Annotated in this window: 39 protein-coding genes; 18 read left to right on the top strand and 21 right to left on the bottom strand. The window is 65.6% G+C overall.

Going from position 1 to position 42,998, the window contains the following annotated elements; translation table 11 throughout:
- Positions 1–394: 394 nt before the first annotated feature.
- Entirely contained in the window at positions 395–829 is a 435-nt protein-coding gene (locus FJ386_07215; protein ID MBM3876492.1) for a hypothetical protein, read from the bottom strand.
- Positions 830–1,003: 174 nt separating this feature from the next.
- Here FJ386_07215 and FJ386_07220 point away from each other — a divergent pair, with 174 nt between their 5' ends.
- Entirely contained in the window at positions 1,004–1,618 is a 615-nt protein-coding gene (locus FJ386_07220) for a DUF3293 domain-containing protein (protein ID MBM3876493.1), read from the top strand.
- A 327-nt stretch (positions 1,619–1,945) separates the two neighbouring features.
- On the opposite strand, the gene FJ386_07225 is transcribed toward FJ386_07220, so the two are convergent.
- From FJ386_07225 to FJ386_07240, 4 genes are all read right to left on the bottom strand, one after another.
- The gene (locus FJ386_07225) at positions 1,946–3,016 is read right to left on the bottom strand and encodes a DUF1738 domain-containing protein (GenBank protein ID MBM3876494.1); all 1,071 of its coding nucleotides are present in this window, start codon (positions 3,014–3,016) and stop codon (positions 1,946–1,948) included.
- Positions 3,013–4,353, bottom strand: a complete 1,341-nt coding sequence (locus FJ386_07230; protein MBM3876495.1) for a VWA domain-containing protein — start codon at positions 4,351–4,353, stop codon at positions 3,013–3,015. The genes FJ386_07225 and FJ386_07230 overlap by 4 nt, the downstream gene beginning before the upstream one ends.
- 377 nt (positions 4,354–4,730) lie before the next feature.
- Positions 4,731–5,726, bottom strand: coding sequence for a cysteine synthase A (cysK, locus tag FJ386_07235; protein MBM3876496.1), 996 nt, complete (start codon positions 5,724–5,726; stop codon positions 4,731–4,733).
- 234 nt (positions 5,727–5,960) lie between these two features.
- On the bottom strand, positions 5,961–6,689 hold the full coding sequence (locus tag FJ386_07240; protein MBM3876497.1) for a hypothetical protein: 729 nt from the start codon (positions 6,687–6,689) through the stop codon (positions 5,961–5,963).
- Positions 6,690–6,809: 120 nt separating this feature from the next.
- Here FJ386_07240 and FJ386_07245 point away from each other — a divergent pair, with 120 nt between their 5' ends.
- The 3 genes from FJ386_07245 to FJ386_07255 all read left to right on the top strand — a co-directional run bounded on the left by FJ386_07245 (position 6,810) and on the right by FJ386_07255 (position 9,316).
- A complete protein-coding gene (locus FJ386_07245; GenBank protein MBM3876498.1) occupies positions 6,810–8,282 on the top strand; it encodes a PDZ domain-containing protein in 1,473 nt (490 codons plus the stop codon).
- A 52-nt stretch (positions 8,283–8,334) separates the two neighbouring features.
- Positions 8,335–8,712: a hypothetical protein gene (locus tag FJ386_07250; GenBank protein MBM3876499.1), complete on the top strand. Its 378-nt coding sequence runs from the start codon at positions 8,335–8,337 to the stop codon at positions 8,710–8,712.
- Positions 8,713–8,800: 88 nt separating this feature from the next.
- Positions 8,801–9,316, top strand: coding sequence for an FHA domain-containing protein (locus tag FJ386_07255; GenBank protein MBM3876500.1), 516 nt, complete (start codon positions 8,801–8,803; stop codon positions 9,314–9,316).
- Positions 9,317–9,424: 108 nt separating this feature from the next.
- On the opposite strand, the gene hemB is transcribed toward FJ386_07255, so the two are convergent.
- The gene (gene hemB, locus FJ386_07260; GenBank protein ID MBM3876501.1) at positions 9,425–10,435 is read right to left on the bottom strand and encodes a porphobilinogen synthase; all 1,011 of its coding nucleotides are present in this window, start codon (positions 10,433–10,435) and stop codon (positions 9,425–9,427) included.
- A 257-nt stretch (positions 10,436–10,692) separates the two neighbouring features.
- Between hemB and deoC the strand changes: the two genes are divergently transcribed.
- The gene (deoC, locus tag FJ386_07265) at positions 10,693–11,550 is read left to right on the top strand and encodes a deoxyribose-phosphate aldolase (GenBank protein ID MBM3876502.1); all 858 of its coding nucleotides are present in this window, start codon (positions 10,693–10,695) and stop codon (positions 11,548–11,550) included.
- On the opposite strand, the gene FJ386_07270 is transcribed toward deoC, so the two are convergent.
- Together FJ386_07270 and FJ386_07275 are read right to left on the bottom strand one after the other, a co-directional pair.
- The gene (locus tag FJ386_07270) at positions 11,498–11,944 is read right to left on the bottom strand and encodes a hypothetical protein (protein MBM3876503.1); all 447 of its coding nucleotides are present in this window, start codon (positions 11,942–11,944) and stop codon (positions 11,498–11,500) included. The genes deoC and FJ386_07270 overlap by 53 nt on opposite strands.
- Positions 11,941–12,570, bottom strand: coding sequence for an FAD-binding protein (locus FJ386_07275; GenBank protein ID MBM3876504.1), 630 nt, complete (start codon positions 12,568–12,570; stop codon positions 11,941–11,943). Before FJ386_07275 ends, FJ386_07270 begins: the two co-directional genes overlap by 4 nt.
- A gap of 322 nt (positions 12,571–12,892) precedes the next feature.
- Here FJ386_07275 and FJ386_07280 point away from each other — a divergent pair, with 322 nt between their 5' ends.
- The gene (locus FJ386_07280; GenBank protein ID MBM3876505.1) at positions 12,893–14,365 is read left to right on the top strand and encodes an aldehyde dehydrogenase family protein; all 1,473 of its coding nucleotides are present in this window, start codon (positions 12,893–12,895) and stop codon (positions 14,363–14,365) included.
- A gap of 64 nt (positions 14,366–14,429) precedes the next feature.
- Here FJ386_07280 and FJ386_07285 read toward each other — a convergent pair whose 3' ends face one another.
- A complete protein-coding gene (locus FJ386_07285) occupies positions 14,430–16,175 on the bottom strand; it encodes an amidohydrolase (protein ID MBM3876506.1) in 1,746 nt (581 codons plus the stop codon).
- Between the two features lie 60 nt (positions 16,176–16,235).
- On the opposite strand from FJ386_07285, the gene FJ386_07290 reads away from it, so the two are divergent.
- Genes FJ386_07290 through FJ386_07300 form a run of 3 tightly spaced genes read left to right on the top strand, consistent with a single transcriptional unit; the run spans position 16,236 to position 18,377 of the window.
- Positions 16,236–16,925, top strand: coding sequence for a ribonuclease HII (locus tag FJ386_07290; protein ID MBM3876507.1), 690 nt, complete (start codon positions 16,236–16,238; stop codon positions 16,923–16,925).
- 11 nt (positions 16,926–16,936) lie between these two features.
- On the top strand, positions 16,937–17,362 hold the full coding sequence (locus FJ386_07295) for a YraN family protein (GenBank protein MBM3876508.1): 426 nt from the start codon (positions 16,937–16,939) through the stop codon (positions 17,360–17,362).
- Positions 17,363–17,417: 55 nt separating this feature from the next.
- Positions 17,418–18,377, top strand: coding sequence for a fumarylacetoacetate hydrolase family protein (locus FJ386_07300; GenBank protein MBM3876509.1), 960 nt, complete (start codon positions 17,418–17,420; stop codon positions 18,375–18,377).
- Between the two features lie 85 nt (positions 18,378–18,462).
- Here the strand turns inward: FJ386_07300 and FJ386_07305 are convergent, their stop codons facing one another.
- On the bottom strand, positions 18,463–19,104 hold the full coding sequence (locus FJ386_07305; GenBank protein ID MBM3876510.1) for a hypothetical protein: 642 nt from the start codon (positions 19,102–19,104) through the stop codon (positions 18,463–18,465).
- A 152-nt stretch (positions 19,105–19,256) separates the two neighbouring features.
- Here FJ386_07305 and FJ386_07310 point away from each other — a divergent pair, with 152 nt between their 5' ends.
- Complete coding sequence (locus FJ386_07310; GenBank protein ID MBM3876511.1) at positions 19,257–20,555, top strand: Gfo/Idh/MocA family oxidoreductase; 1,299 nt, start codon at positions 19,257–19,259, stop codon at positions 20,553–20,555.
- A gap of 108 nt (positions 20,556–20,663) precedes the next feature.
- Here the strand turns inward: FJ386_07310 and FJ386_07315 are convergent, their stop codons facing one another.
- A complete protein-coding gene (locus tag FJ386_07315; GenBank protein MBM3876512.1) occupies positions 20,664–21,158 on the bottom strand; it encodes a hypothetical protein in 495 nt (164 codons plus the stop codon).
- A 193-nt stretch (positions 21,159–21,351) separates the two neighbouring features.
- Between FJ386_07315 and rpiB the strand changes: the two genes are divergently transcribed.
- Complete coding sequence (gene rpiB, locus FJ386_07320; protein MBM3876513.1) at positions 21,352–23,526, top strand: ribose 5-phosphate isomerase B; 2,175 nt, start codon at positions 21,352–21,354, stop codon at positions 23,524–23,526.
- A gap of 194 nt (positions 23,527–23,720) precedes the next feature.
- Here rpiB and FJ386_07325 read toward each other — a convergent pair whose 3' ends face one another.
- On the bottom strand, positions 23,721–25,607 hold the full coding sequence (locus FJ386_07325; protein MBM3876514.1) for a hypothetical protein: 1,887 nt from the start codon (positions 25,605–25,607) through the stop codon (positions 23,721–23,723).
- Positions 25,608–25,979: 372 nt separating this feature from the next.
- The gene (locus FJ386_07330; GenBank protein ID MBM3876515.1) at positions 25,980–28,766 is read right to left on the bottom strand and encodes a leucine--tRNA ligase; all 2,787 of its coding nucleotides are present in this window, start codon (positions 28,764–28,766) and stop codon (positions 25,980–25,982) included.
- A 104-nt stretch (positions 28,767–28,870) separates the two neighbouring features.
- On the opposite strand from FJ386_07330, the gene FJ386_07335 reads away from it, so the two are divergent.
- Entirely contained in the window at positions 28,871–29,230 is a 360-nt protein-coding gene (locus FJ386_07335) for an Hpt domain-containing protein (protein ID MBM3876516.1), read from the top strand.
- 8 nt (positions 29,231–29,238) lie between these two features.
- On the opposite strand, the gene FJ386_07340 is transcribed toward FJ386_07335, so the two are convergent.
- Entirely contained in the window at positions 29,239–30,255 is a 1,017-nt protein-coding gene (locus FJ386_07340; GenBank protein MBM3876517.1) for a diacylglycerol kinase family lipid kinase, read from the bottom strand.
- 41 nt (positions 30,256–30,296) lie between these two features.
- Here FJ386_07340 and FJ386_07345 point away from each other — a divergent pair, with 41 nt between their 5' ends.
- From FJ386_07345 to FJ386_07355, 3 genes are all read left to right on the top strand, one after another.
- Positions 30,297–31,403, top strand: coding sequence for a histidinol-phosphate transaminase (locus tag FJ386_07345; GenBank protein MBM3876518.1), 1,107 nt, complete (start codon positions 30,297–30,299; stop codon positions 31,401–31,403).
- Positions 31,404–31,572: 169 nt separating this feature from the next.
- On the top strand, positions 31,573–32,340 hold the full coding sequence (locus FJ386_07350; protein ID MBM3876519.1) for a translation initiation factor IF-3: 768 nt from the start codon (positions 31,573–31,575) through the stop codon (positions 32,338–32,340).
- A gap of 55 nt (positions 32,341–32,395) precedes the next feature.
- The gene (locus tag FJ386_07355) at positions 32,396–33,550 is read left to right on the top strand and encodes a hypothetical protein (protein MBM3876520.1); all 1,155 of its coding nucleotides are present in this window, start codon (positions 32,396–32,398) and stop codon (positions 33,548–33,550) included.
- 18 nt (positions 33,551–33,568) lie between these two features.
- On the opposite strand, the gene dprA is transcribed toward FJ386_07355, so the two are convergent.
- Genes dprA through FJ386_07370 form a run of 3 tightly spaced genes read right to left on the bottom strand, consistent with a single transcriptional unit; the run spans position 33,569 to position 36,881 of the window.
- Positions 33,569–34,675, bottom strand: coding sequence for a DNA-protecting protein DprA (gene dprA, locus FJ386_07360; GenBank protein ID MBM3876521.1), 1,107 nt, complete (start codon positions 34,673–34,675; stop codon positions 33,569–33,571).
- Positions 34,676–34,723: 48 nt separating this feature from the next.
- Positions 34,724–35,935, bottom strand: coding sequence for a hypothetical protein (locus tag FJ386_07365; protein ID MBM3876522.1), 1,212 nt, complete (start codon positions 35,933–35,935; stop codon positions 34,724–34,726).
- Positions 35,936–35,975: 40 nt separating this feature from the next.
- Entirely contained in the window at positions 35,976–36,881 is a 906-nt protein-coding gene (locus FJ386_07370; protein MBM3876523.1) for a twin-arginine translocation signal domain-containing protein, read from the bottom strand.
- A gap of 140 nt (positions 36,882–37,021) precedes the next feature.
- Between FJ386_07370 and FJ386_07375 the strand changes: the two genes are divergently transcribed.
- On the top strand, positions 37,022–37,321 hold the full coding sequence (locus FJ386_07375) for a Dabb family protein (GenBank protein MBM3876524.1): 300 nt from the start codon (positions 37,022–37,024) through the stop codon (positions 37,319–37,321).
- A gap of 157 nt (positions 37,322–37,478) precedes the next feature.
- Here FJ386_07375 and FJ386_07380 read toward each other — a convergent pair whose 3' ends face one another.
- From FJ386_07380 to FJ386_07395, 4 genes are all read right to left on the bottom strand, one after another.
- Positions 37,479–38,855 carry an aspartate aminotransferase family protein gene (locus FJ386_07380; protein ID MBM3876525.1) on the bottom strand — a complete coding sequence of 459 codons (1,377 nt, stop codon included), beginning with the start codon at positions 38,853–38,855 and terminating at the stop codon, positions 37,479–37,481.
- Positions 38,856–38,867: 12 nt separating this feature from the next.
- Complete coding sequence (locus tag FJ386_07385; protein MBM3876526.1) at positions 38,868–40,052, bottom strand: ABC transporter substrate-binding protein; 1,185 nt, start codon at positions 40,050–40,052, stop codon at positions 38,868–38,870.
- A gap of 401 nt (positions 40,053–40,453) precedes the next feature.
- Positions 40,454–41,110, bottom strand: coding sequence for a response regulator transcription factor (locus FJ386_07390; protein ID MBM3876527.1), 657 nt, complete (start codon positions 41,108–41,110; stop codon positions 40,454–40,456).
- Positions 41,107–42,222, bottom strand: coding sequence for a sensor histidine kinase (locus FJ386_07395; GenBank protein ID MBM3876528.1), 1,116 nt, complete (start codon positions 42,220–42,222; stop codon positions 41,107–41,109). Before FJ386_07395 ends, FJ386_07390 begins: the two co-directional genes overlap by 4 nt.
- Positions 42,223–42,436: 214 nt before the next feature.
- Here FJ386_07395 and FJ386_07400 point away from each other — a divergent pair, with 214 nt between their 5' ends.
- Both FJ386_07400 and FJ386_07405 read left to right on the top strand, forming a co-directional pair.
- Entirely contained in the window at positions 42,437–42,814 is a 378-nt protein-coding gene (locus FJ386_07400; protein MBM3876529.1) for a nuclease, read from the top strand.
- Between the two features lie 6 nt (positions 42,815–42,820).
- Positions 42,821–42,998: arylsulfatase (locus FJ386_07405; protein ID MBM3876530.1), on the top strand; the 178-nt coding region annotated here is incomplete at its 3' end.

The following is a 42,998-nucleotide window of genomic DNA, read 5'->3' on the forward strand; positions in this document are numbered from 1 at the left end:
CGGCGCGGGGGAGCAGCGTGCCGAGTTTGATCAACTGCTGCTCGATGGCATCCGGTGAAGGCAGGTTTGGAGTTCGGTCCTTGTTCATGTCATCCTCATTGGTTTTGGGGTTTCTCGGTTGCAAACTCTGCAATTCTTCTTTTGCACGCGCGTGATGCAAGGAGTGCCCAACTCGATCGTCTCGTGATGCGCACGGATCACGGCGGCGCAGGCGAGTCCGCGCCCGAATCGCTGAGAGAATCGCATGCCAGTGATCAGGTTCGTTGTCGCTCTGGAGGAGGTTGTCCTTTGCTACAGGCCGCCGGAGGGCGAGTCAAGCCGCGGTGAAAAAACCTCCACGGCGGCGCGGAAGGTGTCCAAGTGCAGCGGCAGCAGCTTCTTTCGTAGCGGTTCCTCATATCCGCCGACGGACGACCTTGGCGGGCTTCGAATCAGGGACCAGCTTGAGTTCCTGAGGATAGATGCCGCTGCCCCATCCGACGGCATGGACGCCGGCTGCGATGATGGTTCCATCTTCGTCCCGCTCCAACCCGACGATCGCTTCGGCCCCTTTCAGATAGCACTCGTAGAGGAGAGCTGCTCCGCCGCGCCAGACGACCTTCTCCATCTTCACGGCGTGCCCGATCTTTCGGCCCTTGCAGGTGACCTTGAGCCTGCCGCCTTCGGTGGTGTCCCGAACCCCGTCGGTTGAACTTGCAGTAGGCACGGAACGAGTTCCGTCATCCGAGAGCTTGAAGGTCGCCGGGCCGCGCAGGATGACGCGCCACCGCCGCCACGGGTTCGGCTTCCGGGGTTTCTGTGGCGATGCGTATGCTGGGGAAGTGTTCATGTGCGTTCAGGAGAAAGAATCAGTTCAGTTCTGCGGAGTGGTGCTGTCCGGTGCCGCGCCCGGTTTCGACGGGGCTTCACGCTGCGCGCATCGCAACGAGCGCTGCAGGCTGAAGCGGCGTGCTTGCGATGCGGGCTGGTTCCAATGAACACGCGCCACCGGCGATGGTGAAACATGCGGACCGGGATTCTGAACCCGGCGATTCCATTCGAGCCGTCATTCGAGTCGTGCATACAGACGCATCCTAAGCGAACCCCTCCGACAACCACAGTCCATGGCGCGGGAATTCGCCCGCGGGCGATCGATCCACCCGGCGCGTCATCCCGCTACCACCACGTGGCCAACGCGCGGCTTGATGCCTGGAAGGCCCGTGCGCACTCTGCCGCGGTGAAGGACGCCTACCACCAAACCGTGTTCCTTGTGCTGGACGATGGGAAGTCGTGGCCGCGCGAGTTTGCCGTCCTCACGGCGTGCAACCCGGACGGCACGCTCATCGGGGACGACGAAAACGCGCGACGGACGGAAGCGCTACGACGCCAACTCGAAGCGCGCGGCTTGGTGCTCGGCCGCGTGGACGGTTGTTCGCCCGACCTCGTGCATCGCGAACCTGGGTTCGCGGCCCGGCTCACCGTCGAGGACGCGGTCGTGCTTGGACGGTGGTTCCAGCAGGAAGCGGTTTTCTTTGTGCGCGGCGACGAGGTATTGCTGGTGCCGTGCGATGGTGCCGTGCCCGTTTCGCTCGGATCTTGGCAGAAACGCGCCATCACGACCCGGGGCATTGCGCGCTGACGTGGACAAGCCGGTCGGGGGGCTCGAAGCGGCGCATTGGCGGTCGTGGGTTTCCGGCGATGCGCCTGCATTGGCTGACTTGCGTTCGCCGCGCACCCAGTCCGCGGCCTTCTGCGCCTTGGACGCGGCCGCGAGGAGGAAGCGCCTGTCCGACTTCAGCGCCTTGAGCCAATGCTGCAGGTAGGCTGCCGAGTTCTTCGCGGTCTTGGACACCATCCCCGTTTCCGCGCACAGGAACGTCGCGCCGAGTTCCGCCACCAGTTCTTCCCGCGCAGACGAGGCGGCAGAGCGCGTCGGCGGCATCGAGACTCGGATGCTCAGAACGCGTTATTCGAAATCGCCCCATCCGGGATCCAGGACCATGCTGTCGACTTCTGTCGCCCCGGTCCCATCGCCGGTTGGCCGCTTCCCCAAAATCCAATCGCTGGCCTTCTGCGCGTTGCCGGCGGCCCAGAAGAGGAACCGCTTGTCGTGACGCAGCGCCTTGAGCCAGCTCTGCACGTAGGCGGCGGAGTTCTTGGCCGTGCGCGACTGGAAGCCCGCCTTCGCGCACAGGAACGACGCGCCCAGTTCCGCGACGAGTTCCTCCCGCGCATAGGCCTCGACACAGTCCCGCCGCCACTTGCCTTTGAGCAGCCGTTGGGTCCGCTTCTCGTGTCCTGTCGAGTGCACGAGTTCATGGAACAGCGTCGCATAAAACTCCTCCACTGAAATGAAATCATGCCGGCTCGGCATCCCGACAATGTCCGCGTGCGGCCGGTAGTAAGCGCGGGTGTCGTTCTCGCGCATGACGGGCGGGTCGATGTAACCCCGGACAATCTGCTCCGCCTCCTCGATGGGATGAAAGTCAACGCTCGGCCCAGGTGGCCTGTGTTTTTCGAGTCCCTCGGTCTGGTCGAAGTTGAACACGTCGTGGATACGCACCATGAGATGCGGGACATGGATGTGGCGTCCCGAACCGTCCCGGGTGAGATAGGTGCACCGCCGGACGCAGAAGACAAAGCTGGACTTGTCGAGTTGGTCGGCGCGGATTGCCCCGCCGAGCTTGGCCGCCTGCTTGGCCGTGATCCACCAGCTTGTCTTGTAGCCGCAGCACTTACGTTGAGACTCAAGCACGAAGGAGTTGAGGCATTGATACTCCCGCTTGGAATACAGGTTGGCTGGCAACTGGCAGAACCACGGCCTCTGCCACGGCATCTCGCCTTGTTCCATCGCGGCGATCAGTTCCGCGACCAGCTTGTCGTAGAGGGCGTCGGCCTTGGACTTTGGCTTCGGCTCGGCGGCGACATTCTCGCGAAGGGCGGTTTCATGCGCAGACTCCTCGGCTGCGCCAGGGTGCGCGACCTCTTCCACCCAACTTCCCGGCTCGGCCATCAGATAGGTCGCTGGGTCGCTCATGACTTCCTCGCGCGCTTGGGGTTCGCCGGTTTTTTGTAGCTGGGCACAGATGCCTGCTCGGCGCACCACATTTCCCCGGAGCTCATCTTCCGATGGCTCGCGCTCAGGTAACAAGCGAGCTTGCGGGAACGGCCGTCCCAGCCGTCCTCGGCGATGCGCCGCTCGACGTCGTCCAACGAGCGGAGGGCGTCCTGCACCGCGGGCGTCGGCGCGTAGCGTCGAAACTCCGCGCCGGCCTCGCGCAGGAGCGAGTGCGCGCCGCGTTCATCCCCGGCGTCCATCCGGCGCGTGACTTCCTGCAACACCTTGCCCGCCTGCTGCACGGCCACCCAGCCGATCACTTCGCCGTTCTGCTTCACCTGTCCCGGATCCTGCGTGGCCTGGATGCGCACGGTTTGCGTATAGGTGCGCGACACGAGGCTGTCCGCGCCGACCTCGTCATACACCACCTCCACGCCGAGCAGTTGCTCGCCTTCCAGGCTCACGACGGGCCGGTTGTTCACCACGGGCAGCGGCAGCACCTTCACCGCGAAGCACACGACCCGCTCCTCTTCGCTCACGAAATCGCCAAGCGCAAACTCCCAGCGGCCATCGGGCAGCCGCGTCGCCGGATACTCGCCGAGCGGCAGGAAGTCCTCGCAAAAGTCGAGCTTCTGAAGCCGCAGCCGCGCGTTGTGCGCGGACAGCCGCTGAAGCCCGTCGAGCTCGGCTGTGAAGATGGCCGGGAGCTTCTCCGGCGACGCCGCGTCGTAGAATGCGCCGTTCGTGGAGCGCGCCATCCCGGCCAGGAGGTCCTCGTTGTAGCCGTCGCCGAGGCCGAGGCAGGCGGTGCGGATGCGGTCCTGCTCGAGTCCCGCCGCGGTGAGGCGCTGGACGGCGCCGGGTTCGACGATGCCGCAGTTGAGGTGGCCGTCGCTCAGGAGCAGCAGCCGGCGCGAGGCGGCCGGCGGCGCCTTGCGGAGTTCATCGCGGCCGAGGAGCCAGCCGCCCGAGAGGTTGGTGCTGCCGGCGTCGCGGATCCCCGAGATGGCGTGCTGCACGGCGGATTTGTCCTTCACCGCTTCCAAGGGCACGACGACCTGCGCCTCGGTGTCGAATACCACGAGGCCGAACTGGTCCCCGGCGCGGAGGTGTTTCACGGCGAGCGCGGCGGCCTGTCGGGCGTGGTCGAGCGGCGCGCCCGCCATGGACCCGCTGCGGTCGAGCACGACGCAGAAGGCGGCGGGCGCGGGCCGCGGCTGTGCAAGGGACTCCGCGGTGAACTTGAGCGCGAAGAACACTGGCGTGGGTTGGTTGGCGAGGATGGTCTGGTGGTCGAGATGGGATTCGATTTTCATAAACGGACTCTACCATGCCCCCTCGGACAAATGCGGTCCGAGCTGCGAGAAATCTCTCGAGCCGTCATGGGGCGGGATTTCACCGGGTTGGCCGAGGCCGGGAGTGCTCACGAATTCTGCTCCCGGCTCGCCGCATGGCGCCGCTGCAGGTCGTGAGGTAGATGTCGGGCATGTTGCTGGAGAACGTCCAGCGGATTCGTTGTGCCAGCGAAGGAAAGCCGTTCGTCGTGCAGGGTCGGGTGACGGATTCCGGATCAACGGGGGAGAAACACGAGGTCCGCCTGTCGCTGAATCGCCTGTCCGAGGTCGGCAGGAAGCAGGCGGGTGGATGCCTGAACCGCCGATTGCACGCCAGCCGGGAGCCCGGACACTCCAGTTCATCCGCCCACTTCAGCGCGCGCCTCGGCTGCGAGCGCGGTGCTGAGGTAGCGTTCGCCGGTCGAGGGGAGAATGGTGACGACCATCTTGCCCTTGTTCTCCGGGCGCCGGGCCACTTCGATGGCGGCCCAAACGTTCGCGCCGGAGGAAATACCGACGAGCAGGCCCTCCTCCTTGGAGAGCCGGCGCGCCATTGCGAATGCGTCGTCGTTGCTCACCTGCACGCATTCCGTGATCTGTGCGTTGCCCTGTGCGTCCTTGAGATGGAGGTTGTTGGGGACGAATCCCGCGCCGGTGCCTTGAATCTTGTGCGGTCCGGGCTTCACGGGCTGGCCGGAGAGCGTCTGCGAAATGACGGGCGAGTCCTTCGGCTCCACTGCGACGGCCGTGAAACTCGATTTGCGCGCGTGCAGGACTTCGTAGCAGCCGGAGATCGTGCCGCCGGTGCCGACCGCGGCGACAAGGATGTCCACCTTGCCGCCGGTGTCCTCCCAGATTTCGAGCGCGGTGGTCTTGCGGTGGACCTCGGGATTGGATGGGTTGTTGAACTGCTGCGGAATCCACGAGTTGGGGGTTTCCTTGGCGAGTTGCTCGGCGCGGGTGATCGCGCCTCTCATGCCCTCGGCGCCGGGGGTGAGCACAAGCTTGGCGCCGAGCATGGCGAGCAACACGCGGCGCTCGACGGACATGGTCTCGGGCATGGTGAGGATGAGCTTGTAGCCCTTGGCGGCCGCGACGAAGGCGAGTGCAATGCCTGTGTTGCCGGAGGTGGGCTCGATGATCACGGTGTCCTTCGTGAGCACGCCGCGGCGCTCGGCATCCTCGATCATGCTCATGCCGATGCGGTCCTTGACGGAGCCGAGGGGGTTGAAGAACTCGCACTTGACGAGCACGGCGGTGGACGAATCCACGCCGAGGCTCTGAGGGATGCGGTTGAGGCGCACGAGCGGTGTGCGGCCGATGGTTTCGACGATGTTGTTATAGATGCGGCCCATGGCGGTGAGCGTGGAGGTTCAGTGTCGCGTCAAGCGCCGCGGATTCTGGCCGAACGGGTGGACGCGGCAAGCGAGATTTTTGGTTTCGTCCTGGTTGCTGATGGCGGGAATGAAAACACGAGCATCGGCGAGACACGCGCGAAGCCTCGATAGCGCATCCACCCGCACGTTTTCACGCTTTTCCCCTGTGCGCGGGCCGTTCTCCGGGGAAGAAGACGATTGTGCTGACCCGGCTTACTCCGCGGCGGCCAGTTCCATGTCGCGCGTGTAGTAGAGAATGCGGCCGCAGTGGGGGCAGGTGTTGAGCTCGTCGGCGGTCCGGCACGCGATGAGCACTTGCGCGGGAAGTTTCATGTGGCAGCCGCCGCAAACCGCGTGGTCGATGCCGACGAGGACGTTGCCTCCGCGTTGCTTGAAGATCCGTTCGTATCGGTGCAGGACGGCTTCGTCCACCGCGGCCGCGAGGTCTCCGCGGCGGGCCTGCACTTCGGCGAGTTGCTGCTGCAAGTTGGTTTCCATCGAGGCCAGCGCGGACACGGCGACGTCGGCTTCCTTCCTGATCTCCCCGGCGGCCCGGTTGGCGGCGGCGATTTCGCGGGCGAGCGCGTCGGCCTGCTCCATGAGCTCGAGTTGGGCGTCCTCCAGCTTGGCGATCACTTCCTTGCAACCGTCGATTTCATGGGAGAGGGCGCGGTATTCCTCGTTCTTGCGGGTCTGGAGTTGTTGGGCGCCGTATTTCTCGATGAGCAGCTTCTTGGCGTCCACTTCGAGTTCGAGTTTCTTGCGCTCGGACTCGATCTTCTTGCCGCGCAGCTTCGTTTCGTCGAGGTTGGAATTCGCGGCAAGGAGCTTGGTTTGGGTGGCCGCGCGTTGCGGGGCGATGCCCGCGAGTTCGGTCTGCGTGCGCAAAATTCTGCGGTCGCAGTCCTGCAGGATCAGCAGCTTTTCAATCACGTCGTGCATTTGACTTCGTCCTTCGGTTCGCGAAAGTTATCGGCCGCGCAATGGCAAGTCAATGACCGCGGCTGCAGTTTGAACAAATCCGCGGCGCAACCATTCCAAACGGCAGTGAAACTCAAGACCATGAAACCTTTGCCCCAAGCTCTCCTGCTTCTCGCGCTCGCGTCCGCCCTCGCAGCGCCCGGTTCCGCGGCGGACAAACCGTCGCCCGCCCTCGAGATGGCGCGACAGTTGAACCAGGCCTTCATCGAAGTCGCCGACAAGGCGTCCGCGTCCGTCGTCGTCCTGCGCGTCGCGCACAAGCCCGGCTACCAGTCGCCCGAGGAGGAGGCCAATCCGTTGTGGGAGATGGTGCCGAAGGAATTCCGCAAACAGCTCGAAGACCAGATGGAGCGGCGCCGCCAGCGCCGGCAGCGCAGCAGCGAGCCGATCTTCGACGGGCAGGGTTCCGGCGTGATCATCCGCGAGGATGGCTACATTCTCACCAACCGCCACGTGGTGGACGGCGCGGAGAAGATCAAGGTGAAGTTGAAGGACGGCAAGGAATACGACGCCGAGATCAAGGGAGTGGACGCGCTCAGCGACATCGCCGTGATCAAAATCACCGCCAGGGGATTGCCGACGGCGAAGCTTGCCGATTCGGACAAAACGCGCGTGGGCGAGTTTGCGATCGCCATCGGTGCGCCGTTCGATCTGGATTACAGCGTCACGTTTGGCCACGTGAGCGCGAAGGGCCGCTCGCGGATCATTCCGAATTTCGTCGGGGGCAACCGCATGGATCAGGATTTCATCCAGACCGATGCAAACATCAACCCTGGCAATTCCGGCGGGCCGCTTGTGAACATTCATGGCGAAATCATCGGCATCAACACGCTCATCCGCGGCATGAGCACGGGGATTGGTTTTGCGATTCCTTCCAATCTCGCGCGCCGCGTCTCCGACCAGCTCATTGCCGAGGGGCGCTACGCGCGGCTTTGGCTTGGCGTGGGCGTCGAGCCGCTCGGAGAGACCGACCTCCGTTCACTTGCCCGCGGCGTCACCGAAGGACTCGTCGTCGGTTCAATCGAGCGCGATGGCCCGGCGGCCAAATCCGACCTCCGGCCCGCGGACATCATCACCACCGTGGACGGCAAGCCGGTGCGGCAGGTGCAGGACTTGCGGAACGAAGTGCGCTCCAAGAAGCCGGGGCAGGCCATCACGCTCGACGTGGTCCGCAATGGGAAGAAAATGCAGGTCAAGGTCACACCGGAGGAAATGCCCGACGACCCGGCGCTCGCGCGGCGGACGCCACCCGAGCCGGAGCCCACGGCGAATTCCATCGGAGTTACCGTCCTTCCCGTGTCCCCGGAACTGGCGGAGAAGTTCAACCTCAAACAATCGCAGGGGCTCGTCGTATTGCAGGTGGAGGAGGACAGCCCCGCGGATGCGAAGGGCATCCGCCGCGGCGACGTGATCACGGAGATCAACCAGAAGCCCGTGAAGTCGATCAAGGATTTCACCGAAGCGCTCAAGGCAGGCGACCTGAAGAAGGGGGTCACCGTCAAGTTCGTCAGCCGCGGCACGACGTTGTCCGAGGTTTTGAAGGAGCCGAAGTAAGCGGGTTGCGATTCTCACTGGCAATCGTCACGGGCCGGCGTAGGCTCGCGCCATGAAACTTCCCGCATTGGTTGTTGCCGCCGTCTGCCTCGTCACCGCGTCCTGCAAGAAGGACGAGCCCGCACCCGCGCCCAAGTCGGAGCCCAAGAAGAATTCGCACCTCGACAGCAACTCGAGCGGGAATCCCATGACCGCGCCGGTGGATTACCTCGGCGCCGTCGCGAAGGCCAAGCGCACGGCCGAGAAAGTCACCGAGGAGGCGAGCCTTTCGAAGCACATCCAGATGTTTCAAAGCCAGGAGGGGCGCTTCCCGCAGAGCCTCGACGAGTTGGTGAAGGAAAAATACATCCCCGCCGTGCCGCCGCCTCCTTTCGGCCACAAGTATCAATACAATCCCGCCAGCGGCGAATTGAAGGTCGTGCGGCAATGACCGCGGAAACCGCGGTCCCTTGGGTGGTTTTCGGAAATCCGTTTGACTTGAATAGGCCAATGCAGATAATCCGTTGTAACCACTCCATATGCCGAGACTCGTCCTACTCAGCGAAGGCTTCACGGGACGTTCCTTTGAGCTGAAGACCGAGAAGTCAACCGTCGGGCGGCACGAGGACAACACCTGCCAGATTCCGGCGGCTTCCGTCTCAGGTCACCACGCCGAACTTACGATCAAGGGCAACGACCTCCACGTCAAAGACCTCGGCTCGACCAACGGCACCTTCATGAACGGCGAGGCGGTTCAGGAAACGGTCGTCCAGCCCGGCCAGATCATCCGGTTCGGAATGATCGAGGCGCGGTTCGAAGTGTCCCCGGCACCCGGCGCCCCGCCGCAGAAAAAGGTCTTGGACAAGACCACCGTGGTGCCGCAGGGCGTCAAGCTCAACGAACTCGAGCAGGGCACCCAGAAAGTCACGTTCGACGCCAAGAATTCCCCGTTCCAAAAGAAGAAGAACACCGTCCGCAACATCTTCATCTTCATTGCCATCATCCTCGGCCTCGGCATCGTCGCCGTGTTTATTCTCCTCATCCGCGGGGGATGAGGCATCGTCGGTGTGTTGGTGATGCTCTTCAACTGAGCCCGCGGACGGGTGCGGATCGTGTCGTCGCGGGTTCGCGCGCTGCCCCTTGGGTCGCAGCAACGCGGTTGGTCAGCCTTTGCGCAGCCACCCCGCCACGTCCACCGCCGAATACGTGATCAACACATCCGCACCCGCGCGTCGCATCGCGAGCAGGCTTTCCAACGTCACCGCGCGTTCGTCGATCCATCCCTTCGCCGCCGCCGCCTTGATCATCGAATACTCCCCGCTTACCGCGTAAGCCGCGGTCGGGTATCCAAATTCAGTCTTCACCCGCCGGAGGATGTCGAGATACGCCAACGCGGGCTTCACCATCACCATGTCGGCGCCCTCGGCGAGATCGAGCGCCACTTCGCGCATCGCTTCGTCGCCGTTCGCGGGATCCATCTGATACGTCCGCCGGTCCCCGAACCGCGGCGCGGACTCCGCCGCTTCACGAAACGGGCCATAAAAAGCGGACGCGAACTTCGCCGCATAGGACAAGATGGGAATGTCTTCGAATCCCGCCTTGTCGAGCCGCGCGCGAATCGTGCGGACGCGCCCGTCCATCATGTCGCTCGGCGCCACGAGGTCCGCGCCGGCCTCCGCGTGGCTCAACGCGGCCTGCCCGAGCAGCTTCAACGTGGCATCGTTCACCACCTCCCAGTGCATCCTCCTGCCCTGCCGCACCAAGCCGCAGTGGCCGTGGCTCATGTATTCGCAGAGGCAGACGTCCGTGATGACCAGCAGCTCGGCGAACTCGCGCTTCAACGCCCGCACCGCCTGCTGCACCACGCCGTTCTTCGCCCAGGCGCCGCTCGCGCGATCGTCCTTCACCGCCGGGATGCCAAACAACAACACCGCCGGAACGCCCGCCTTCACCGCGGCCTCGGCGTCCTTGAGCAACTCATCGCACGAGAACTGGAACACACCCGGCATCGAGCCGATCGGTCGGCGCTCCTTGCGCCCGGCCCGCACGAACATCGGCAGGACCAGTTGCTCCGCGCTCAGCCGCGTCTCCGCCACCAGTCGCCGAAGCGCCGGCGTTCGGCGCAAGCGTCGCGGACGATACGCAGGAAACTGGCCGCTCGGCACAAAACTCATGGCGCAAGTCTAGGAATCGCCGCGACACTTCAAAGGTCAAAGTTTCGCCGCGGCATGCCTCGCGAGCCTGAATCGGAATTGACTCAACATCTGCCCCGACTGAAATTGGGCGCCGAAAACAGCGGATGCCCTCCACCCAGCCCATACTTCCCTCGAGAGGCCGTCGCGCCCCGACCCGGGACCACCTTCTCTCCGCTCCAACCGGCCATCGGCAACCGGCAACCGGCAATCCCCGCGTCCCGACCGTGGACGCCATCATGGTCGAGGAACGCGCAGCCTCGTTCACCAAGCGCAGCATCAAGACGTCGTCCAAACTCGCCGGCCTCAAGCTCGCCGTCTCGATGATGGACCTCACCACGCTCGAGGGCAAAGACACGCCGGGCAAGGTCGCGTTCCTGTGCCGCAAAGCCCTGCAACCGCTCGACCCCAGATACGACGTGCCCCCGTGCGGCGCGGTCTGCGTGTATCCGAACATGGTCAGGTTCGCCCGGCGATTCCTCGGCGAATCGTCACCGGTGCACGTCGCCTCAGTCGCCACGGGCTTCCCCAGCGGCCAATACCCGCTCCCGACCAAGCTCACCGAAGTCCGCCGCGCCGTGGCCGAAGGCGCGGACGAAATCGACATGGTCATCGACCGCTGCGCCTTCCTCGCCGGCGACCACGCGCGCGTCTTCGACGAAATCGCCGCGACCAGACAGGCGTGCGGCGCGGCGCACTTGAAGGTCATCCTCGAAACCGGCGAACTCGTCACCTACGACAACGTCCGCGTCGCAAGCCGGCTTGCGATGGACGCGGGCGCGGACTTCATCAAGACCAGCACCGGCAAGGTCGCGCCCGCCGCCACCATGCCCGTCACGCTCGTGATGCTGGAAGCCATCCGCGACCACTTCTTCGCGACCGGTGTGCGCATCGGCATGAAACCCGCCGGCGGCATCCGCACCGCCAAGCAGGCGTTGCACTACCTCGTCATGGTCAAGGAAACCCTCGGCGACGACTGGCTCACGCCCGACCTGTTCCGCTTCGGCGCGAGCACACTCGTCAACGACGTCCTCATGCAAATCGTCAAGACCGTGGACGGCAACTACCAGGCCGCGGATTACTTCTCGCTGCCGTGAAGTTTGACCACGTCGCGGAAACCATGCAGACTGACGTGAATATGTCAGCGTCGACCAAAGAACTTGTCGCACTCGCCACGGCCGCGTTGAAGGCGACCGTGGCGCGGACTTGCGGGTTCATGAAGTAGGCGCCGGGCACCACTTCTGCCAGCACACCGAAGCTTGCGGAGTCTTCGGCCTGAAGTTCCTTCACCGCGTCACCGGGTTTGCGGCCCTTCGCGTTTTGCAAAATCTTTTTCAGCCCAGCTGCCAGGTCGGGCCGCACGGCGAGTAACTGGTCGAGTCCTTCACCGGCCGCGCCGGCTGCGCTCGCAGAAAGGAATCCTTCACTGGCAGGAATCAGCACGTCAGCCAGGCCGGCCAGCGTCGTGCGCTCGTTCAGGTCGAAGTTCATGGAGTTCTGTCAGAGTTCCGGGGAGCGCACGCGTCACGCGTGCAGCCGAGGGCGTCACGCCGTCGGCTTCGTAATCTCACTCTTTTCCGAGTTCGACCATCGAGAGTGTCGAAGCTTGCGGCATGACGCCGCAAACGGCACGCCGGCGGCGTGCGCTCCCCGTGCTGGTTGATCGCGTTCATGCTGCCACCGTCTGGTTGCGCCGGTCCTCGACGAGGTGTTCCGCGCAGCGCAGCGCGAGCGCGGCGATGAACGGAGCGCGCGGGGTCAGTGCCCATCGTGGCGGTGGCGAGCAGGTGCCAGCCGGTCTCGCAGATGAGCGGCGCGATCACCGTGCCGCCGCCGACGGCATTGTAGAGCACCGCGCCGATGTCGGAGTCGGTGTCGGAGATGGGATAGTCCGCAGGCGCCTTGCGTCGATTCGGATTCGCCGCCCAATAGCTGCCGGCCGTGACTTTGTAGTCCGGGTGACCGGCGCGCGCCTTCGAGTAATCGGGCCAGTCGCCCTGTTCCAGCACCACGACGCTCATGCCCGCCTCGGCGAAGCGCTTCGCCGCCACCGCGCCGGTCGGCCCCGCGCCGATGATGAGCACATCGGGGGTTGGATTCGAACCGGAGGCGCTCATCGTCGCATCGCTTGCAGTGGTGCGGCGGAAGACTGTCCGCGAGGCTTGGGTCGTCGAGCGATTTCAAGGGCGCGCTTCAGCGCGGAGCGCAAGCCAGTTTCTGGCGGCGCCGCATTCCGGGAAGCCCGCCTCAGTCCCGCGCTTGCGCCCCGCGGCGAAACCAAACAGACTCGCGCCCGACTCAACTCGCCGGACCGTCCCGACCGATGCCATGAAAGCCACGCTGAGAGCCAGAAGCGCACGCACCTCGAAGGCGGCAACCGTGCGACTTCGCGCGGGTGCCGTCACGAAGCCCCCGGCCGGGCCGCGCCCGGTCGTTCCCATGCGCGAGCGCGCGCTCAACTTCGGCTCCAAGTGGGACTACGCGCCGGCGCCCGAGGACTTCAAATACATCGCCGTGGCGCCGAGGCACGAGCTGTTCATCGGCGGCAAGTTCATCGCGCCCCATTCGGGCCGCTACTTCGACTCCGTCAACCCCGCCTCCGAGGAGAAACTCACCGAAATCGCCGAGGCTGACACGCCCGACGTGGACCGCGCGGTGCAGTCCGCGCGCCGCGCTTACGACAAGGTGTGGAGCCGGATGCCGGGACGAGAGCGCGGGAAGTTTCTCTACCGCATCGCGCGCATCATCCAGGAGAAGTCGCGCGAGCTGGCCGTGCTCGAAACGATGGACGGCGGCAAGCCCATCAAGGAATCGCGCGACGTGGACCTGCCGCTCGTCGCCGCGCACTTCTTCTACCACGCGGGCTGGGCGGACAAGTTGAAGTATGCGTTCCCCGGCCGCCGGGCGGAGGACGTCCGCCCGCTCGGCGTCGCGGCGCAGATCATCCCGTGGAACTTCCCGCTGCTGATGGCCGCGTGGAAAATCGCGCCCGCCCTCGCGTGCGGCAACACCGTGGTGCTCAAGCCCGCCGAGACCACGAGCATCACCGCGATGCGGCTCGCGCAGGTTTTTCAGGAGGCGGAGTTGCCCGACGGCGTCGTGAACATCGTCACCGGCGCGGGAGAGACAGGCGCGGCGCTCGTCCATCACCCGGACATCGACAAGCTCGCGTTCACCGGTTCGACGGAAGTTGGAAAGCGAATTGCCCAGGCCGTCGCGGGCACGAAGAAGAAGCTCACCCTCGAGCTCGGCGGCAAGGCCGCGAACATCCTCTTCGAGGACGCACCGCTCGACCAGGCCGTCGAGGGCATCATCGCCGGCATTTACTTCAACCAGGGCCACGTCTGCTGCGCCGGCTCGCGCCTGTTCGTGCAGGAAGGCGCCTACCCAGCCGTCATCAAGAAACTGCGCGACCGCATCCAGACGCTGCGCGTCGGCAACCCGCTCGACAAGAACACGGACATCGGCGCCATCAACTCGCGGCCGCAGCTCGACAAGATACGCGCGCTCGTGAAGTGCGGCGTGGCCGAGGGCGCGCGACTCGAACAATCGCGCTGCGCGCTGCCCGCGCGCGGCTACTGGTTCCCGCCGAGCTTCCTGACCGGCGTGACCATGAGCCATCGCGTGGCGCAGGAGGAAATCTTCGGCCCCGTGCTGAGCGTGATGACGTTCCGCACGCCGGAGGAGGCCTTCGAGCGCGCGAACAACACACCCTACGGCCTGAGCGCGGGCGTGTGGACCGACAAAGGCAGCAAGATTTTCAAGATGGTCAACAAGCTGCGCGCCGGCGTGGTGTGGGCGAACACTTACAACAAGTTTGATCCCACGAGTCCTTTCGGCGGCTACAAGGAAAGCGGCTTCGGCCGCGAGGGCGGACTGCAAGGGCTGGCGGCGTATTGCCGGACCGGCTGAGTGCGTCGCGAGAAAGACCGGACTCCACGCATCGTCCGGCTCGAATTGCCGCCCGCTCGGGGAGCTACGGCTCGCGCGCGTCGTGCACCAATCTGCCCGCGAGATAAGTCTGCAGGACTCGCGTGGCCACGATCGCGGGCTCGGGGCAGGTCATCACGTCGGTGTCGAGGACCGCCAGATCCGCTTCCTTGCCGGCTTCGATGCTGCCTGTGCGTTCCTCGGCGAACAGGAGATACGCGTTGTTCGACGTGTAAAACCGGAGCGCCTGTTCCCGCGTGAGCGCTTCCTCGGGATGAAGTTGTCCGTCGTGCCATCGCGCGCGGCGCGTGATGGCGGTTTGAAGTCCCAAGAACGGGCTGTAAGGATTGACGCTGCGGAATGAGCCGACTTTTTGCATGTGGTCCGAGCCCCCGCCCGCGATGCCGCCCGCCGCAAAGATGCTCTGGAGCGGTTGAAAGTAGCGCAGCCGGTCGTATCCGAACTGGGCCACCAGCGTGCGCGTGTCGAGGTAGAGCCATGCTGGCTGGACATCCACTACGACTCCCAGCCGCGCCGCGGTCTCCACGGACTCCTTGCTCATGAAGTTTGAGTGGGTGATGCACGCGCGCGTCCCTCGCACGGGCAGACCTTCCTTCGCCAATTCGTCGTAGACCTCGATCAGCGCGTGGACGGCGCCATCGCCGACGGAGTGCGCGGTGAACTGCAAGCCGCTTTCCACGGCGGCGCGCACGATGGGCTTCAGCCGCTCCTTTGGAATGAACAATGTGCCGCGATACTGCGGATCGGTGATGGAGTAGATGCTGCTCACGCCCCACGGCTGCCGCATGTAGGCGCTGCCCGTGAGCATTCCACCATCGAGGAAGGTCTTGATGCCGATGACGCGCAGCATCGGGTCGGGCGCCCGCAACGCGTGCTTCCCGACTTCGCGGATGCGCTTTTGAATGTCCTCGACCGGCCCGAGCGTGGCGATGTTCGGCGACAAGGCGACGCGCACGGTGAGCTGCCCGTTGGTCCGCAGCCTCTCGTATCGCGCGAGGTCGGCCATGCCCGTCGACCGGTCGGCGATGCTCGTGATCCCCACGGCGTTGTAGTCGCGGAAGAGCTCGAGCAAGCGCGCCGTGCGCTCCTCCTCGGTTGCATTCCGGGCGCCGGTGTTGCCCGTCTTGAAGTAGTTTCCCGCCGTCCGCAAAATCCCGGTGGGCTCGCCGCCTGCGTCGGTCTCGACCTTGCCGGGGACGCCGTCGGGAATCTTGAAGTTGCGGTCGATGTTGTTGAGCTTGAGCGCGAGCGAATTCACCGACGCATCGGGGCCGGTTCGAAACGCGACAGGATGCTTCGGAGCCGCGGCGTCGAGTTCCGCCCGTGTCGGGTAACGCTGCTCGCGCAAGCGCGTGATGAACACCTGCTGAAGGACGATCCAGTCGCCTTCCTTGACCACCTTCGCGCGCGCCCGGATGTAGTCGAGCACATCGGCGACCCTCTCGAAATCCGGCAGCGCGTGGTCGAACTCGTGCATGCTTGCGCCCGTCGGATGCGTGTGCGAGTCGATCAATCCGGGAATCACCGTGCGGCCGCGCAGGTCCACGACTTTCGTCAGCGGCCCGCGCAATCGAAGCACGTCCCGGTTGCTTCCCACCTGCAGGATGCGGCCGTTCAAGACCGCGATGGCCTCGGCGATCGTCGAGTGCGCGTCGAGCGTGATCACCTTGCTGCGGTGGAGAATCAGGTCCGGTTGCGGCGCGGGACGCGGTGGCTGCGCTGCGACCGCGCTGCCTGCGATGAGGACGAGGATTCGAACCAAGTGGAGCATGGGTGGTTTCTAACGCGCCATGTCGCGAGCGGCTAGAAAAGAATTCCACACGGGCCACCGATGGTTATCGTCCGGGCGAATTCAGTGAGCGCTGCGCGTCGGCACACCGGGCCGGATCGGTTTCACTTCGAGAGCACGTTGCTTGGAAGTGGGGCGGGGGACATTGCGGGCGTGGACGAGGCGGGCCGCGGGCCTCTCGCGGGACCCGTCGTCGCGGCGGCGGTGATCCTGCCGCGCGAGTGGGTCGAGCGCGGGCTGCCGGCAGAACTCGACGGGCTGGACGACTCGAAGCAACTCACCGAGCCGCAGCGCGAGCGGTTCTTCGAGTTCATCTCTGCAAGCCGCGCGGTGCGCAGCGCCGTGCGTCGGTGCGACGTGGACGTCATCGACAGCATCAACATCCTCCAGGCGACGCACCGGGCGATGCGCGAGTCGCTCGCGGCGTTGCAGCCATCGCACGCGCTCGTGGACGGGCTCGAAGTGCCCGCGCTCGGCTGGCCGCAGACGGCCATCGTGAAGGGCGACACGCTCAGCTACTCCATCGCGGCCGCAAGCGTGCTGGCCAAGGTCACGCGCGACCGGTTGATGATCGAGTTTGACCGCGAATTCCCCGGCTACGGATTCGCGGGGCACAAAGGCTACGGCACGCCGCAGCACCTTGCCGCGCTGGCCGCGCTCGGCCCGTGCCCGATTCACCGCAGGAGTTTCGCGCCGCTGCGCACGCAGGGGGCGCAGCCTGGGTGGATTTGAGCTCGCCGCGCATGAACCTGCTGAAACGACTCGTGGCGAAGTTCCGCGACGACCAACCCGAGCACTTGCGCCGCGGCGAGCTCGGCGAACGCGCGGCCAGGTCGCACCTGCAATCCCTCGGGCTCAAGTTTCTCACCGCGAACTTCCGGTCCGACCACGGCGAAATCGACCTCGTGTTCCGCGAAGGCGACTGCCTCGTGTTCGTGGAGGTGAAGACGCGTTCGGGCGGGTCGTGGACGCGCCCTGCCGCGGCCGTGAACGCCGCCAAGCGCCGCAGGCTCTCGAGGACCGCGCTCGACTACCTGCGCCTGCTCGACGACCCGCGCGTGAAGACGCGTTTCGACATCGTGGAGGTGCTGCTGGACGATGGGCGTGTCCGCGAAGTGCGCCATCTGGCAAACACGTTCACACTGTCGAAGCCCTTCCGCCACGGCTGACGCGCCCGCGACGCGCGGGGTGGACTCCGCGCCGCGATTCGTTCATCCTCCGCGGATGAAACTCTGCCGCTTCTCCGAAGGCGGCGCTTCGCGCGCCGGCTTTTTCCTGGACTCGCACATCGTCCCTCTCGACGCCGCGGCGCGCATCCATCAGGACCGCACGCATCGCCCGATCACGCTGCCCGCGGGCGACGATTTGCTCGCGCTGCTCCCCGGCGGCGCGTTGCACGATGCGGGACGAGCGCTCGGCGCGTGGCTTGCGGCCAATCGCGGGGTGGCCGACGGCGTGGCGATTCCCGTCGCGAAGGCGCAGTTGCTCACGCCCATCGCGCGCCCGCCGAAAATCATCCTGCTCGCCGGCAATTACAACGAGCACATCAAGGAGGGAGGCGGCCGCGAGACCGAGCGAGCGAAGACGTTTCCGTATCTCTTCCAAAAGCCCGTGAGCACCACGCTCAATCACCCCGGCGCGGCTGTCGTCATCCCGGCGGTGTCGCCCAACTCGATTGATTGGGAGTGCGAACTCGGTGTCGTGATGGGCCGGCGCTGCCGTCACGTGAAGGAGGCCGGTGCGCTCAAGTTTGTCGCCGGCTACACGGTGGTGAACGACATTTCCGACCGCAAGTTCCGCCCCAATCCGGGCCGCGAAAAGCGCGACAAGGACTCCTTCTTCGACTGGCAGCATGGCAAGTGGCACGACACGTTCTGCCCCGTCGGCCCGTGCGTGGCCTCGTCCGACGCCATCCCCGACCCGCAGAAACTGAAACTCACGCTCAAGGTCAACGGCAAGACGTGGCAGGACGCCACGACCGCGCAGATGATCTTCTCCGTCGCAGCCATCATCGAATTCGTCTCCGCCATCGTGACCCTCGAACCCGGCGACATCATCTCGACAGGCACGCCCGCGGGTGTCGGCAACACCACCGGCACCTACCTGAAACCCGGCGACAAGATGGAAGCCGCCATCGAAGGCATCGGCGTCCTGCACAACCACATGGTGGCAGAGAAGGCGTGAAACTCTCGTTCCCAAACCTGCGGTGTGAAAGCAGAGAGGGCGCAGCCGAACTGCGCCCCCTTGCACTGAAACTGAAACCTGCCGGTTACTTGTCCTTCTTGATCTTCACCGCGTTCGCGGCGGCGGCCTTTTCTTCCTCGGCGGCTTTCTCGCGGGCGGCGCGTTGCGCGGGCGTGAGGTAGCTGTTGATGCGGTTGAGGAACTCGGCATCGAGCTTTGTGGTGAACTCTTCCTGGATTTTCTTCCGCGCCTCCGCATCGGTCTTGTCAACCGTCGCGAAGCGGTTTTGAAACTCATCCTGCAAGGCGGTCCGCGCCTCGGCGTGGGTCGCGCCGATTTTCGCGATGAGCGCCTTCTGCTCGGCGGTGAGGATGCGGTCCACGCGATCGGTCAGCTCGGCTTGCGCCTTGTCGAACGCGGCCTTCGCGGCATCGCGCTCGGCGGCGCTCACGTTGGCGTCCTTGACCTTTGTCGCCCGCGACTTGAGTTCGTCCGAGCCGAGGGTCTCCTGCCGGGCCTCGTGAATCTTGTGGATTTGTTCGTCGGTGAGCTGGAGCACCGCGTTGAGGCCGGGGACGTATTGGCCGGAGTTGGAGCCGGCCTTGGCCTTGATGGCGGGCCAGAACGGGAAGTTGCCGATGCTGGCTTTCTTGTCCTTCTGCGCGAAGGCGGCGGGCGTGGCGACGGTGAGCGCGAGGCCGAGGGCGATGAGCGTGCGGGTGTTCATGGTGGTGATGGATGGTTGCGGTGCTTTGACGCAGCGTCGGGAGGTTTTGCTCATCGGCCTTGGTTGTCAAGGCCCGCACTCGCGCCTTGCGGGGTGGGCCCAAGCCGCTAACCTCCCTTCACTGCCCTGATGATCGAACTGCCGCATTTGCCATGAATTCAACCGTTGGTTACGCCACCACGTCCGTTTCGCGCCGACAGTTCATCGCAGCATCCGGCGCGGCCGCAGCCGCCCTGACCGCGGCGCCCGGGCTTCAGGCGCAAGGCAATTCCGCCATGCTTCGCGTCGGGCTCATCGGCTGCGGCGGACGCGGCACCGGCGCGGCTTCGCAGGCGCTTCATGCCGATTCGGACGTGAAGCTCGTCGCGATGGGCGACGCCTTCGCCGACCGCATCAAGCTGAGCTTGGAAACGCTGAAGAAGGACCAGGAGATCGCCTCGAAGGTCGCCGTGCCGGAGGAGAACCAGTTCACCGGCCTCGACGCCTACCAGAAGGTCATCGAGAAATCCGACGTCGTCCTGCTCACCACGCCGCCGGGCTTCCGGCCCATCCACATCAAGGCCGCGGTTGACGCCGGCAAGCACGTCTTCGCCGAGAAGCCCGTCGCGGTGGACGCGCCCGGCGTGCGCAGCGTGCTCGCCACGTGCGAGGAGGCGCGGCGCAAGAAGCTCGCCGTCGTCAGCGGCTTGTGCATCCGCTACTCGTATGGCTTCCAGGAAATCATCAAGCGCATCCACAACGGCGCGCTCGGCAGGGTGCGCACGCTTCAGGCGAACGACTTCCGCGGCCCCATCTGGGTCAAGCCACGCGAGCCGGGCCAGACCGACATGCAATATCAGATTCGCAACTGGTATTACTTCACGTGGCTGTCCGGCGACTTCAACGTCGAGCAGCACGTCCACATGCTCGACGTGTGCGCGTGGGTGATGAACGGCGAGTATCCCGCCACCGCGCTCGGCATCGGCGGACGCGCCCAACGCACCGGGCCGGACTTCGGCAACATCTACGACCACCACGCCGTCATCTACGAATGGGCCAACGGCACGCGCCTGCACGCCTATTGCCGCCAGCAAAGCGGGCTGCGCGGCGACATCTCCGTCCACGTCGCCGGCGAGAAGGGCATCGCGAAACTCGCCGAGCGCGACCGCGGGCTGGTTCTCGAAACCGGCGACCGCTGGGCCTACGACGGCCCGAAGAACAACATCTACCAGACCGAGCACGACGAACTCTTCGCGAGCATCCGCAAGGGCCAGCCCATCAACAACGGCGACTACATGTGCAAGAGCACGCTCATGGCCATCATGGGCCGCATGGCCACCTACACCGGCCAGCAAATCACGTGGGAACAGGCGATGAACTCCAAGGAGAACCTCTCACCTGACGGCTGGACGTGGGACTCGAACCCGCCGAAGTCCCCCGTCGCCGTGCCGGGCGTGACGAAGTTTGTGTGAACCCCGCGTTGCACTTGGCGCATCAGCACGGCGTTCCCGTCTTGATGATATTGCGGCGAGGGAATGCTGGGATTGCGTTCACAAATCGCGCAGATGGCGAGTATTTCATCACGCGAAAGTCCCTTCAGCTTGGCCTCGCGACCGTCCGCCGAGCAGCCGATACACGGGGACGCCGTGCAGCTTGCCCGCGATATCCCACAGCGCGACGTCGATGGCCGAAAGCGTGTGCGTGAGGAAGGAGCCGCCGCGGATGTTGCGGTGCGACCGGTAAATCTTCTGCCAGAGATGCTCGATGCGTGTCGGGTTCTCGCCATCGAGCAACTCGAAGAGCGAACGCGCGAGCTGGCAGGAAATCTCCGGCTCGAGCCCGGTGACTTCGCCCCAGCCGAAGATGGCGTGGCTGGTTTCGACCTTGATGTAGGCCTTGGTGCCGACACGCGACGCCTTGAGCCCGGTGATCTTGATGGCGGACGCGCGGTCCGCGACATGGGCCGCGGGATTGTCCGCGCCGACGGCGTCGTTGAGCAGCGCAAGTCCCGCCGTGGCGAGTGCGCCTGTGGCGAATGCGTCGCGTCGGGAGAGATCGGCGGGTGATTGCTTCATCGCGGTGCACAACGGACGTGGCGGGCGGGGGGGGGTGTTCAGGCTTCAACTCCCCGCACGTGCGCGGAGACCGGGCATGGGGTCCGCGCACTGCGGAGGTTGAACTTTGAACACGGATTCACGCGGCGTTCCGCCGGATTTCGCCGTTGACGATTGAGTGCCCCAGCCGCAACGTCTTTTCACGCAGTTGGGCATGAAGACCATCCTGTTCGTTTGCACCGGCAACATCTGCCGCAGCCCGATGGCCGAGGGGATTTTCCGGCATGCGGTGCGAAATCGTGCCCAGCAATTTCGGGTGATTTCGGCAGGCGTCGGCGCGATCAACGGCCAGTCCGCCAGCGGACACGCGATGAGCGCGCTGCGCGAGATCGGGATCGACCTGTCGGGCTTCCGCAGCCGCATGCTCACGGGGCAACTGGTCGGCGACGCGGACCTGATCTTCGGCATGACCCGCGGGCACGTCGAGGCGGTGTCGCTGCTGTATCCGCAGGCGATGGAGAAGACGCTCCTGCTCCGCGAGTTCGACGAGACGCTGGATTTTTTTGAGAAGGACATTTCAGACCCCATCGGCGGCAGTTACGAGGTCTACTTGAACTGCCGCGACCAGATCGAGCAAGGCATCCAATCCATGTTGAAATACCTCGAGCAAGCAGACGGGCCCGCAGCCGAAGCCGCGGGCGCAGCCAGGGCCGCCACCATCGCGCTCGGGGCCGACCACGGCGGATTCGAGTTGAAGAACGCCATCCGCGCGCACCTCCAGCAATCCGGGCGCACCGTCGTGGACTTCGGCACGAACGCGACCGGGTCCTCCGATTACCCGGACTTCGCGCACGCGGTCGCGGGCAGCGTCGCCGCGCACAAGGCCGACCTCGGGCTGCTCGTCTGCACGACCGGCGTCGGGATGAGCATCACGGCCAACAAGGTCGCCGGGGTCCGAGCCGCGCTTGTGTTCGACGAAAAGATGGCCGCGCTCGCGCGCCAGCACAACGACGCGAACATCCTGTGCCTCGGGCAGAAGTTCACGCCGCCCGACCTCGCGCTGAAGATTGTCGATGCGTTCCTTGCCGCCCAGTTCGAGGGCGGGCGCCACGGGCGGCGCGTGGGCAAGATGGAATCCGCCTGCGCCGCGGGCGGGTCGAAGGTCGCGCGCGTGGATCCCGAGACCGCCGACGCCATCGCGCTCGAGCGCAAGCGCCAGTCCGAGAACATCGAGCTCATCGCGAGCGAGAATTTCGTGAGCGGCGCCGTGATGGAGGCCCAGGGCTCGGTGCTCACCAACAAATACGCCGAGGGTTACCCCGGAAAACGGTGGTATGGCGGCTGCGAGTTTGTGGACATCGTCGAGCAGCTCGCCATCGACCGCGCGAAACAGCTCTTCGGCGCCGAGCACGCCAACGTGCAGCCGCACTCCGGCTCGGGCGCGAACATGGCGTGCTATTTCGCCGTGCTGAAGCCCGGCGACAAGATGCTCACGATGGACCTCTCGCACGGCGGTCATCTCACGCACGGCAACAAGGCGAACTTCTCCGGCCGCTTCTTCGAGATCGTCCACTACGGCGTGCGCAAGGACGATGAGCGCATCGACTACGACCAGCTCGCCGCGATGGCGCGCGAGCACAAGCCGCGCATGATCACCGTGGGCGCGAGCGCGTATCCCCGCATCATCGACTTCGAGCGCATGGGCGCGATCGCGCGCGAAGCGGGCGCGTATCTCCTCGCCGACATCGCGCACATCGCGGGACTCGTCGCCGCGGGCCTTCACCCGAGCCCCGTCGGGCATGCGGACTTCGTCACGACCACGACGCACAAGACGCTTCGCGGCCCGCGCGGCGGCCTTGTGATGTGCAGGGCGAAGTTCGCCAAGGAGATTGACTCGCAGGCCTTCCCCGGAATCCAGGGCGGCCCGCTCATGCACGTCATCGCCGCCAAGGCCGTGTGCCTGAAGGAGGCCTTGGAGCCCGCGTTCAAGGACTATCAAGCGCAGCTCGCGAAGAACGCGAAGGCGCTGGCCGAGGGGATGAAACGCAACGGCTTCCGCCTCGTGAGCGGCGGCACGGACAATCATCTCATGCTCGTGGATGTCGGCGCGCGCGGTCTCACCGGCAAGGAATGCCAGCTCGCCCTCGACGCGGCGGGGATCACGGTGAACAAGAACACGATCCCGTTCGAGACGCGCTCGCCGTTCCAGGCCAGCGGGGTGCGGCTTGGCTCGCCCGCAGTGACGACTCGCGGCATGAAGGAACCCGAGATGGGCGCGATCGCCGACATGATTTCCGAGGTGCTGCTCGACATCAAGAACGCCGAGACGGCGCACAACGTCCGCGCGCGGGTGCGCGGGCTGACCGCTAGATTCCCGCTGCCGGCTTGAGCGCGTGGTTCGTGCCGGGCACGTCGAGCGCGGCTTGCGTGATCTCGGAGTGCGGCCCCCCCGCGAAGGCGCGCAGCGCGAGGGCCGCCCCGAAAGGCACGGCGGTCCAGCGGAGAAGGGAGGACTTCATGGACGCAGCTTCGCGATGCAGTTCGGGGTGGCCCGGTTCGCCGAGGCCCGCGTCGCATCGCGAACTACTTCACGCCCGGGGGCGTGGGCACAAACGTCTTGAAGCTGATGCCCGTGGCGTCGGCGTTCGCGGACTGCACCGTGAAGTGGAAATACTTCGCGACCTTGTCGAACGTCGGCAGGAGCGTGAAGTCGAACCAGTCCTTGAATCCTTTCGCGCCCGCGGCGGGCAGCGGCACGCCGGGCACGGAGAACATCTTCGAGAGGTAATCAGGATCCTGCTTGAGGGCGTCCATGAGGATGCGAAGCGTTTCGGACTCGTTCTCGTATCCGAACCAACCTGTGCCGGTGCCGCCGACCATTTGCGCGGCGTCCGCGAGGCCGCCGGTCTCGGAGAGCGGGCGGAGCTTCGACTCGCTGCTGCGCAGGTAATCCTCGAGCATCGGCGTGTCGAACGTGACGGCGAGATAGCCGCCGCTCGCGGCGAACGTGAGGCTCCGTTGCACCGGCTTGCCGTCGGGGCCGAATTGCGCGGGCAATTCCACGGAATACACCTTGCGGCCGAGCAGCTCGCGCTCCTTCATCTCGGTAAACGACCCGACCGCGGTGCGGAGGGCGGAACTGAGTTCCTCCGGCTTGGGAGAACCGATGAGGAAGATCTGCGGCGGACTGTCGAGGTCCGCAAGCTTCGCGCTGCGCGGGGCCTTTTGCAGCATGAGGATGTCCGTGCCGAGGTTGCCGATGACGTTTTTCTTGAAGTCGAAGTTCGGGTCCTTGTCCTTGCCGGCGTTCGCAACGCCAAGCTGCATGAGGGCGCCGAGTTGCGGGCTGAGTTCATTCACCATCTCCTCGATGGTGGCCCAGAACTTCTGGCCGTCGAGGCGGATTCGCGCGAACTTGGTCACGTCGCCCGGCACAAACGCAGGCGGGGCGGCGTCCTTCCTGTCCACGACGAGCAGCTTGATAAGCCCGCGGCGCTCGGCCTCGGGCACGCCGAGGAAGAACTGCACAAACGTGCCTTCCTTGGACTGGTTGAGGTTGAAGGCCACGGTGCGGAGGCCCGCAAAGCCGAGCGCGGTGATTGCGTTCTGCGGCTGGAGTCCGAGCGGGTTCGCGTCGTCCGCGGGCACGCGGTCCGTGATGGCCTTGGTGAGGAGTTCGACCAGCGTGCGGGCGTTGACCCAACCATACATCGTGGCGTTGCGGAAATGGGCGGCGTGATTCGCCTCATACAACGGCTGTTCGCCGAGCGCGGGCGCCGAGCCGCCGGACTGCCGCGCGAGGATTTTCTCGAGGTCGCCGCGGCGGTTGCCAATGAGGAGCAGGGAACCGGACTGGCCGATGAGCAATTCAGACTTCGCGCCCGGGGCCGCGCCACCGCCCGCCGCCTCGCGCGCGGCCTTCGCGCCGGGGAAGGCCTTGTCGAGGCTCTTGCCGAGTTCCTCGCCGGCGTTGACGAGTATGGTGAACTCGGCGTCGCGGATTTTCTCGGACTTCATCTGCTTGCCGCCGTCGGCCCATTTCTTGCGAAGGTCCGCGATGGTCTTCTTGAGCGCGTCGGCCTGGCCCTTGGCATCCACGATCAAGACAGCTCCGGGGCTGCCTTCCTTGCCGCCCTTCCAGCCGTTCTGGGTGATGGCCATGGTGACCTGGCCGCGGGCGAGGTCGGAATAATCGCCGAACTTCACGCCCAGCTCGCGCTCGATCGGGGTGAGCACATCCTCGCGGAACTTGTTGCCGAGCTTGTCGGCGAAGGCCTTCATCGAAGGATCCTTCCAAAGCCGGTTCATCGCCGAGTCGCCGATCTGCGATCCGGCGCGGTCCATGTCGGGCACGGTGAAGACGGCGATGGTGTCGGCGGGCAGGAGCTTCTCCGGCGGGAGTTCAGCGCGCGACGACAGTGAGGCGGCGGCGAACAAGGCGAGCGAGAGGCAGGTGAGTCGGGATTTCATGGCTTGGGATCGAACACCGTCATGGCGGCGTGAGTTTCAGTTAGTGGCGATTGGCGCGGGAATCAGACCACACCCGCATGCCCGGCGCAACACCCGTGAATCCGCACCGCACGGGAGGGGAACCCCCCGCGGCTACGCGCCCTTGAGAAGTGCCACGCCGCAATCGCGGTTCATCTTCGCGATGAAGTGCAGGGGAATGTCCTTCGGGCAGACGGCCTCGCACGAGCCGGTGACGGTGCAGGCGCCAAAGCCCGCGTCGTCCATCGTGCGGACCATGTTGAGGACGCGGCGGTCTACGGGTGGCGGCGATCAACGGCCGACCCGTGCAGCCACGCGGGTCGCAGCGGCCCGCCCGCGGCGAGATCCATGGTGTCACACCACGACGAGGCTCACCACGTTTCGCTTCGCCGGCACGATCACCTTTTTCAGAGTCCTGCCCTCGAGGAACGGCGTCACCTTCCCGGCGGCGCGGGCGGCGGCTTCAATCGTGGCGATGTCCGCGTCGGCGGCGACGCGGATGACGTCGCGCAGCTTGCCGTTCACTTGCACGGGAATCTCGACGGTGTCCTCGACGAGCAGCGACGCGTCGAACGCGGGCCACGGTGCATAGCTCAGCGACGGCGCGCGCTGGCCGAACGTCGCGTGCAGCCGCGCCCACAGTTCCTCGGCGAGGTGGGGCGCGAAGGGCGCGAGCAGTTGCAAGAACGGCCGCATCACGGACAGCGGGCGCGACTGCCATGCGTTGGCCTCGTTTACAAAGACCATCATCGCGCTGATCGCGGTGTTGAAGCGCATCGTGTCGAGGTCCTCGCTGACCTTCTTGATACACGCATGCAGCGACTTGAGTTGCTCGCGCGACGGTTGCACGCCGGCGATGGCGTCGTCGAGCGTGATGAGGTCCAGCAGCGCGGCGTCCGGGCCGGCGGCAGTCGTCTCCGCCAGCTCGAACGCGGTCTCGGCCTTTTCATCCACGAAGAGCCGCCACACGCGGCCGAGGAAGCGATACACGCCCTCGACGCCCTTTGTGCTCCACGGCTTGCTCATCTCCAGCGGGCCCATGAACATTTCGAAGAGGCGAAGCGCGTCGGCGCCGAATTCCCGCACCATGTCGTCGGGGTTCACCACGTTGCCGCGCGCCTTGGACATCTTCTGGTTGTCTTCGCCGAGGATGATGCCTTGGTTGACGAGCTTGAAGAATGGCTCGGGCGTGGAGACGTGGCCGAGGTCGTGCAGGACCTTGTGCCAGAACCGCGCGTAAAGCAGGTGCAACACAGCGTGCTCGGTGCCGCCGACATACAAGTCAACGCCGGGGGTTACGGGGGGAGCGGACGCGCCCGGGGCCGATGTATCATTGCCACCTTGGGACGATTCGACCTGTGTCGGGCCCATCCAGTAACGTTCAGCTTCAAGGCTCACGAACATGCGGTCGTTCTTCGCGTCGAGGAATCGAAGGTAATACCAGCAACTGCCCGCCCACTGCGGCATGGTGTTCGTCTCGCGCGTCGAGCCGCCCGGCAGGTTTACCCATTCCTCCGCTCGCGCGAGCGGCGGCTCGCCGGTGGCGGTGGGCTTGTAGTCGGTGAGTTCCGGCGGCAGCAACGGCAGGGCGCTCCCGGGCAGCGCCTCGTGATAAGGCCGGCCGTTCGCGTCGCGCCGCCACATGATGGGAAACGGCTCGCCCCAATACCGCTGCCTGCTGAAAAGCCAGTCACGCAGCTTGTAGTTAAGGGTGTGTTTGCCGAGTCCTTTCGCTTCGAGCCAGCCGGTGATTTTGCGCTTGGCTTCGGGCGTGGGAAGGCCATTCAGTGAAATCTCCGCGTTCGCGGAGTTGGTCGCGACGCCGTCGTCCACGAAGCCGATGGACTCCTTCCCTTCGGGGGCGTGCACGACGACCGTGACAGGCAGGCTGAACTTCCGCGCGAACTCCAGGTCGCGCGTGTCGTGCCCCGGCACGGCCATGATCGCGCCCGTGCCGTAGCTGGCGAGAACGTAGTCGGCGATCCAGACGGGGATCTTGTCGCCGGTCACCGGGTTGATGGCATGCGCGCCGGTGAAGACGCCGGTCTTCTCCTTCGCCAGTTCGGTGCGTTCGAGGTCGGACTTCTTGGCGACTTCGGTCTTGTAGGCATGGACCGCCGCGCGTTGCTCGGGCGTCGTGATGAGGTCCACCAGTTTGTGCTCCGGCGAAATCACCATGTAGGTCGCGCCGAACAGAGTGTCAGGCCGCGTAGTGAAGACGCGGATTTTGGAATCGGCAAGCGGCGGTCGGCAATCGGCAATCGCAAAGTCCACTTCCGCTCCCTCGCTCCGCCCAATCCAGTTCCGCTGCATCTCCTTGAGCGAATCGCTCCACTCGATGGTGTCGAGGTCGCCCAGCAGCTTTTCCGCGTAAGCCGTGATGCGGAGCATCCATTGGCGCATCGGTTTGCGCGTGACGGGATAGCCGCCGACTTCGCTTTTGCCGTCCACGACCTCCTCGTTCGCCAGCACGGTGCCGAGTTCCTCGCACCACCAGACGGGCTGCTCGCTCACGTAGGCGAGGCGCTTGGAGTCGCGGAAGGCCCGTTGCTCCGCCTCGGTGTCGCAGGTCGCCGGATACTTCAGCAGGCGGATTGGCTCGGCCCTGTTCGTCTCCGGGTTGAACCACGCGTTGTAGAGCTGCAAAAAAATCCACTGCGTCCAGCGGAAGTAATCCGGGTCGGTCGTGTCCACTTCGCGCGACCAGTCGTAGCTGAAGCCGAGCGATTGAATCTGCCGCTTGAAGGTGGCGATGTTCTCGACCGTGGTCTGGCGCGGGTGCTGGCCGGTCTTCACCGCGTATTGCTCGGCGGGCAGGCCAAAGGCGTCCCAGCCCATCGGATGCAGCACGTGCCAGCCGCGCGCGCGCCGGTAGCGGGCGAGGATGTCCGTGGCAGTGTAACCTTCCGGATGTCCGACGTGCAATCCCGCGCCGCTCGGATACGGGAACATGTCGAGGATGTAATACTTCCGGGGCAGGTGCGCCGCGGTGACTTTGCCGGAGAGCTGATGCCGCTGGGCGAAAGGATGATCTGTCGGGATTTCATCGCCCGGATTGAAGGCGCGAAAGGTCTGCTCCCCGAGCCAGTGCTGCTGCCACTTCGGCTCGATGAGGTGGAACGGATACTGTCGCCGCGACATAGAGCGGTGATATTGGGCAAACGCCCGGGGCGGGGCGAGTGAGAAGTTGGCGCTTGGAACTTCGACCCCGATGGCTACCGTTTCCGAAGGCATCCTCGCCGAGCATGAACCACTCCAACGGTCTTGACCCCGCCGCGCTCGAGCGGTTGCACAAGATCGGCGGCGCGATACTCGCGGCGGACATGCTCGCGATCTACCTTGATTACGCGCCCGCGCGCTTCGCCGAGGTGCGCGCCGCCGTGCCGCAGGGCGACCTGCCCGCCGTGGAGAAGTCCGCGCACGCGCTCAAGTCCGCGGCGAACCACGTCGGCGCGAGCGCGGTGTTCGACCTGGCCCGCCAGCTCGAAGGGCTTGCGCGCTCGAAGACGGCCGAGCTCATCCCCGAGATGGTTGAGGAACTCGGCGCGGCGATGGAGGAAGTCCGGCCACGCATCGAGTCGGCGCTGCGAGAGGCGCGGCCGTGAAGTCCATCTCATTTCACGATCACCCGAAGCGCTCCGGGCACCACGCGGAATGTCACCGGCAATTCGCCCGCCACGTCGCCCTCAAGCTGAAAGCTCGTGCGCGCCGTGCTCGTCAGGGTCAGTGACGCCGCTTGGAAGTAACTCATGTCGCGTGGCGGGAAAACACGGCGCGTGATGTAGCCCGCCGCGTAGCGCAGCACGGTGCCGACGGTGGCGCGCGGGAACACGCACACGTCGAGCAAGCCGTCGTCGAGCCGGGCGCGGTGAAAGACTGGCAGCGGGCCGCCGTAGAATCGTCCGTTGCCGATGAGCACTTGCCGGCCGGATGCCGAGTCGCCGGTGGCGCACTCGCACCCCACTTCGGGCAATGGTCCGCGCAAGGCGCGGATTCCGGCGATGACGTAGGCGAGTTGCGCGACGCGTTTCTTGTGTTCCCAATCCACGAGTTCGATGGCCCGGGAGTCGAGTCCCGCGCCCGCCATCTGAGCGAAGTAGCGGCGCCGCGGCTTGCCGCCTGTGGTGAATTCAGCGGACGGCAAGTCCACGGCGCGCCCGCGTCCCGCACGGATCGCCTGCCACGCGGGCGCGAGCTTGAGTGGCAGCGCGAGTTCGCGGGCGAATACGTTCACCGTGCCGAGCGGTAGCACGGCGAGGCGCGCTCGCGCGAAGCCATCCGGCGCGTCGCTGATGCCGTTGAGGACTTCGTTGACCGTGCCATCGCCGCCGGCCGCGACGAGTGTGTCGAAGCCTTCCTCGACGGCTTGGGCGGCGAGCGCCCGGCCGTGACCCGCGGCGTCGGTGGGCTTCAACACGGCGTCACCGCTGAAGTCGCGCACGTGACGCAGGAAGTGACGCGCCTTGTCGCCCCGGGCCGAGGGATTGAAGATGATGCAGGCACGCACAGGCGGGACTTTGACGCAAAGGGGCAAGGACGCAAAGACAGGACGTGGGGCGTGAAGACCGGGACGAACGCGCGCTTCCGCATCCCTCGCCCCGCCCCGCGATTGCCGACTTTCCACTTCAATTCGAACCTTCCCGGTGCTTTGCTCCGGGCGGCAGACGACCGATGAAAGGGCATTCTCTCACCTTCAATCCGTCGCTCGAGTCACTGCCGGTGTATCAGCCGGGCCGGCCGATTGACGAGGTGGCGCGCGAGCTGGGCTTGCAGGCCGATGGCATCATCAAGCTCGCGTCGAATGAGAATCCGCTCGGGCCGTCCCCGCGCGCGGTCGCGGCGATGCAGAAGGCCGCCGGCCAACTGCACCTGTATCCCGATGGCAACGCGTATCACCTCAAGCGCAAGCTCGCCACGTCGCTCGGCGTCGAGCCCGCGAGCCTCGTGCTGGGCAATGGCTCCAACGAGATACTCGAGTTCGTCGGGCACGCGCTGATGGCGCCGGGCGCGGAAGTGGTCGTGTCGGACTATTGCTTCGCGGTGTATCCGATCGTCACCCGGCTTTGCGGCGCGGAATTGGTGAATGTGCCGGCGCGGCAATTCGGCCACGACCTGCCCGCAATGCTCGGCGCGGTCACGGCGCAGACGCGCGTGATGTTCGTGGCGAACCCGAACAACCCGACCGGCACGCTCGCGCCCGCGGCCGACGTGTTGCGCCTCATCGAGGAACTGCCCGCGCACGTGCTGCTCGTGATGGACGAGGCCTACATCGAGTTCCTCGAAGCGCCACAAGATTTGCTGCCATTCGTGCGGCGGGGCGACCGACCGAATCTCCTGCTCACGCGGACGTTCTCCAAGATTTACGGGCTGGCGGGCACGCGCATTGGATACGGCATCGGGAATCCGGACGTGATTGCCGCGCTCGAAAAAATCCGCCAGCCGTTCAACGTCAACGCTGCGGCGCAAGCCGGCGCGCTCGCGGCGTTGGACGATAACGAACACGTGGCGCGAACGCGCCGCAACAATGCGTCGGGCCTGCGCTTTTTCGAGCGAGAACTCGCGCAGGCAGGCATCGAGTTCCTCCCGTCCGCGGCGAATTTCATTCTCGCGCGCGTGGGCGACGGGCAAAGGGCCTTCGAGGCGATGCAGCGCGAGGGCGTCATCACCCGGCCGATGGGCATTTACAAGCTGCCCGAGTGGCTGCGCATCACGATCGGCACTCCCGCGGAGAACGCGCGATGCCTCGCCTCGTTGAAACATGCGCTGAACCGGCGCTGAATACAGCCGTGGCCGTGAGGCGTCCATACCCGCAATGCGACAAGACCCGCGCCGACATTTGGCTTGCGCCGCGCGAGGATTTGGCCGTATTAGTCAACCTGTCATGACAGCCGCCCGTCAGCAGACCGTCGATACGCTACATGGATAACCTTCAACTGAAGAGGGCGTCTTGAGTCGCCCCTTCCCCTCCCGCGGTTCCTCGTCCGGCACTCCATTCATCAGGATCAACGGAAAGATTCGTGCCCGTGAAGTCCGCGTCATTGGCCCCGACGGCCATCAACTGGGCGTGATGAGCCTGAACGACGCGCTTGCCCAGGCGCGCCGGCACGGAGTGGACTTGGTCGAGATCGCTGCGACCGCGCAGCCGCCCGTTTGCAAGGTGGTGGACTTCGGCAAGTATCGCTACGAAATCGCCAAGAAGGAAAAGGAGTCCAAGAAGCATCACCACGCGGGCAAGGTGAAGGAAATCCAGCTCAGCGCGAACATCGACCCGCACGACTTCGGCGTGAAGTTTTCCCATGCGGTGGATTTCCTTTGCGAGGACATGAAGGTGAAGCTCGCGCTGCGTTTTCGCGGGCGAGAGATGGCGCACACGGAATTTGGCTTCCAGGTCGTGAACAAGTTCATCACCAACGCCGCGCCGTGGGCGCACCCCGACTCGACGCCGAAGCTTGTCGGCAAAAGCATCAATGTGATGTTGAGCCCGCATCCGCGGAACAAGCGGGCCAAGCACCCGGGCGAAGGCCAACCCAACCACGCGCCTGCGGCCCAGGCCGCCCCGGGAAGCGCCACCGTGGCTTCGGGTGACGTGGCGCCGTCGCCCAAATCCATGACAGTCGCGCCGAAACTCGCCGGGTTTTCGAACAACCCGTTTTCGGACATCGACCTCAGCCGGGTGGACAAGCGCGCCAAGCCGGGCGACGCTGCCGCAGCCTGATCGCAACGGTGCGAGGCCGCGTCAGCCGGGCTGAGTCGAAACGAGTCCGCACCCCATGCCACTGCTCGACGCCATCCTCGCCGCGAACCATCGGCTCGGCACGGACCACAAGGCGCCGCTGCTCGACACGCAGCAATCGCGCGACTCACTCCCGCTTGCGGCGCTGACGTGCATCGACGCGCGGCTCAACCACCTGTTCCCGGACGTGCTGGGAATCCCCGAGTCAGAGTTCATCTGGCTGCGCAACTCTGGCAACATCATCTTCGGAACGACGAGCGCGATGATGCGTTCGCTCGCGCTCGCCTGCGCCATCAAGGGCGCGAGGGAGATTGCCGTCATCGGCCACACGGACTGCCTCGTGTGCAAGTCCACCGTGCTTTCGCTCACCGACCGTTTCAAGGCGCTTGGCGTCGAGCGCTCGAAGCTGCCGGACGACCTTGTCGATTTCTTCGGCCTCTTCGCCAGCGAGCGCCAGAATGTCATGAAGGCCTGCGATACCATTCGCAACAGCCCGTTGATTGGGCCAAAGATCCCGATCCACGGCCTGCTTGTGGACACCCACACGGGACGGCTCGAGCGCATTGTCAACGGCTACGAGAGCTTGGTTGCCGTGGCCGCGCCGGTGCCTGCGGCCGATACAAACGCCCCGGTCGGATCAACCGCCTCCGGACCCGCGGGCATGTCCGGGCTCGCACCGCTCACACCGATGCCAAGTTTTGAAATCGGCGCAATCAAGTTCCCCGAGTCAAAGATCGGCGAACTCGCAGGAGACGTGCAGCGAACCTCGGTCGCGGCGAAGGAGCTGCTCACGGACCTGAAGCATCGCGAGTTCCGCCCCGCTTGGGAGTCCGCGAAGGCACTCGCCGCCGAGGTCAAGGAGACGGTGCGCGACGCGCGCGAAGCCGCGAGCCAGGCACGCCAGACCGCGCGCGATTTGAAATCGATGTCGCCCGCCGAGCGCGTCGCGCTGCTTGCGCGCCGTGTCGACAGGGCGGTCCGCTATCGCGTCATCGGCGCCGACCAGAAGCAATACGGCCCGATCTCCGGCGCAAAGCTACTCGAGTGGCTTGCGGACGACCGCATCGGCGCCGACACGGCGATTCAGGTTGAAGGCACGAAGCTCTGGCAACGGCTCGGCCAGCTCGCGGAGTCCAGGACGTCCAAGCCTCCGCCAATCGGGGACACGGAACAACGGACGAAGCGGCAATGAGCGCCCGGACTGGAGCACTCAGACGTTCCGCACGAACATCTTTCCGGGGAGTTGTTTCACGAGGCGTTTCATTTCGAGGCCCAGCAAGCCGACCGAAACTGCGGACGCGGGCAGGCCGCTCTTCCAGATGACTTCGTCGATGCTGCGCTCCTCCTTGTCGAGTGCGGCGTAGATTTTCTGCTCGTGGTCGGAAAGGGTGAGCGCCGGCAGGGTTCCCGTCTCGGCGGTCGAGGGCGGCCGGTTGCTTGCGGGGAAGAGATACTCGAACTCGCCCAGGATGTCGTCGGCGCCTTCGCACAACTTCGCGCCTTTCTTGATCAGTTCGTGGCAGCCCTTGCTGCGAGGCGAGTCGATGCGCCCGGGCACGGCGAAGACCTGCCGTCCGCAGTCCACCGCCATGTTTGCGGTGATGAGCGCGCCGCTGGTGAGGTTCGCCTCGACGACGACGGTGCCGAGCGTCATGCCTGCGACGATGCGGTTGCGGATGGGGAACGACTGCTTGTCCGCCGGGCGGTTGAACGGAAACTGGGAGATCACGGCGCCGTTCGATGCAATGCGTTCAAAGAGTTCCGCGTTCTCCGCCGGGAACACGAGGTTGATGCCGGTGCCGAGCACGGCGACGGTTCGGCCCTTCGCCGCGAGCGCGCCCTGATGCGCCGCCGTGTCGATGCCGCGCGCGCCGCCGCTCACGACGGTGACGCCCACGTAGGCGAGCTGGTAGGCGAGCTTTCGGGACGTCTCGAGCCCATACGGCGTCGTCTGCCGCGAGCCCACGATGGCAACGGCGTTCTTGTCATTCCCCGTGAGCGCGCCCTTCACGTAGAGCACGATGGGCGGGTCGTAAATGTGCCGCAGCAGTTCCGGGTATCCGGGGTCGGATTGGATGAGTACCGAGCAGCCGGAGTCGGCGATGCGCTTGAGCTCGCCCGAAAGGTCGGTGGTCTTTTCCCAACCCGCGATGGACTCGGCGGTGTCCTCGCCGATGCCCCGCACCTGCTGCAACGCGGACTTGGACGCGCGGAGAATCGCCGGTGCCTCGCCGAAATGGTCGAGCAACTGGCGCACACGCACCGGGCCGACGCGTTCGATGAGGTTCAGGGCGATGAAGGCCTCGCGCGTGTCCATGCCGTCGTCGGGTCGAGGTGTCGGTGCGGTTGCGTCGCGGGTCGCCGTTCAGCTTGACCGCCGGAATTCGCCCATGAGCCGGAGGATTTCCTCGCGAATCTCGAACAGCTCGCGCCGCGTCGAGACGCAGAGTTCGTCGGGCAGAAGCTTCTTGCCCTCGACTTGGATGAGCGCGGCTTGGGCGCTGTGGAGGTGGCCGAGGGCGCGCTTGAGCCTTGCGACGACGAACGGCGCATCGCTGGTGTCGCGCCCGTAGGCGAGGCTGTCGAGGGCGCCGGACAACTTCGCGCTCGTGATCTGGAAGCTGGTGATCAGGTCGGCGAGGTCCGCGTCGTCCCCATCGGCGACGTCGAGGTCGTCGCACTTGTCCCACAGGTCCATGCTGCTGTTGAAGGCGCGGAGCGAGAGCGGGTGCGACACGCCTCCGTCCTCTTCGCGCACCCAGTCCACGCCCTCGGTTTGCGGGTCGGGCTTGAGTTCATCGACCTCGGAGGCGTCCGCCGCCTCGAACAGCGGTTCGTCGTCGTCCGGGTCCGAGTTCGCGGCCCCCTCGGACTCGGCGCGCTCGCGGGCTTCGAGGGCTTCCTCGAGTTTCTCCCAGCCCATCTCGCGCGCGATGATTTTCTCGCGGTCGGGATGGTCGCGATACTTGTCCATCAACTCCATCACCTTGTCCGTGCGGGCGTCGCTTTCCCGCATGAGCTTCTCGTAGTCGAATTCGTCCCACTCCTTGTCCTCGGGCGGTTCGTGCCGGGCGCGTTCGAGCGCCTCGGTGACCTTCTCCATGAAACCTTTGAAGGCCGCCTCGGCACTGCCCTGCCGCTGTTTCTCGAGTTCGGGCGTGAGCTTCCATGCGGGCGTCGAAATCGTAAGTTTGAAGTCCGGGCTCTCGATCACCACGCGCCCGTTGGTCTCGCTGAACCACTCGAGGAACAGAAAGTTGGCGACGCGCTCGGGTTGCGGGCACCGGCCCGACTCGTCGTCGAGATCTTCGGGCAGCTTCACCTTGCGCGAGGCCGTGAGGTCGCCGATGGAGCCGCGCTGCGTCGGGGCGATGCGGGCGTCCTTCGGCAGCGCGTAGGTTTTGGCCGGGTTCTCAAACGTCAACAGGCAACCTGCGAGGTCGGCGCAGGCGTTGCCGCTGAGTTCAAGTTGCAGCGGGTCGGGCTGGCCGTGCAGCCACAACCGCCCGGTGACGATGCCGCAGACGCGGTTGTCGATTTCTCCGCGGACGACGCTTTGTTCGATGCGCCAGGCCATCAGTGGTGGGGTCCGTGTTGCGACTCGGAAAGGACCCGCGTCAGGCGCGCCACTTCAACTGGGTTTTTTGGGCGTGCGCCTCGTGCCGGGCGTCATGCGCGCGCAACTCGAGCGTCGCGCCCGTTGCGGTGAGGCGGCAGTCCACCCAACCGGTCGGCTGCGCCTTGTTGAACGCGTAGGAAACGGCCGGGAGGTTGATGAGGTGCAAGCCGTCGCGCTCGTCGAGTTGCCAGCGATGCGTGTGGCCGAAGAGCAGCGCTTTCACGTGCCGGCGCGGGACGAGGATTTCGTAAAGCTCCGCGGTGTCGAGCAGGCCGAAGGATTTCTGGTCCGGTCGCAAGCCGGGGTCGTGATGGACCATGACAAGCGCGGGCTTGTCCTTGTGCTCATCGAGCGCGCGCGCGAGCCACTCGCGCTGGGGCTTCTCGAGCTTGCCGGGCGTCTTGTCAACTTGGTCGAGCGAATCGAGCAGGAACCAGTTTGCGTGCGCGGACTTCACGATCGAGACGTGGCGGCCTTCCACGGCGCGCGCGCCGTCCTTTGACGCCGCGAGCGCGCTGGAGAAATTCCCGCGGTCGTCATGGTTGCCGAGCGTCATGTGCACGGGCAGCCGCGCCTCGACCAGCGGCTTCAGGAGAGCGGTGAGCGTCTTGTAGTCGTCGGGGAATCCGGCCTTGAGCGCGCAGTCGCCGTTGATGAACACGGCCGCGGGTGGATCGCCGGCAAGCACCTGCCTGACCGTGGAGCTTAGATTCGCCGCCATGTTCGCCTCGCGCGAAATGGCCGCGGCGTCCGCCGCCACGTGCGTGTCCGAGAGCAGCGCCCAGCGCGACCCGTCGCCTGCATCCGCCGCGGCCAACTCGCGGACGGACACGAGCGCACCCGCGGCAAGCGCGGCGCGGCGAAGGAAGTTGCGGCGTGAAATCGGGGTGAGGTGCAGCGGCATGGTCGGGGCGGGTTGAGCGTTCGCCCGAAAAGAAGCCCGGCCAAAGCCGGAGCGCAAGCTGCAAATCGAGCTCCCACGGCGCGTGCGGCGGCTCGAGAATCCATTTGCCCGGTGCGTGGGCGGTGCCTACGCTCCGCGCCATGTTTTCGCATGTCGTCATCTTTTGGACGGACCCGGCCAAGCCGGACGCGGCCGATGAACTGATCGCCGGCGCCACGAAGTGGCTCGCGCCGATTCCCGGCATCGTGCACTTCCACGTGGGCAGGATGGCGCCAAGCCACCGGCCCGTGGTGGAGCAGAGCTACCAGGTGGCGCTGAACGTGGTCTTCACCGACCCGCAGGCGCAGGACGTTTACCAAGTGCACCCGCTGCACATGGAGTTTGTGGAGAAGGCCTTCAAGCCGAACTGCACGAAGGTGGTGGTCTACGACTTCGAGTAGCGGAACGCCGGACGCCGCCCGGCGCCTCGGAATCACGTCGAGACCGCGCAATACCCATCCTGCGCCGGTGTAGTGTCCGGCCTGTGGCCGGACTTTCCGGGGAATCTGGCATGGTCCGTCGAGGCGCAGCCTCGACGCTGCACGTTTTGCGGAGGTCTCACTTCATCGCCGCGACGGCTTCGTCCGTCGATTCACCCAGCACGGCGAGCCCTTCCTCCAGCGCGTCGCGTGTGATCGTGAGCGGCGGCGAAATCTTCACGGTCTGCCCCCACGCGCCGACGGGCGCGAACAGCAGCAATCCCTTCCACACGCAGCGCCCGATGATCGCGTGCGCGAGGTCGTGGTCGGGTTCCTTGCGGCCACGCTTCACGGTTTGGAGGCCGGCAACGAGTCCGCGCGCGGAGACGTGCCCGACGACTTCGGCGTGACGCGACTGAATCGCGCGGAGGCCCGCGAGCAGAACCGGCCCGAGTGCGGCGGCGTTCTCGGTGAGCTTCTGCTCGAGAATTTTCTTCACGCTCGCCATCGCCGCGGCGCAGCAGACGGGGTTGCCCGTGTGCGTGCTGGTCATCGAGCCGGGCGGGAATTGGTCCATGATGGACTCCCGCCCGATGACGGCTGAAAGCGGAAGCGAGCTGCTGATGCCCTTGCCGCAGCAGATGAGGTCGGGCGTGACGCCGTAATGCTCGAAGCCCCAAAACCGCCCCGTGCGCCCGAAGCCCGCCTGGACTTCGTCGAACACGAGCACGACGCCGTGGGCACGGCACCAATCCGCGAGGCGGCGGATATACTCAACCGGGGCGAAATCCGGCCCGACACCCTGATACGTCTCCATCATCACGCCGGCGATGTTCTCAGCCTGAAGCCCGGCGCGGTCGAGCGTTTCGAGAAAGCCCTCGAACCGCGTGTCCTCGGTCCAGTAGCCGTCGGGAAACGGCATGTTCACGATGGCCGGGTCGAGGTTCACGATCCATGACTTCTGCCCCGCCATGCCGCCGGCCTGTTGCGCGCCAAGCGTGCGGCCGTGGAAGCCCCGCTCGAAGCCGACGATGCCGATTTTTTTCTTGCCGCCGGCTTTCAACCCGTGCGCACGGCTGAGCTTGATGGCGCACTCGGTCGCCTCGGAGCCGGTCGTGAGCAGGAACACCTTCCGCAACCCCTCCGGCGCGAGGCCGGCAAGCGTCTCGGCGAGTTGCGCGCGCTCCTCGCTGGGGAAACAGTAGTTGTGCAGAAGGCCCGTGTTGACCTGGTCCACGATGGCTTCGCGCACCTCGGCCGCGCCGTGGCCGGCGTTGGTCACAAGCACGCCGCTCGACCAGTCGAGCCAGCGGTTGCCGTGCTTGTCGAAGACGTAAACATCCTCCGCGCGGTCCCACACGATCGGCGGCTGGCCGCGCATGGATTGCGGCTCGAAGCGGCGGAGTTTCTCAAGCGTTGCGACGGAGTCCGGGTGCGGCAGGGGCGTGACGATGCGGCGGTGGCGGGTTTCCACGCGCGGAACGTCGCGCGGGATGGTGCTGAATTCCTTGCCCATGGTTTGGTGCGGTCACGGCGCGACGGTCTCGACGTATTTGAACTTGCCGTCCTTGACGGTGAGGATGACAGCGGGCTTGGTTGCGTTGCGTTTGGCGTCGAGCGTGATGGTGCCGGCCACGCCCGCGTGGTCCCTGGTGGCGGCGAGCGCCTCGCGCAGCTTCGGCCCCTCGGTGGTGCCGGCCTTCTTGATCGCCGCGGCGAGCACCATCGCCGAATCGTAGCCGAGCGCGGCCATCGCGTCGGGCAGTTCGCCATACTTGGCCTTGAACTTCGCGGCGAATTGTTTCACGAGCGGCACGTCCGCCTCGGGCGAGAAGTGCGTCGAGAAGTAAGTCCCCTCCGCGTCCTTGCCGCCGATCTCGATGAGCTTGGAGGATTCCCAGCCGTCGCCGCCAAAGATCGGCACCGTGAGGCCGAGTTGCTTCGCCTGCTTCACGATGAGTCCGACGTCGGTGTAATACCCGGTGATGAGGATGGCGTCCGGTCCCGCGGCCTTCACCGCCGTGAGCTGGCCCCTGAAATCCTTGTCCCCGCCGTTGTAAACCTGCTCGACGAGGACCTTGCCGCCCGCCGCGGTGAAGGGCGCCTTGAAGTCGCGCGTGAGCCCGACGCTGTAATCGGACTTCGTGTCCGTGAGGATCGCGACCTTCTCCGCCTTGAGCGTGCGCTGGGCAAAGTTCGCCAGCAGCTTGCCCTGGAACTCGTCCGTGAAGCAGACGCGGAAAATGTAGTCGCCCATTTCGGTGAGCTTCACGTTTGTGGACGACGGCGAGATCTGCGGAATCTTGTTCTGCTGGCAAATCGGCGCGGCCTCCATCGAGCGGGACGAGGCAACCTCGCCGAGAATGGCAACCACGCGGTCGCGCGAGATGAGTTTCTTGACGACCGTCGCCGGCTCGCCGGCCTTGGACTGCGTGTCTTCCGTGAGCAGCTTGAGTTTCTTGCCGAGCAAGCCGCCCGCGGCGTTGAGTTCCTCGATCGCAATCTCGGTGCCGTGATGCGACATCTGGCCGAACGTCGCCTCCTTGCCCGTCAGCGACGCGAATTCGCCGATCTTGATGACGTCGCCCGGTGCGGCAGGTTCGCCACTGCCGCCGCCTGTGCCAGGACCGGCGGGCTTGTTGCAGGAGGTCACGCCGAGCGCGAGCACGGCGCACGTGATTGGGACGATCCAAGACTGACGTGGCGATTTCATGGGGGGTCGATGTTGGCGTTTGACCGCAGAGACAAACCCGGCGGCGTCGGTGCGGGAAACTAGGCAAACGTCCCGCTGGATTCAACCCTCAAAGCGGGGCCGTGATTTGTCCGCCCGTTCCGCACGACCGGCGCCGCGAATCAAGCGGTCTCCTGCCGGAACCGCAGCGCGCTGAGCACGAACAACACGCTCCCGTGGCGCCGAAGGTGGCGAGGTGTTGCGCGAACTCCTGGAGGCTCGCGCGTCGCGACGAGGCACTCCTTGTAGAGGATGGCGGTGAAGCCGCGGAAGGGCGCCGGTGCGGTGTTCCTGGTTTCGGGATTGGCTTTCGCGTTCCGTGGGGGGAGCTGGGCGCTGATTCCCGCGCACCCTTGCCCGGGTTCGGGCGGGCGCTCCGGACGTCACGGGGCCACGATGTTGTTGCGCACCGCGTAGCGGACGAGTTCGCCCACGGAGTGAAAGCGCAGCTTGCGCATGATGTTGGTGCGGTGGGTCTCGACGGTCTTGACGCTGATGTTGAGCGCGCTGGCGACTTCCTTGTTGCTCTTGCCCTCGGCGAGCAATTGGACGATCTCGCGTTCGCGCGGCGTGAGGCGGCTGCCGATGTCGCTCGCTTCGACCGCTCCGAGTCCCTCGCGCAGGTTGCTTTCGGAGACCATCTGCGACACGCGTGTGGTGAAGAACGCCTGTTTGCGGCTCACGGCCTCGACGGCTTTCACGAGGTCGCGGCCGGCGTCGGACTTGAGGATGTAGCCGCGTGCGCCGGCCTTGAGGACTTCGTGCGCGATTTGCTCGGACTCGTGCATGGTGAGCACGAGCACTTCGGTGTCGGGATGCTGCTTGCGGATTTGCCGCGTCGCCTCGAGCCCGTTGAGGTCGGGCATGGTCACGTCCATGATGGCGACGTTGGGTTTGTGTTGCTTGACGCGTTCGAGCGCCATGCGGCCGTTGTTGGCCTCGGCGCACACCTCCCAGCCGGGCACGTCCTCGAGCAGGCTCTTCAACCCGCGCCGCACCACGTCGTGGTCATCTGCGATCAGGATCTTCAATGCGCTCATTTGACTTCTCCTTCAAGGGGCAGGACGACGGTGACGGTTGTCCCGCGGCTGTTGGATGTGATGTCGAGGTCACCGCCGAATTGTCGCACGCGCTCCCAGATGCCGGCGATGCCGACGCCGAGCCCGGAGATGTTGCCGTTCACGCGCTCGAGCTTCTCCGGCGGGATGCCCTGTCCCTCGTCCTTCACTTCGAGCACCACCTCGCCGGTGTTGCGGACGAGCTTGATGCGGGCGCTGGGGCTGCCGGAATGGCGCGTGATGTTGTTCATGCTCTCCTGCACGATGCGAAAGAGCGTGGTCTCGATGTCGTTGGGCAGTCGGTCGAGCTTTTCCGGGACGTCCACGGTCACCTGGATGTTCGCGCGCTGCTGGACGCCGTTGGCGAACCATTGGACTGCGGGGCCGAGGCCGGCCTCCTCGAGCATCGGCGGGTGCAGGAGGTAGCTGAGCGTGCGGATTTCCTGCTGGCACGCGCTCGTCAGCGCGACACTGTCGGCGAGGAGGTCCGCGGCCTTGGGCGCGAGGTCGGGCGCGAGGGTTTCGATCCGCGAGAGGTTCATGCTCACGGCCGCGAGGCTTTGCGCCGTGGTGTCGTGAAGCTCGCGCGCGATGCGCCGGCGCTCGTCGTCCTGCGCGGTGAGCAGGTGGGTGGAAAGCTGGCGCAGAGCGGCCTCGGCGTTCTCGCGATCGGTGATCTCGGCCTTCAGCTCCGCGTTGGCGCGGGCGAGTTCGTTCGAGTGGTCGCGGATTTGATTCTCCAGCTTCTCGTGCATCTCCTGGAACTTGTCCTCCTCCTGCCGCCGCACCATCGCAATCGTGGCGACGACCCAGACGGCGACGAGGCTGATCATGCGGTTGCCAAACTCGAAGCCGCGCTCCTCGGGCACCGGCAGGCTGCGATAGCCGAGCACGATGAGCAGCGTGGCGGCATTCGCGATGAACAGCGTGTGCCAGCGTCTCGGCGCCCACATCGTCAGCAGAATCGGCGCGAGGTAGAAGAGCGACACCGCGAGCCCCGGCGACTTCCGGCGGTCCACGAGGAACACCGCGACCGTGAGCACGCCGGCTGCGATGACGGCCCAGTTGCGGATTGGGAGCTTGGTGTCCACCATTAGGATGAAGGCGCTGCGTTCGAGCCGGCACTCTGACCACCGCGACCGCGAGTTGACCGAAACTGCAGGTGGTGTCGTTGCCGGAATCTAGGGCCGCGAGTGCGCGAGGGCAAGCCCCGCCAAACCCTGAGCGCGCAAGGCGTGTCCGGGCCACGGGTGGTGCTCAGCGTGGAATCGGACTTGTCCGGCCCACCGGGAGTTTCTACTGTCCGCCATGCCCACCCCCACGGCCGTTGCGCCCACGCAGTTGTTCCAATACCGCGCGCTCGTCACCGCCGTTTACGACGGCGACACATGCACGGTGGACATCGACCTCGGTCTCGGCGTCTGGGTGCGCGGCGAAAAGCTCAGGCTCAACCGCATCAATGCGCCCGAGATGACCGGCAGCGATGCGCCGAAGGGCAAGCCCGCGCGCGACCATCTCAAGTCGCTTGTGGAGGGGAAGGAAGTCCTGCTGCAAACCATCAAGGACCGGCGCGAGAAATACGGCCGTTACCTCGCCGAAATCTGGCTCGAACAAACCGGCGCGCAGGCGCGGAACGTGAACGACGCGATGGTCTCAGCGGGACACGCGCGTTACCAAGACTACTAAGCCGCCATGAATTCCATTGTCCGTCCGCTGCTCGGCGCGTTCGTTCTCTCCGTCCTATCCGTCGCGCCCGCCGCGCCCGCCCCGCGCCTGCCGAACATCATCGTCATCTTCTGCGACGACCTCGGCTATGCGGACATCGGCCCCTTTGGCTGCAAGGCTTACACCACGCCGCACCTCGACCGCA

The sequence above is a fragment of the Verrucomicrobiota bacterium genome, from assembly GCA_016871675.1.
GTDB lineage: Bacteria > Verrucomicrobiota > Verrucomicrobiia > Limisphaerales > VHCN01 > VHCN01.

Coding starts and splice junctions, on each gene's coding strand:
- FJ386_07390 (MBM3876527.1), bottom strand. CDS start 41,110: ATGAGCGCATTGAAGATCCTGATCGCAGATGACCACGACGTGGTGCGG.
- FJ386_07295 (MBM3876508.1), top strand. CDS start 16,937: ATGAACCTGCTGAAACGACTCGTGGCGAAGTTCCGCGACGACCAACCC.
- FJ386_07285 (MBM3876506.1), bottom strand. CDS start 16,175: ATGCTCCACTTGGTTCGAATCCTCGTCCTCATCGCAGGCAGCGCGGTC.
- FJ386_07345 (MBM3876518.1), top strand. CDS start 30,297: ATGAAAGGGCATTCTCTCACCTTCAATCCGTCGCTCGAGTCACTGCCG.
- FJ386_07230 (MBM3876495.1), bottom strand. CDS start 4,353: ATGAAAATCGAATCCCATCTCGACCACCAGACCATCCTCGCCAACCAA.
- FJ386_07270 (MBM3876503.1), bottom strand. CDS start 11,944: ATGAACTTCGACCTGAACGAGCGCACGACGCTGGCCGGCCTGGCTGAC.
- rpiB (MBM3876513.1), top strand. CDS start 21,352: ATGAAGACCATCCTGTTCGTTTGCACCGGCAACATCTGCCGCAGCCCG.
- FJ386_07400 (MBM3876529.1), top strand. CDS start 42,437: ATGCCCACCCCCACGGCCGTTGCGCCCACGCAGTTGTTCCAATACCGC.
- deoC (MBM3876502.1), top strand. CDS start 10,693: ATGGTCGAGGAACGCGCAGCCTCGTTCACCAAGCGCAGCATCAAGACG.
- FJ386_07290 (MBM3876507.1), top strand. CDS start 16,236: ATGGTTATCGTCCGGGCGAATTCAGTGAGCGCTGCGCGTCGGCACACC.
- FJ386_07365 (MBM3876522.1), bottom strand. CDS start 35,935: ATGGCCTGGCGCATCGAACAAAGCGTCGTCCGCGGAGAAATCGACAAC.
- FJ386_07305 (MBM3876510.1), bottom strand. CDS start 19,104: ATGAACACCCGCACGCTCATCGCCCTCGGCCTCGCGCTCACCGTCGCC.
- dprA (MBM3876521.1), bottom strand. CDS start 34,675: ATGGACACGCGCGAGGCCTTCATCGCCCTGAACCTCATCGAACGCGTC.
- FJ386_07395 (MBM3876528.1), bottom strand. CDS start 42,222: ATGGTGGACACCAAGCTCCCAATCCGCAACTGGGCCGTCATCGCAGCC.
- FJ386_07370 (MBM3876523.1), bottom strand. CDS start 36,881: ATGCCGCTGCACCTCACCCCGATTTCACGCCGCAACTTCCTTCGCCGC.
- FJ386_07245 (MBM3876498.1), top strand. CDS start 6,810: ATGAAACCTTTGCCCCAAGCTCTCCTGCTTCTCGCGCTCGCGTCCGCC.
- FJ386_07335 (MBM3876516.1), top strand. CDS start 28,871: ATGAACCACTCCAACGGTCTTGACCCCGCCGCGCTCGAGCGGTTGCAC.
- hemB (MBM3876501.1), bottom strand. CDS start 10,435: ATGAGTTTTGTGCCGAGCGGCCAGTTTCCTGCGTATCGTCCGCGACGC.
- FJ386_07380 (MBM3876525.1), bottom strand. CDS start 38,855: ATGGGCAAGGAATTCAGCACCATCCCGCGCGACGTTCCGCGCGTGGAA.
- FJ386_07300 (MBM3876509.1), top strand. CDS start 17,418: ATGAAACTCTGCCGCTTCTCCGAAGGCGGCGCTTCGCGCGCCGGCTTT.
- FJ386_07280 (MBM3876505.1), top strand. CDS start 12,893: ATGCGCGAGCGCGCGCTCAACTTCGGCTCCAAGTGGGACTACGCGCCG.
- FJ386_07255 (MBM3876500.1), top strand. CDS start 8,801: ATGCCGAGACTCGTCCTACTCAGCGAAGGCTTCACGGGACGTTCCTTT.
- cysK (MBM3876496.1), bottom strand. CDS start 5,726: ATGGGCCGCATCTATAACAACATCGTCGAAACCATCGGCCGCACACCG.
- FJ386_07310 (MBM3876511.1), top strand. CDS start 19,257: ATGAATTCAACCGTTGGTTACGCCACCACGTCCGTTTCGCGCCGACAG.
- FJ386_07275 (MBM3876504.1), bottom strand. CDS start 12,570: ATGAGCGCCTCCGGTTCGAATCCAACCCCCGATGTGCTCATCATCGGC.
- FJ386_07215 (MBM3876492.1), bottom strand. CDS start 829: ATGAACACTTCCCCAGCATACGCATCGCCACAGAAACCCCGGAAGCCG.
- FJ386_07330 (MBM3876515.1), bottom strand. CDS start 28,766: ATGTCGCGGCGACAGTATCCGTTCCACCTCATCGAGCCGAAGTGGCAG.
- FJ386_07240 (MBM3876497.1), bottom strand. CDS start 6,689: ATGCACGACGTGATTGAAAAGCTGCTGATCCTGCAGGACTGCGACCGC.
- FJ386_07225 (MBM3876494.1), bottom strand. CDS start 3,016: ATGAGCGACCCAGCGACCTATCTGATGGCCGAGCCGGGAAGTTGGGTG.
- FJ386_07220 (MBM3876493.1), top strand. CDS start 1,004: ATGCGGACCGGGATTCTGAACCCGGCGATTCCATTCGAGCCGTCATTC.
- FJ386_07250 (MBM3876499.1), top strand. CDS start 8,335: ATGAAACTTCCCGCATTGGTTGTTGCCGCCGTCTGCCTCGTCACCGCG.
- FJ386_07375 (MBM3876524.1), top strand. CDS start 37,022: ATGTTTTCGCATGTCGTCATCTTTTGGACGGACCCGGCCAAGCCGGAC.
- FJ386_07385 (MBM3876526.1), bottom strand. CDS start 40,052: ATGAAATCGCCACGTCAGTCTTGGATCGTCCCAATCACGTGCGCCGTG.
- FJ386_07355 (MBM3876520.1), top strand. CDS start 32,396: ATGCCACTGCTCGACGCCATCCTCGCCGCGAACCATCGGCTCGGCACG.
- FJ386_07325 (MBM3876514.1), bottom strand. CDS start 25,607: ATGAAATCCCGACTCACCTGCCTCTCGCTCGCCTTGTTCGCCGCCGCC.
- FJ386_07315 (MBM3876512.1), bottom strand. CDS start 21,158: ATGAAGCAATCACCCGCCGATCTCTCCCGACGCGACGCATTCGCCACA.